At 70.0% G+C, this 40,924-nt stretch carries 36 protein-coding genes and 5 pseudogenes (1 of these 41 cut by a window edge); 19 read left to right on the plus strand and 22 right to left on the minus strand.

Going from position 1 to position 40,924, the window contains the following annotated elements; all coding sequences use genetic code 11:
• Both ABT170_RS40705 and ABT170_RS31705 read left to right on the plus strand, forming a co-directional pair.
• Positions 1 to 724 carry the 3' portion of a helix-turn-helix domain-containing protein gene (locus tag ABT170_RS40705; RefSeq protein WP_502970590.1) on the plus strand. 32 nt of this gene lie to the left of the window's left edge, so only the last 724 of its 756 coding nucleotides appear in the window; its start codon lies off the left edge, out of view; its stop codon occupies positions 722 to 724.
• A gap of 644 nt (positions 725 to 1,368) precedes the next feature.
• On the plus strand, positions 1,369 to 1,785 hold the full coding sequence (locus tag ABT170_RS31705) for a hypothetical protein (protein ID WP_351873102.1): 417 nt from the start codon (positions 1,369 to 1,371) through the stop codon (positions 1,783 to 1,785).
• A 375-nt stretch (positions 1,786 to 2,160) separates the two neighbouring features.
• Here ABT170_RS31705 and ABT170_RS31710 read toward each other — a convergent pair whose 3' ends face one another.
• The 4 genes and pseudogenes from ABT170_RS31710 to ABT170_RS31725 form a co-directional block, all read right to left on the minus strand.
• Positions 2,161 to 2,925, minus strand: a complete 765-nt coding sequence (locus ABT170_RS31710) for a hypothetical protein (RefSeq protein WP_329941221.1) — start codon at positions 2,923 to 2,925, stop codon at positions 2,161 to 2,163.
• Between the two features lie 476 nt (positions 2,926 to 3,401).
• A pseudogene (locus ABT170_RS31715) lies at positions 3,402 to 3,743 on the minus strand (transposase); the annotation flags it as partial.
• Positions 3,744 to 3,759: 16 nt separating this feature from the next.
• Positions 3,760 to 4,518, minus strand: coding sequence for a transposase family protein (locus ABT170_RS31720; protein ID WP_351873105.1), 759 nt, complete (start codon positions 4,516 to 4,518; stop codon positions 3,760 to 3,762).
• 185 nt (positions 4,519 to 4,703) lie between these two features.
• Positions 4,704 to 5,009 (minus strand): annotated as a pseudogene (locus ABT170_RS31725) (transglycosylase family protein); the annotation flags it as partial.
• A gap of 822 nt (positions 5,010 to 5,831) precedes the next feature.
• Between ABT170_RS31725 and ABT170_RS31730 the strand changes: the two are divergent.
• Positions 5,832 to 6,059: an ATP-grasp domain-containing protein gene (locus ABT170_RS31730; protein ID WP_351873108.1), complete on the plus strand. Its 228-nt coding sequence runs from the start codon at positions 5,832 to 5,834 to the stop codon at positions 6,057 to 6,059.
• Positions 6,060 to 7,159: 1,100 nt separating this feature from the next.
• On the opposite strand, the gene ABT170_RS31735 is transcribed toward ABT170_RS31730, so the two are convergent.
• From ABT170_RS31735 to ABT170_RS31745, 3 genes are all read right to left on the minus strand, one after another.
• Positions 7,160 to 7,729, minus strand: a complete 570-nt coding sequence (locus ABT170_RS31735; protein WP_351873111.1) for a hypothetical protein — start codon at positions 7,727 to 7,729, stop codon at positions 7,160 to 7,162.
• Positions 7,730 to 7,757: 28 nt separating this feature from the next.
• Positions 7,758 to 8,363, minus strand: coding sequence for a matrixin family metalloprotease (locus ABT170_RS31740; RefSeq protein WP_351873114.1), 606 nt, complete (start codon positions 8,361 to 8,363; stop codon positions 7,758 to 7,760).
• 588 nt (positions 8,364 to 8,951) lie between these two features.
• Positions 8,952 to 9,125, minus strand: coding sequence for a hypothetical protein (locus ABT170_RS31745; RefSeq protein ID WP_351873117.1), 174 nt, complete (start codon positions 9,123 to 9,125; stop codon positions 8,952 to 8,954).
• Positions 9,126 to 9,374: 249 nt separating this feature from the next.
• On the opposite strand from ABT170_RS31745, the gene ABT170_RS31750 reads away from it, so the two are divergent.
• On the plus strand, positions 9,375 to 9,938 hold the full coding sequence (locus ABT170_RS31750) for a GNAT family N-acetyltransferase (protein WP_351873120.1): 564 nt from the start codon (positions 9,375 to 9,377) through the stop codon (positions 9,936 to 9,938).
• A gap of 404 nt (positions 9,939 to 10,342) precedes the next feature.
• Here the strand turns inward: ABT170_RS31750 and ABT170_RS31755 are convergent, their stop codons facing one another.
• Positions 10,343 to 10,846, minus strand: coding sequence for a GNAT family N-acetyltransferase (locus ABT170_RS31755; protein ID WP_351873122.1), 504 nt, complete (start codon positions 10,844 to 10,846; stop codon positions 10,343 to 10,345).
• Between the two features lie 162 nt (positions 10,847 to 11,008).
• Between ABT170_RS31755 and ABT170_RS31760 the strand changes: the two are divergent.
• Positions 11,009 to 11,077, plus strand: a pseudogene (locus ABT170_RS31760) (HNH endonuclease); the annotation flags it as partial.
• Positions 11,078 to 11,122: 45 nt separating this feature from the next.
• On the opposite strand, the gene ABT170_RS31765 reads toward ABT170_RS31760, so the two are convergent.
• The 3 genes from ABT170_RS31765 to ABT170_RS31775 form a co-directional block, all read right to left on the minus strand.
• On the minus strand, positions 11,123 to 11,461 hold the full coding sequence (locus ABT170_RS31765; protein ID WP_351873199.1) for a hypothetical protein: 339 nt from the start codon (positions 11,459 to 11,461) through the stop codon (positions 11,123 to 11,125).
• Between the two features lie 909 nt (positions 11,462 to 12,370).
• Positions 12,371 to 13,009, minus strand: a complete 639-nt coding sequence (locus tag ABT170_RS31770) for a peptidoglycan-binding domain-containing protein (protein WP_351873125.1) — start codon at positions 13,007 to 13,009, stop codon at positions 12,371 to 12,373.
• Positions 13,010 to 13,399: 390 nt separating this feature from the next.
• Positions 13,400 to 14,638 carry an acyl-CoA dehydrogenase family protein gene (locus tag ABT170_RS31775; RefSeq protein WP_351873128.1) on the minus strand — a complete coding sequence of 413 codons (1,239 nt, stop codon included), beginning with the start codon at positions 14,636 to 14,638 and terminating at the stop codon, positions 13,400 to 13,402.
• A gap of 215 nt (positions 14,639 to 14,853) precedes the next feature.
• Here ABT170_RS31775 and ABT170_RS31780 point away from each other — a divergent pair, with 215 nt between their 5' ends.
• Positions 14,854 to 15,699 carry a hypothetical protein gene (locus ABT170_RS31780; RefSeq protein WP_351873190.1) on the plus strand — a complete coding sequence of 282 codons (846 nt, stop codon included), beginning with the start codon at positions 14,854 to 14,856 and terminating at the stop codon, positions 15,697 to 15,699.
• Here ABT170_RS31780 and ABT170_RS31785 read toward each other — a convergent pair.
• A complete protein-coding gene (locus ABT170_RS31785; protein WP_351873131.1) occupies positions 15,635 to 16,957 on the minus strand; it encodes an aminotransferase family protein in 1,323 nt (440 codons plus the stop codon). The genes ABT170_RS31780 and ABT170_RS31785 overlap by 65 nt on opposite strands.
• 149 nt (positions 16,958 to 17,106) lie before the next feature.
• Here ABT170_RS31785 and ABT170_RS31790 point away from each other — a divergent pair, with 149 nt between their 5' ends.
• From ABT170_RS31790 to ABT170_RS31820, 7 genes are all read left to right on the plus strand, one after another.
• A complete protein-coding gene (locus ABT170_RS31790) occupies positions 17,107 to 17,742 on the plus strand; it encodes a zeta toxin family protein (protein WP_351873134.1) in 636 nt (211 codons plus the stop codon).
• Complete coding sequence (locus tag ABT170_RS31795) at positions 17,723 to 19,255, plus strand: GMC family oxidoreductase (protein WP_351873137.1); 1,533 nt, start codon at positions 17,723 to 17,725, stop codon at positions 19,253 to 19,255. The genes ABT170_RS31790 and ABT170_RS31795 overlap by 20 nt, the downstream gene beginning before the upstream one ends.
• A gap of 91 nt (positions 19,256 to 19,346) precedes the next feature.
• The gene (gene truD, locus ABT170_RS31800; RefSeq protein ID WP_351873140.1) at positions 19,347 to 20,384 is read left to right on the plus strand and encodes a tRNA pseudouridine(13) synthase TruD; all 1,038 of its coding nucleotides are present in this window, start codon (positions 19,347 to 19,349) and stop codon (positions 20,382 to 20,384) included.
• 71 nt (positions 20,385 to 20,455) lie between these two features.
• A complete protein-coding gene (locus ABT170_RS31805; RefSeq protein WP_351873143.1) occupies positions 20,456 to 21,640 on the plus strand; it encodes an ATP-grasp domain-containing protein in 1,185 nt (394 codons plus the stop codon).
• Positions 21,628 to 22,914, plus strand: a complete 1,287-nt coding sequence (locus ABT170_RS31810; RefSeq protein ID WP_351873146.1) for an MFS transporter — start codon at positions 21,628 to 21,630, stop codon at positions 22,912 to 22,914. Before ABT170_RS31805 ends, ABT170_RS31810 begins: the two co-directional genes overlap by 13 nt.
• Positions 22,911 to 24,293, plus strand: a complete 1,383-nt coding sequence (locus ABT170_RS31815) for a hypothetical protein (protein WP_351873149.1) — start codon at positions 22,911 to 22,913, stop codon at positions 24,291 to 24,293. The genes ABT170_RS31810 and ABT170_RS31815 overlap by 4 nt, the downstream gene beginning before the upstream one ends.
• A gap of 51 nt (positions 24,294 to 24,344) precedes the next feature.
• On the plus strand, positions 24,345 to 25,499 hold the full coding sequence (locus ABT170_RS31820; RefSeq protein ID WP_329941154.1) for a glycine amidinotransferase: 1,155 nt from the start codon (positions 24,345 to 24,347) through the stop codon (positions 25,497 to 25,499).
• Between the two features lie 41 nt (positions 25,500 to 25,540).
• Here the strand turns inward: ABT170_RS31820 and ABT170_RS31825 are convergent, their stop codons facing one another.
• The 4 genes from ABT170_RS31825 to lpxA form a co-directional block, all read right to left on the minus strand.
• Complete coding sequence (locus ABT170_RS31825; RefSeq protein WP_329941155.1) at positions 25,541 to 26,155, minus strand: hypothetical protein; 615 nt, start codon at positions 26,153 to 26,155, stop codon at positions 25,541 to 25,543.
• Positions 26,156 to 26,399: 244 nt separating this feature from the next.
• Positions 26,400 to 26,531, minus strand: a complete 132-nt coding sequence (locus ABT170_RS31830; RefSeq protein ID WP_329941156.1) for a hypothetical protein — start codon at positions 26,529 to 26,531, stop codon at positions 26,400 to 26,402.
• A 257-nt stretch (positions 26,532 to 26,788) separates the two neighbouring features.
• Positions 26,789 to 27,088: a hypothetical protein gene (locus tag ABT170_RS31835; RefSeq protein ID WP_329941157.1), complete on the minus strand. Its 300-nt coding sequence runs from the start codon at positions 27,086 to 27,088 to the stop codon at positions 26,789 to 26,791.
• 345 nt (positions 27,089 to 27,433) lie between these two features.
• Positions 27,434 to 28,267 (minus strand): acyl-ACP--UDP-N-acetylglucosamine O-acyltransferase, encoded by an 834-nt coding sequence (gene lpxA / locus ABT170_RS31840; protein WP_351873155.1) that lies wholly within the window; start codon positions 28,265 to 28,267, stop codon positions 27,434 to 27,436.
• An 898-nt stretch (positions 28,268 to 29,165) separates the two neighbouring features.
• Between lpxA and ABT170_RS31845 the strand changes: the two genes are divergently transcribed.
• The gene (locus ABT170_RS31845) at positions 29,166 to 30,827 is read left to right on the plus strand and encodes an amidase (protein WP_351873158.1); all 1,662 of its coding nucleotides are present in this window, start codon (positions 29,166 to 29,168) and stop codon (positions 30,825 to 30,827) included.
• An 832-nt stretch (positions 30,828 to 31,659) separates the two neighbouring features.
• Positions 31,660 to 32,085 carry a hypothetical protein gene (locus tag ABT170_RS31850; protein ID WP_351873161.1) on the plus strand — a complete coding sequence of 142 codons (426 nt, stop codon included), beginning with the start codon at positions 31,660 to 31,662 and terminating at the stop codon, positions 32,083 to 32,085.
• 128 nt (positions 32,086 to 32,213) lie between these two features.
• Here the strand turns inward: ABT170_RS31850 and ABT170_RS31855 are convergent, their stop codons facing one another.
• The gene (locus tag ABT170_RS31855) at positions 32,214 to 32,855 is read right to left on the minus strand and encodes a hypothetical protein (protein WP_351873164.1); all 642 of its coding nucleotides are present in this window, start codon (positions 32,853 to 32,855) and stop codon (positions 32,214 to 32,216) included.
• A 358-nt stretch (positions 32,856 to 33,213) separates the two neighbouring features.
• A pseudogene (locus tag ABT170_RS31860) lies at positions 33,214 to 33,397 on the minus strand (hypothetical protein); the annotation flags it as partial.
• A gap of 151 nt (positions 33,398 to 33,548) precedes the next feature.
• Here ABT170_RS31860 and ABT170_RS31865 point away from each other — a divergent pair.
• Positions 33,549 to 35,063: pseudogene (locus ABT170_RS31865) on the plus strand (DUF4158 domain-containing protein); the annotation flags it as partial.
• Positions 35,064 to 35,081: 18 nt separating this feature from the next.
• Here ABT170_RS31865 and ABT170_RS31870 read toward each other — a convergent pair.
• The 3 genes from ABT170_RS31870 to ABT170_RS31880 are packed head-to-tail and all read right to left on the minus strand — an operon-like array spanning position 35,082 to position 36,068.
• The gene (locus ABT170_RS31870; RefSeq protein ID WP_351873167.1) at positions 35,082 to 35,303 is read right to left on the minus strand and encodes a hypothetical protein; all 222 of its coding nucleotides are present in this window, start codon (positions 35,301 to 35,303) and stop codon (positions 35,082 to 35,084) included.
• Between the two features lie 9 nt (positions 35,304 to 35,312).
• Positions 35,313 to 35,450: a hypothetical protein gene (locus tag ABT170_RS31875; RefSeq protein ID WP_351873169.1), complete on the minus strand. Its 138-nt coding sequence runs from the start codon at positions 35,448 to 35,450 to the stop codon at positions 35,313 to 35,315.
• Positions 35,451 to 35,486: 36 nt separating this feature from the next.
• Positions 35,487 to 36,068, minus strand: a complete 582-nt coding sequence (locus ABT170_RS31880; protein WP_351873193.1) for a TetR/AcrR family transcriptional regulator C-terminal domain-containing protein — start codon at positions 36,066 to 36,068, stop codon at positions 35,487 to 35,489.
• 78 nt (positions 36,069 to 36,146) lie between these two features.
• Between ABT170_RS31880 and ABT170_RS31885 the strand changes: the two genes are divergently transcribed.
• Positions 36,147 to 37,382: an FAD-dependent monooxygenase gene (locus ABT170_RS31885; protein ID WP_351873172.1), complete on the plus strand. Its 1,236-nt coding sequence runs from the start codon at positions 36,147 to 36,149 to the stop codon at positions 37,380 to 37,382.
• A 389-nt stretch (positions 37,383 to 37,771) separates the two neighbouring features.
• Here the strand turns inward: ABT170_RS31885 and ABT170_RS31890 are convergent, their stop codons facing one another.
• The gene (locus ABT170_RS31890) at positions 37,772 to 38,155 is read right to left on the minus strand and encodes a hypothetical protein (protein ID WP_351873175.1); all 384 of its coding nucleotides are present in this window, start codon (positions 38,153 to 38,155) and stop codon (positions 37,772 to 37,774) included.
• A 370-nt stretch (positions 38,156 to 38,525) separates the two neighbouring features.
• Here ABT170_RS31890 and lysA point away from each other — a divergent pair, with 370 nt between their 5' ends.
• Together lysA and ABT170_RS31900 are read left to right on the plus strand one after the other, a co-directional pair.
• Positions 38,526 to 39,881 carry a diaminopimelate decarboxylase gene (gene lysA / locus ABT170_RS31895; RefSeq protein WP_329941167.1) on the plus strand — a complete coding sequence of 452 codons (1,356 nt, stop codon included), beginning with the start codon at positions 38,526 to 38,528 and terminating at the stop codon, positions 39,879 to 39,881.
• Positions 39,882 to 39,890: 9 nt separating this feature from the next.
• Positions 39,891 to 40,924, plus strand: a 1,034-nt coding sequence (locus ABT170_RS31900) for a LysR family transcriptional regulator (protein WP_351873178.1), incomplete at its 3' end; no start/stop codon positions are given.

Here is a 40,924-nt window from a genome sequence, read left to right on the forward strand (position 1 = left end):
CGCTGGACAGACTGCCGCCGGACGCACGAAGAAGGAGATCATCCGACTGCTCAAGCGCGCGATCGCCCGGGAGATCTTCCGCTACCTGACAACACCAGTCGCGATCCCGGACATCGCCGACCTCAGGCCGGCACGCCAGGCCAAGAACATCACTCTCACCACAGTCGCCGAGCACTTCGGCGTCGGGCCCACCGTGATCTCCTCCATCGAACGCGGCACCCGCCGCGACGATCTCGCAGACGCCTCCCTCGACCTGCTCACCACCGCTCAACCTCGACCGCCCAACAACTCCTCGTCCCTGAAACGTCACGTCATGGATGATGGGGCGATGCTCGTCCGCACGCAGAGCCTGCCGCAGACCTCGCAGCGACCCACGGCAGTTCGGGTTCACACCCCCATCGGGTCCGTCGTGGTGCTCTGGGGCGGTGACCCGCAAGAGGCAGACGGCCAGCACCTTGTCGAATGGACCGTTGACGACGACGTGCACTGGGGCCAGAACACCCGGCCGGCCTCCTCTGCCGAGGCGGAACTCAGACAGCAAGGCGACCGGGTGATCATGCGCGGCCTCCTCCACCTCACGGAAGACGGCGCCGCCCATCTCCAGATGGGCCCCTGGTCCGTGCTGTTCGATCTGGCAGCACCGATCCCCGGCGACCTGGACGAGTCCTGGGTTGAGATCAACGTCGGATCGGAGAACGTCGCCCTTCACCCCTACCAAACCTGACGGGACCACCACCAGATTCTCGGGCCCCTTTGACTGCCAATAGGAGCATCAGCCCACACCACTCCCAGCATTACCGAGTACTGGTAGCCAAACCTGTCGGCCGCTCGCTACTTCTGTGCCTGGGGGGGGCAGGAAGGGCAGCGAGCTGAGCGCCACCTCGTACGCGAGGGTGTGGCTCAAGGCGAACCATCCGGAGATGTTCGCACTCCTTGAGCAGGTCTACGGAGCGGGGGGGTACACCGTGAACGGAGCGTCCGAACGAACGCGCAGCTACCGACTCCTGCAGGGCGAACGTCTCGCGCCCGAGATACGCGGGGAGCCGGGGATCCTCGTGAGCTCCGGCCGAACGGCACCGCTCCGGTCAGTGGCTGGCTGTCTTCCCCGGGCTCGGAGCCGCGCAGCCGATGGAACGGGCGAGCCTCGGCAGGCGGCTCGCCGTCACGAGCATCCCCACTCTCCACAGCCGGACGACCTTGCAACAGTTCGTCCTTCAAGCCCCGCCCTCGGTTGTCGCTGGGATGCTCGGCTGCCACGCCGTCCACACTGAGACCGTTGCCGCTCAAGCGGGAGGAGCCTGGAAGAAGTCCACCCCCGGTGACCACACGCGGTGACCTTCCCGGCCGTAAGACCGCGTTGGTGACGTAGTGGACGACGCGGACCCCGTCGATGTCGTCGACGTGGTCGCGCAGCAGGGTGTCAGGCACCGGGGCGCCCAGCTCGGGGTTGACGCTGATCGCGACGATCGCACGGTCCAGGCGGTGCGTCTCGGTCGCCGTCAGCTTCGGCAGCTGGCTCAGCGCGGGCTCGACCAGGACGACCTGGGACCTGCGCGGCGCGTGCCCAGGCAGGACACGCGGCTGCTCACCGGCGAGGCGCTCCAGGTGGGCGTCGCGGGCTTCCTCGCGCAGCACGTCCTTCTCCGGGGACGGGCGTGCTGTGGGAGGCGTTGTCCTCCAGCACCGCGGCTCGTTGTCATGGCGGCGGTGTTGTCCAGGAGCCGGTACGCCTGGGCCCGGCTGACGGAGAACTCCACTCCGCAGAACGACGCCCAGTCGTCGTAGCCGAGGGGGACCAGACGCCGGCGGCGCGCGCCGGCACCGAGCGCCGGGCATCGTCCATCGCCTCGCGCAGCCCGGCCGTCACCTACCGGGTCTGCTCGGCGGAGGGTGGCGGCCTCGCTGGTTCGGCGACGTCGTCCTGGTCCGGGACACGGGTGCCCATGACTCCATGGTCCTCCGGACTGGTGTGCTGCACCAGGGCCCCCCGGAAGCACGGAGCGGGCTCCCGCCTCACACGCGGCGCGGCCGTGGCGAGCCCGGAGGGCCGAGGACACCCATGTGGGAAACAGGGGCACTCACACGAGCCTCCTGATGCGGCTGAGCGCGCTGCCCGGCCAGCCTGGCCGAGCAGCGCGCTCGGGGTTCTGCGCACGTCGTCTACCGCACGGCGACGTGGTCCCCGGTCGATGACTTCGCCCCAGAGGTGGAGTTCCCGTAGTACGTCCACCGCCACGTCCCCGGCCCGGTGGCCTTCACCGTGGTCTTGAGCGCCCCTGTACTGCTCGACTTCGCCTTCTTGACCGTCGTGTACGAGGAGGCACCCGCCGCCTTGAACTGCAGGCTCACCGTGCGACCCGCGTAACCCTGATACTTGTGGGTGTCCCAGTTCGCCCGCGTGACCCGCCCGGTCACGGTGATCGTCTTCCCTTTCGCGACCGGCTCCGGCGAGGCGTTGACCGTGACGCGTGTAGCCCGCTTGACCTGCAACGGAAGGTCCTGGTCGTCCGTGTCATAGGCGTCTCCGGCGAGAAAGACCCGAGCGGCGGTCTTCCAGGTGCCAGCGTCCTCGTTGCCGAAGTCGAGGTTCCGCGGGTCGATGTACAGCCACTCCTCGAAGTCGCAGATTCCTTTCGCCTTGTCCACGACCTTGCAGTCGCTGCCGATGATGGCGCTGTGCAGCGTGTCCCCGCTGCCAAGCTTCCCCCGGTAGGGAAACACCGTCGGCCCGGGGTCGTACCGGAGCTTGGTCGTCATCCGGAAGGCCACACGCACCTCGACCTCCTCCTTGACCCCGATCACGATCGGCTTCCCGCCGTTCACCGCGACCCGACTGAAGGAGACCCCGCCCTCCGCCGCCCCGGCCGGCACCGCCGCCATCCCCGTGGACACGACCGCCGCACCGGCCACCACCGCTCTCCACATCGTCTTCCCCACCTTCGAGCCCCTCCTCTGCCCGCAGCCCGGACCGAGCGCGTAAGCGCACCGGCCTGAGGTTGATCCTCTTGGCTGACTGTGGGACAAGGGAGGGCTGTACGCGGTTGTGCGCGGTGCGGCAACGATTTGATCACCACATCATCACCTTGCCCGGTTCCCCGAAGGGCAACCCCGGTGGCTTCACGGCGGATCCGGTGATCAGCCTTCCTCACTCATCCATCCCGCTCAAACAGCGTTTTGTCCGGGCGAAGGTGTTTGGCAAGTAAGTCGAGGATGATGGCGGGGTGTTGGCCAAAGTAGAGGCAGTGCAGCCCGTCCCGTCGAGGCGCATGCCTGTCCGGGTGCACTCGACGGTGGGCACCGTTGTGGTGCCGTGGCGGGGGCTGCTGAGGCAGTGGGTCGAGATTCGTGTGGCACAGGACCATGTCACCGTCTGGCCCTATGAGGTCTGACAGAGGCGGACGTCAGGTGTCGCGCCAGTTCGGTGCGGATCCATGGGTGAACCGACGGTTCATGATGTCGATCATCGCTGCGGAATGATGCGGGTGGGTTTCGTAGTTGCGGGCCAGGCGGCGGTGGCGCTGGAGCCATCCGAAGGTCCGCTCGACCACCCAACGCCGAGGGATGTCCTTGAACCGCTTCTCAGCGGTGTCGCGGCGGAGGACTTCCACGTCGGTGCCGAGGTGGGTGCCGTGGTCGATGACCTTGACACGGTACCCGTTGTCCGCCCATGCCTTGGTGACGCCGGGGTGGGCCTTCACGATGTTCGAGGCAAGGCGGACACCACCGGTGTTGTCGGAGACACTGAGGTCTTTTCCCACATCACGCTGATGTGTGATGGAGGACGAGTACGGCCTGGACGTTCGTGGTGTTGCGGTTGGTGCTGCGGCGGGGCTTCCGAAGGAGCCATCGGCTCTTCAGGGCCGCGATGGTCTGCTCGGCCCGGCAGCGGATCTTGGCGTGACTGCTGTTGTGTCGGCGCTTCCGGCGCTTGGGCCGGCGGTCTCGGAGCGGGTCGCGGACGGGGTGGCCGGCTACCCCGGTCCCGCCCAGCGCTTCGGCTCGGCTCGGCTCGGCTGCGGCGAGCGTGTCGGTGATCCCATGGGTCCGTGCGGCGGTCAGGCCGTGGACGGACCCGGGCGGGGAGGGGGACGCCCACAACAGCCGGCCGAACGGATCGGTGAGGACCTGGACGTTCACGCCGTGACGCTTGTGTTTCCCTGAGCAGTACGGGGTGTCGGCGGAGATCCTGTCGATCGGCGGGAGGGTGCCGTCCAGGATCACGAACGCCGTGGTCCGGATGTTCTTCAGCGCCCCGGTCGGGGCCGGGGCGAGGGCGGCCGGGACGTCGACTGCCACGCGTATGCGGCGACGGACCGTCGCGATGCCGTTGCGGAACCCGCCGCCGGGCTGGGCACAGGCGTCGCCGCACCGCAGGTGAACCGAGGCGGGCAGGGCCTGCCGGCCTGCGGGCAGACGCCGCCGGCGCGCCCCGGTCTCCCGCCGCCGGGCATGCAGCCCAGCGCTCAGGCACTGCGAGGTACGGCTGGACATATCAATCGACGACAGGTCGACAAGCACGCGAAACTCCTGGTGGGGCACGGTGCATCTTGGCCGTGACACCTCCTGCCAGGAGCTTCATCGCGCTGCAGAGCCGCCCAACTGACGGACACAGCCGACAGGTTGGAATCAGCTCACGATCATGGCATAGGCCTCACCGGTCTGTCGGTGAGGCCATGATGCACTTACATTCCGGCCTTGACGCTGCACACCGGCCAGGCCCCCGGGCCCTGTGCGGCAAGGACCTTCTCGGCGACGGCGATCTGCTGCTGCGCGGTGGCCTGGTGGGCGGACGCGGCGTACTGGTTACCGCCGAAGGCCTGCCACGTGGAAGGGGTGAACTGAAGGCCGCCGGAGAAGCCGTTGCCCGTGTTGGCGGACCAGTTTCCCGACGCTTCACAGTTCGCCAGGGCGTCCCACTGACCGTTTCCGGTGGTGGCCGCAGAGGCACTGCCGGCGCCCGTGAGCGCGACCGTCGCGCCGGCGGCGGCGACGGCCGCGCTCACGGCGATCCGGCGGAACAGGGAGGAACGACGGGTGGCCGGGCGCGCGGAGTGATGAGCCGGCGTGCTGGTGGTGCTGAACAATTCAGGTGCTCCGTTCGGAGGCGGCAGGGACTGTCGCGCCGTCGGCGCCGGGTGTTGCCGGTGCGCTGGGCGACCCCTCCACTCTGGCGGCCGCGACCGCTCGTTCCGAGAGGCTTCCAGCACGACGCGAAGGACCTCAGTCATCGGCTCCCGGCCTGCCCGACAGGACTTCGGCCCTGGGTCGAAGGTCCCGGGCCCGTGAGCTCGGGCGCCGTTCGGAGAGGGGCGCGCACAGGGAACGACCGGGACGTTCTGCCTTCGGCACGGCGTACGTGACGCCGTTCACCCACCGCCCGGGAGACAGGCTCAGAACTCCATCTGAACTGCGACAACGTGCATCGGGGAAAGACGCCCAGCACGTACGTGCCGTCGTCGGCGGTCATCGCGGCGCCGGCGATGCTGCTGAGGACCTGATCGTCCAGGTACCGGGCGTCCTTGATCCACGACCAGCCGCCCGGCAGCACACTCAGCCGGTCAGGAGCAGATCGTCGGGCAACCGTCGTCGCCATGCGGACAGCCTCTCGGAGATCTCACGGTCCCTTGCATGCTTCACCCCCGCCCCTCGGCCTGTCCGCCCAAGACGGAAGATCCCCCCACCACCGGAGGGTGGCGGGGGCAAGCCCGGCGAAGGTCAGGCGTTCAGTCGGCGCCGCTGGCTTCACGAGGTGCCGTGCGGGGTGTCCGGGAGGTTCAGGCGGCTGAGGTGTTTCCAGCAGGTGGGCGACGCGGCCGGGCTCGGGGGTGTCCTTGGCCGCTGATCAAGGACGCAGCGGCCAACCGGGCGCGGAGTTGCTCGCCGAGTTCGGCAACACGTTGTCCTCCGCCATCGTCGTGGATGCGGGAACGGCGGACGGGGCCTGGTTGGTGATCGAAGCCAAGGCCGCCTGGGCGAGCGGCATGTATACCGCCGACCCGCAGCGTGCCCTGAATGTCGTCCTCCAGGCCGCCGGGCCGGCCAAAGCCGTCATACCCTGAGATCACCGGTTTCTCCGTGTTCCCAGGCCGCTCGCCAAGGAATGAGACCGCGCGCCGGAGGGCGCGGCACTCTGCAGCAGGCGGCAGCGTCCCGTGGGGTACTGAGCCCTGTGCCACGCGACTCCGGCCGCGTGAGCGGCAGCGTCGCCGCTCACACGGCGGCCTTCTACCTATCGTCCATGGCCAGCCTGAGATCGTGCCCAGCGTCACGCGCGTACTACGAACGTGAGCGAGCCGAGGGGAAGGGACACAAGCAGGCAGTGCTGTCTCTCCCCCGACGTCGGGCCAACGTTCTCTGGGCAACGATCCGCGACGGAGCGTGCCACCAAGCCGCACCGACCGTCACCACGGCGGCCTGACTTCCTCATCGGGAAGCCGTTCTACCGTTGAGGCAGCCCAAGTCCGCCTCAACGGTTGAACGACGAGCTGAACCCATCGCAGACACCCCTCACCCGTCTCGGGGGCCAGCGGGTTCCTGCTCAACCCCTCCAGGAATCCGGGAACCCGTCCGCTTCGGTCGCTCCATGGGTGGAGGCGGGTGCCTGCGGTGCCGCCCGGGATCGTCCGGGAGGTGCGGAGCTGGGCGGGTGTGGGTGCCGGGGTCTGGCCGAGGAGGTCGAGGACGGCCTGGGGTCCGTGGGTGGCGCGGGTGGTGGCCAGTGCATCGAGGCCCCACACCCTCATCAGGTGCCTGTCCGCCGCGCGGGGCGGCCGACGGTCCCCCGAACCGCGTCAAACACCCCGAGCAGTCGGCGAGGGCACCGTGAGTCGTGTGCACCGGTCTGTGGCGGTCGGCGTTGGCCATGCCGGTGATCGCCTCGCTACGCTGCGGATACGACTGCTTTCCGGGGCCCTCGCAGCTCTGCGGTCTGCCTCGGCTATTCCGCAGAGCGTCGAAACGGGCCATCGCGGCACGGCTGCGGTGGACGCACTGTTACGACCCCGGTCGGCGTGAGCGGCGGTGCCCCGGCCGTCGTGAACTCGCGATCACGGCGGCCGGCCCTCCACCGGACAGGTGACCAGTTGTCCCCCGGGCAACAAGGACATCGTTCTGAGGGGTGCGGGCACGTGGCGGTGCGGGCTCGGACTACGCGGCGCGGTCAGTTGTCGGAATCGGATGTGTTCTGCGGGGCCGGGCCGGCGTGGGCCACTGCGTGGGCCCATCGCCGTTCGACGGTGTCACCCGCCTGTGGCCCTCGAAGGCGTCGCTCGGGGTCGGGATTGCCCAGTCCTCGCGAGGCGTGGATGCCCGCAGCCCCGCCGTAGACCTCCAGCCGGTCGTCCTCCTCGTTCCAGAGGCCCGCGAAGACGTATTGACCGCCGACCTCGACGGCCGGAGCTCCCGGGTCCGGGATTTCCTCGCCGGATTCCAAGAAGGCGTTCGTGTTCACGGTGATCCTTCCGGTGACGCCACCTTTGAAGGACCGTGCGACCTCGACCAGCCACTGCTGTTCCATATCGCCGTTGTCATCGGTGCGCTGCTGGCCGGTCTTGCTGATGACTGTGCCATGGACGAGGTGCTGTGCGGCATGTGCCACGTACTCGTCCCTGGACAGGTCGGGGACCCGCAGCGACTCCGACTGGACTGCTCGGGGAGGGGATTGGGCGTCTGCCAGACTGAGGTGGACGCCGTAGCCGGCCGCGGTCATGACGGCGGCGGCCGATGCCATCACGGCGATTCCCCGGCTGATTCGCATCTCATCCCCAGAGTCTGTGGTAGGCGTCGCGGTCATAATCCGTTGGCTGATTACTCGCCACCTCACTCATGTTCGGAGTCATGAGCGATTTCTTGTCCTGGCCTTTGTGGCAGAAGCCGAGCGCGTGACCGAACTCGTGTGCGGCTGCCGCTCTTCTCCAGTAGTCGGAGGCCCAGTCTCCACGGCCGTCCAGGTAATGCTTGTTGAGGTAAATGTAATCTGTCGCACCGATATTGCCGTGGCGTTCCCATGTCGCGAGTGCGCCGTCGGCCGTCTTCTTGTCTTTCCAGTGCAGGTCGTTGCTGGTCAGTGCTTCGTCCGGTGCGACCTTGACCTTATTCAGACCGTTGTTCGAGGTGTACCAGCGGGACTGTGCCCACGAGCGCGCCTCGTCATACTTCGTTGCCTCGGTCCATCTGATCTCCCGGTCGTCGACGGACGACAACGCCGTCGAGTCCTTCTTTCCGTTCACACATTTCGCTGGAACTGCTGTGAATCTGATATGAGGTGACGTCGAGGCAATACTGGTGGATGTCGCCACGAGAAGCGCGATCGGCCACAGGCGTAAGCCCAGCCATAACCGCCGGGGAGTGATTTCGTGAGGCATCCGGCCAGAGTAGTGGCGCCAAACGGTGTCGCAACTCCCGGTCCCAGCACCCCATGGAGGCCCTGCCTTTCTCCTCCCGCCGGTCGTCTCCGCGGTCGGCCCCGGACTCGCCCGTCGGCGAGCCGGTGACGCGTCACCGTGGTGACGACGTTCATCCGGCCGGTGACCGCCAGGCTTAGGATGCCCGCCCACACGGCCGCCACGGCGAGCGCGGCCAGGAGGCCCCGCGCCCCGGGCGAGGGCGGTCCGCCTTGAGGCGGTGATCTGCTCGGCCTCCAGGCGGCCCGAGATGATGCGGTACTGCTCCGGCGCCACCGGAGCAGGGCACGAACGGCTCCGAGGTCCGCACGCGTCTTGAGCCGGTGAACACGGACGGCAGAGCGGTTGAACGTTCCCGTCCGTGTCCTCGCCCCAAGAGCTCGTAACACGGTCTTGCGATCCCGGGGCACTGTGTCGGTAACGCTCGGCCGCCTACCACCCGCGGCACTTGGACTATGGACAGCTACGAGGGCGCCGCGACGCTTGAGTGGTGGGCCAGCCAGTCGACATGCCTGAGCAGGCTCGGTGTGCGAGTCTCGCTCCGCGCCGTCAGCAACCACTGGACGTGCAATGCGTACGTCGAACCTCTCCTCGAAGGTGGTTGTCGCGCATCGCGTCGCGGCCGGCGGTCTGCCCGAGCGAGTTCCCGTCGTCGGTCAGCTCGGACAGGATCGTCTCGAAGCTGGTGATCTGCTCGCCATGGCGCGGCATCGAAGTGGTCATCGTTTTGAGCATCACCGAGGCCGTTCAACAAGACGACAGCGGACTTCCCGAACCCCCATCTCTCACCACACCAACTTTGGTGCACCCTCACCCGTGACGAGGTGGTGCAGCACGTCCACTTGCACGCCGACATCGTCTGCGATTCGGCTTCTCTCTTGTTACGTTCTGCGTCCTGCTGACCGCGGGAGCACACGGATCACAGCTCACTGGATGAGAGATGATCAGGTGAACCGTTCGGGGAGGACTTTGATGAACGTCACCTTGCAGGTGGACGCGACGCCGTCTGCGTCTGCGCTCTTCCTGCGCCCGTGGAATGATCGCGACGCCGAGCCGCTGGTCGAAGCATATCGTGATCCCACGTTGCGTCATTGGACGAGGCTTCCGGTAGAGAGCACCGAGGACGCAGCGCAGTGGCTGGAGCTTCAGCGACGCGGCTGGGAGACCGGAGAACGGCTGAGCTTCGCCGTGTATGAAGATCACTCCAGCACCGGCGAGGGCCGGCTGGCTGGGAACGTGGTCATGAAGCGGACCGGTCCCAGCCAGGAATCCGCAGAGGTCGGCTACTGGACAGCAGCCCACGCCCGAGGCCGAGGGGTGGCCCCTCGTGCCCTCGAAGCTCTCACCAGCTGGGCCTTCGACATCTTCACGGTCGAAGGCCTGGAGCGTCTCGACCTGCTCCATCAGGTGGACAACCTCGCGTCGTGCCGGGTCGCGGAGAAGGCCAGATACGAATTTCACCAGGTCCTTCCGGCTCATCCGCCTTTCCCCAGGGACGGCCACCTGCATATACGGAGGGCCGCCACCCCGGCCTGATGCCGGGGAGTCGCTGCCCGCCAGCGTCGTCAGCCACATGGTCCGACCACGGTGGTGCGGGCCTCGGGGAGTTCGCCCCGGCCAGGGCTCCATCTCGCTGACGCGCTCGAACCAGCGCAGGCCTCGACGGAGCGCCGGGTTCCGAACGACGAGGGGCGCATTGTGCCGTCTCCTCGTACCCGTCGGCGGACCGCCAGGCAGGCCGGCCCCGGCTACACCGCAGCGCTCTCGGCGGAGCTGCGCTCCCTCGCGCTGCAGGCGCTCGACCAGGTGACGGGACAATGCCGGGCGATACCGGCCGTCCAGTCCTCATCGTGAAAGCCGCCCGCCTCCAGGCCGCCATGCCATGGGAACAGGAGCCCGTTCGATCGACAGCCTTCGAGATCGATACGGGCGACAACCACTTACGTGTCGGGATGCTCCGGCAGGGCGAGCCAGTCCGACCAGGAGATCTCGCGGCCGAGGAAGCGCGGCTGCTCGAACGGCCAGTCGGCGGCGATCCACTGGGGCACCAGCGCGTCGAGGGACTGCTCGACCTCGCTGCCCACCAGCTCGTCCACCACCCACCAGGAGACCTCGCCGTCCGCGCCGGCCCTCTCCGGTGGGTCGATGTAGACACAGCCGAGCAGAGCAGTCTCCGCCGCGTCGAACAGCGCGTAGTTGAAGGACTCGTGTGCGGCGATCTCCTTCTCGTGCCGCAACAGGTCGGCCTGGTCGGCCTCATAGGTCATGGTGGCCGCGGGCCAGCCCCAGGCCGGGCCGAAGATGGTCCACAGCCGCTCGCGCGAACCCATCACAGCCGGATAGTCGAGCGGGGTGTCCGCCTCCCGGATCGGTCGCAGATGATGGCCACCGCCCGGCAGCGGTACCAGGACGGGGTGGACAAAGTCATCGGGAAGCCAGCTCATGGCGCCCGACCGTAGCAGCGCACGGCCGTCCGCTCCCCTGGATTTTCCCCTGATACCGCCAGGCCCTGCTTCTCCTGCCGGGCAGGCCCGCGATCACCCGATCGAGACTCCCATTCGATCGACAGACTCCATGCTCGGTATGGCTACGGCTTCATAGACCATGTGCGGCCATTGGCGCTCGGTGGTGAGGACGTGGTCGGGAACGTTCAGGTGTTGTGCCGGGAGTGCCACGGGCTGAGGACGCGGACGGAGTTTCGGGAGTTCGAATCCCCTGACTCAGGGAGAATTCTCACCCCGAAGGATGTAGATGAATACAGGCAGGTCGGTTTCCGACCCGACTTCGGCACGGATGGTTACAGTGTCAGTGCTGGGCGCGACGTTATGAATCGTCATAATGGCGCCCCCGACGAATGGCCTACTCGCTACCTTGTCGATTTCTGTGATTGCCGCAAACACCCGGCTGTCCGGAGTGACATTAGGAGCGCTGAGCCTCTGCACGAAGATCCCATGGGCAGTAAGACTGTAGGTGTAAAGCTCTACCTTTAGCCCATCACCCGCAGCGATCGGTTGGAGCAAGTCCTGAGCTGCGTCGTTTGGTTGCACACCTTCACCCACGGCAGACACTCCTTCAGGTACTGAGGCGCGATTGACCGTATGAACCGAGTCTGCGCGTATGCGTGGGTGATCGCAACAGGCAATTGGGCGTGTGCCGCGAGACGCCCTGTGCATTCACCATGCTCCCACCATAGTTCCTGTATCCCTGTACGAATCAGGAAGAGACCTCTCCTCGTTTGTGGGTGCCCCATGCCACGCAAACCCCGCCCCCATGCTCTATCCTCGGGGGCGGCTTGTGTGTGGGCGACACAGCCACACCACTTCACGCAGTGGCTACGTGCAGGGGACCTGAATTTTCATGTTCCTATTCCGCTATCAATGGCCATGCTGTTCGCATCGACGGAAACGGGGCCGACCTGCATACAGGTGCGGGTTACGGTGCGAGTACCACGAGATCGTCGAAGATGAGTGGGCAAAGGCCGGGCGTCGTCCCGAGGTCCGAGGCCCAGACGCCGAACCTCCCCCGCAGCCGCAGGGGGGGGCGGGGTGTGAACTCGACGGGCTCGGCAAGTGGCCACCCCAAGAGGGGCAGATCTTGACCGACACGACAGCGGAGCCGGAGACGCTGCACCGTCTTCAGTACCGGGCAGCCCTGGCGCTGCAGGACATCCTGCGTGAGACGGTCCAGTACCAACTGCCCGCGCTGAGCTGGACCGTGATCTACGGCGGGGGGGGGCTCACCGCGAAGGTGCACCACAACTTCCGCGAGGACTTCGGAATCTGGGCCCACTATCCGGGCGCCGAATCCGAGGAACTGTCCCAGGGCGGAGAGACGGTGGCTGCGCGCCCTCACCGAGGAGGGCATACACGGACGGGCGCGGCGCGTACGGGTCACCCTCATCGCCGCGTTCGGCGAAGCCGGATCGGCCGGGCCCCGCACCGCGCGGCTGCTCCCCTGATGCGGACGAATCAGAGGCCGGGCTTCCGCTCCGCGCCCGCCAGGGACACGAACCAGCAGGACCCGGGACCGCCAAACCGTCGCTCCGCGCTCTCACCACCGCAGAAACCCCCGCCCACGATCCGGCGCCCGCCTGCGTCGCCCCGTTGTTGCGGGTGAAATGGTGCGGTGCCGGTCCTGCCGCACTGCGACGGGAGCGGCCCGGCTGTCCTGACTCTGTCAGGGCCCCTGTCGCCCCTGACGTCAGTCCATGGGCAGAGCTGGTTGGCCCAGGCCGCGAACGCTGCCCGGGTCCCCGATCCGGCGATGCCGTCGATGGCCCCGGAGTAGAACCCGTCGCTCTTCAGGTACTGCTGGAGAGCCTTGATCGTTCCGGTTCCGACGATGCCGTCGACGGCCCCGTGCAGCCGTAGGAGCGCAGAACCCGCTGCATGGCCTTCCAGTTCTCGGTCCCGGGAAGGCCGTCGATCGCGCCCGTGCAGACCCCGGCGTAGTAGCGGAGACAGAACTTGGACTTGCTTCGCCTGCGAGGTGCTCAGCCCGAGGTTGACGACCTCGGTGATCGACGGCCGGCCCGGGGACCGCGTCCTGGTGCCTCTCCGGCGTTGCCGCGACAGCGGTTCCCGAGGCTGCGAGAGTCCCCGCGGCAATCCCGAGCAGAGCCGTGGCGCTCGCGAGCGCCCTCACCTTGTTCGATCGCATGTGGTGCCCTTCCGAGACAACCCGCTGGGGCTGGTGGCTGTCTGGACGCGGACCACAGTGGCACGGGCCCCGCCGCATTCGGGCCACGCTCGCCGGCGTCCCTTGACGTTACGGTGCCGCGATCCGTCCACGCGGCCCGGCCCCAGGGCCGGGCCGCGACGCCGCAGCGAGGCGGTGACCCCGCTGCCTCACCCCTTGGTCTTGACCCGATGTCGTGACATCACTGGACGGCGGTCGTCTAGGGGTGTCCGCGGCGGCTTGTGCCGCGGAAACTCGGAAAACTCAGGTACCCCGGGTACATCGACGATGCGGAGAGAACACCGAGGCTGCGACGCCCGTCACTCCGCACAGGTGCCCAGCGTCACCTCCGCGAGGAAGTCCACCAACTCCTCGGGAGGCGAGTACGGCGGCATGAAGGCGGCCGCGCGAACATCGCGGAAGGCACGGGCGAGAGGATGGTGCGCCGTGTAGCTGGCCCCGCCCGTCACCCGCATGGCGTGGTCGACCACGGTGGTGGCGGCGCGCTCCACCACCGTGCTGACGGTCTGGCACTCCTTCATCATGGCCCGGCTCATATCGTCGGTGATCACCTGCGGCTTGTTCGTCAGCAGATAGGAGTCGAAGTCCTGGAGGGCGGTGGCGAGGGTGCCGCGCGCCGCAGTGAGGGCCGTCTCCATCTCGGCCACCGAGGTCTTGATGGCGGCGGAGGCCGTGCGACGGCGGCCCGACGGCCGGCTCAGCGCCGCGAGGGCTTCGTCGCGGGCGGCTTCCGCCAGACCCAGATAGACCCCGTTGAGGCCCATCCCGCTGACCGCCCTGCCCTCCAGCATGCTTGCGTCCCGTTTCCCCCACACGCCACGGACCAGCAGCGAATCCTCCGGGATGACACAGTCGCTGAACTCGACGGTGCCGCTGCCCGAGCCGCGCAACCCCAGGCCCTGCCAGTCGTCCTCCACACGCACGCCTGGGGTGTCGGCGGGGATCATCGCGCTCGCCAGCTGGGGGAGCTGGCCGAGCTCGGCCTTGAGTCGGCAGTAGAAGTGGGTCGCGGCCGGCGAGATCGAGGCGAGAATCTTGCGCCCGTTGACTACCCAGCCGTTGTAGGAGGGCTTCGCGGTGGTGGCCAGGTTCCAGTAGTCGGCTCCCCGTTCGGCGACCGCCGAGCAGAGCAGCATGCGGCGCGCGCCAATGGCTTCCAGCCACTCCCGGCGTGGCAGATAGCCGGGCTCGCCATCCGCCTCGAACCGGACAACCCGCGCGAAGTACCAGGCCAGCGCGGTGTGCATGTAGTAGGCGACGGCGACCGAGGGGTCGGCCCGGGCGATGGAGGCGGTCAGGACCGTCAGATCGTGCAGCCGCTCCACACCGAAACCACCCAGGTCGGTGGGGGCCGCGGCGGCGAACACGCCCGCGTCGACGAGGGCCTGGACGCTCTGCCGCGCGAACCGGCCCTCCCGGTCGGAGACCTCGGCCTCCTTCACCAGAAATCCGTGCAGTTTCGTGACCGCCGCAACGGCCTGTTCGCCGCTGGTGGTCGCGGGTCGCAGTTCCGAGTTGAGCGACAAGAAATTCGCCATTTCACACCCCTGAGGTTTATCGGAGCACCGACGCATTCAAGTCATAGCCGAGAGAAAGTGAATCGAAAAAACAGTATCGATGGCGGCCGGTTGTTCACGACGGCATTGCATCGTCCAGGTGCTCGTGTATAACGTGAGATCCCCCCGAAGTGCGCAAATGCTGATCGGGTGCTCGGTCGACGAAATCGACAAGGATTTCGACTGTGTGGTCATTGATGCTGCAGTTTTTCGGTTGGTGGGGAGAGGGCCCTGCGGGCCCCGCGGTGCAGAACAGCGCCGGTGAGCGCCCGAACCGCTGTGAGATTGGTGAGGACGGATCGGCCGTCATCCGGTATGACGCGGACCGGGACATCCTGGTATTCGCCCCGGTCGGTGCCGGTGAATCGGGCACGGAAGGAGCCGCGATCGTCACCGCCCGGCGGGGGCACTGGTGTCTGACGAATCTGCACGCGAAAGACAGCTTGTTCGTCGAGAACATGGAGGGCGGCGGCGGAGAATTCGTGAAGGTTCCGCCCCGCCGCCGGGACACTCCCATTCCTTTCGAATTGGCGAGGCTGGTGCTCGCGGTACCGCGCGGTACGGGCCTGGTGAGCGTATTCGGACCGGAGCCTCCTTATCTCGCCGCAGTCGCGGACCATAAGACATTGTCTGATCGTGCGACGAATTGGCCGCGGCTGGATGAGCAGGCCCTCTATTTCCGGGTTCTGGTGGCGCTGTGCGAACCACAGCTACGGGGCGGGCCTCCGGGGGCCGTACCGACGGTCGGCGAGGTCATCGCGCGGCTGAGCGCTGGTCACCGGCACGCCGCGATGACCCGCGCCGCCGTCAACCACCACATCGCCTACCTCGCCAACGAGAAGCTGCGGGTCACCGAATGGGCGGGGCTGGCCGAGGGCAGGCGCTCGTACTGGAAGCGGGAGGCCATCGTGGCGCTGGTCCTGCGCGCCGGGCTGGTGTGCGAGCGTCATCTGCGGTTGCTGTCGCCGCCGCGGCGGGTCACAGCCGGGCAACGGCCTGCTCCATCGTCCGTACCAGTTCGGCAACCTCGGCGGCGTCGATGACCAGCGGCGGGATGGCCATCACCGCGCGCCCCTGCTGTCGCACCAGCACACCCAGCCGTCTGGCCTCGGCGACCAGAGCGGCAGCGGACTCCGGCCTTCGGCACTCGATGGTGGCGACCAGACCCAGCCCCCGGACGTCGGCCACCTCCGGATGCTCGGCCAACGGCTCCAGCCCCGTGAGGAGCTCGGCCCCCAGCCGCGCGACCGTTTCGACCAGTCCGCTCTCCTCGATGACGTCGAGGACGGCCAGGGCGACCGCGCAGGCCACCGCGTGGCCGCCCGTGGTGTGCCCGTACCGCAGTCCGCCGAGCAGCGGGTCGGCGGCGAAGGAGCGGTAGACCTCGTCGGTGGTGGTGAGCGCCGCGAACGGCACATACCCGCCGCTGATGCCCTTGCTCATGGTGACGAGGTCGGGGGTGACATCGTCGTGCTGGAAGCCGAACATGCGGCCCGTGCGGCCGAATCCGCAGAACACCTCGTCGACGATCAGCAGGGCACCGGTGCGGTCGCACAGCTCGCTCAGCGACCGCAGGAACCCGCCGGGCAGTACCACACCGCCGCCCACGTTGAGCAGGGGCTCGATGAACACGGCGGCCGGCGGCGAGCCGTCGAGCATCGCCCTCTCGAACTCGGCGGCCAGCAGCGGCAGCGCCTCGGGCGTGCGCAATGCGGCCGGCTCCAGCGGCAGTTCCACCCTGGTCACGGGGAACGGCGCCGTGCCGTGGATCGCGTTGGTCGGCAGGCCGGACAGATGCTGGGCGACCAGCGTGGCGCCGTGGTAGCCGGCCGCGAAGGTGACTAGCCGGTCCCGGGGCGCGCCCCGGTTGGTCCAGTAGTCGTGCGCGATCCGGACCGCAGCCTCGGTCGCCTCCGACCCGCTGTTGACGAAGAACGTCCGCTCCAGCCCCGCGGGCAGCAGGCCGGCGATCCGCTCCGCGGCCAGCCCCGCAGGCAGATGGCTCCCCGCGGTCAGATCGAAGTGCGGCAGCAGTTCCAGCTGCCGTCGGGCGGCCTCCAGCAGGGCGGGATGCCCATAGCCGCAACTGGAGTTCATGGCGGACGCCACCGCGTCCAGATACTCGGCGCCCGTCACATCACGGACCCGGCAGCCCTTTCCCGCGACCATGACCGGCCGGTCGTCGGCGGGGTGACGCACCGAGGACCACGGGTGCCACAGATAGCGGCGGTCGCGTTCCCGGGCCCGGTCCGGATCCGTTCCGGCGGCGTACCGGTCGTTTCCCACGTTGGTTAGGGACATGCCGTCGATCATCCAGGTGCAAGAGGCTCGGCACACCCGTACACCTGTCAGGGTCACAGATCCGCCCGTCCCGGTGATCATTGCTCCGGTCGGCCGAGGAAGGTCCGCGGCACCCGCGACCGGCACCCCGGACCGAGAGGACCGCGCCCGTGACCCTGCGTCTGCTCGACCCGACGTCGCCGCCGCCGTACCGCCCCGACCGGGTATTGGTCGCCGGAGCCAGCGGCGCCGGCAAGACGACGGTCGCCCATAAGCTCGCCGCCCGCCTCGGCCTGGACCACATCGACCTGGACGGGCTCTACTACCAGCCCGGCTGGCAGCCGCGCCTTGAATTCGCCGACGACGTAGCGCGGCTCACCCACTCCGCCCGCTGGATCACCGAATGGCACTACCCGGAGGTGGCCGGACTTCTGGCGCGGCGGGCACAGTTGCTGGTGTGGCTGGACTACCCCGTCCCCGTCACCATGACCGGCCTGCTGCTGCGCACCCTGCTGCGGTCGCTGCACCGGGAAGTGCTCTGGAGCGGCAACCAGGAGCCGCCGCTGCGCTCGGTCCTCACCGACCCCGAGAACATCCTGCGGTACGGCTGGACCACCCGGCACCTCACTCGCGACAGCCTGCGGGAACTCGCACGCCGGAGACCGCCGGTGGACCTGGACGTGCTGCGCTTCACCCGGCCCGCCGCGCTGTCGGACTGGCTGCTCGGTCCGGCCCTCGGCGCGATCAGCGCCGAGGGCGCCCGGCCCGCACTCGGAAGGAGCACGGATGCCGCAGGGCTTCGATGACATCGTGGTGGGCGCGGGATCGGCGGGCGCGGTCCTCGCCGCCCGGTTGTCGGCCGACCCCGCACGGCGGGTGCTGCTGGTCGAGGCCGGTCCCGACCATGCGGACCCGGCCGCTCTCCCGGCCGATCTGCGCGACGGCTGCACCCCTTCAATGGTGGACCACGACTGGGCGCTCGAAGGCGTCCGCGAGGACGGCGCGCGGCTACCGCTGCCGCGCGGCCGGGTCGTCGGCGGCTCCTCGGCGGTCAACAGCTGCGTCGCGCTGCGCCCCTCCCCCGGCGACTTCGCCGACTGGGACGAGGCGGTCGGCGGCGGCTGGTCCTGGCCCCGTGTGCTGCCTTTCTTTCGTCTGTTGGAAACCGACACGGACTTCACGGGCCCCGTCCACGGCTCGGACGGCCCGCTTCGGCTGCGGCGCTGTGCCGGAGACATGCTCACCCCGCTGTCGGCTGCGCTGGTGGAGACGGCGACCGCCGCAGGACACCCGTACACGCCCGACCACAATGCGCCGGACGCGACCGGGGTCGGGCCGCTGCCGCTCAGTCTCACCGAGGACGGCACCCGTATCTCGGCGGCTTCCGCCTACCTGGCCCCGGCGCGTACGCGGACCAATCTGACGCTGCTGCCCGAAACCCTGGCCGACCGCGTGCTGTTCTCGGGCGGCACCGCGACCGGTGTCGTCCTGCGCTCAGGCGGCCGGACCCGGACGGTGTACGCCGACCGCGTCACCCTGTGCGCCGGCGCCTACGGCACACCGGCGCTGCTGCACCGCTCCGGCATCGGCCCCCGCCGCGTCCTGGACGCGCTCGGGGTGCGGCCGGTGGCCGAACTCCCCGGGGTCGGCGCCGGACTCGCCGACCACTCTCAGGTACCCATCGGCGTGCTGCCCGTCGCCGGCCTGTGCGATCCGGCCGATCCCTGCGCCCAGGTGGTGCTGCGCTGCACCGCTCCCGGCTCAGCCGTCGCCGACGACCTCCAGATCTACGCGCTGAACCATGTTCGGCTGGACGTGTACGCGCCCCGTCTGGCCGCTCGGGTGCCGGACGGCCGGGCGTTCATGATGACCGCCAACCTGATGGCCCCGCAGGGCCGCGGCACCGTCACCGCGGTTTCGCCCGACCCCGCCATCGCCCCGCGCATCGCCATCGACTACACGGCGCACGACGAGGACGCGCGGCGGCTGCGGGCCGGTGTCGCCCTGTGCTGGGAGCTGCTGCGCCAGGCCCCGTTCACCGCGCTCACCAAGGAGATCATCGACCTGGACGAGAAGTCCGTCGGGTCACCCGCGCGGCTGGACGCGTACGTACGGGAGGCAGCCCGCACCGCCCACCACCCCATGGGCACCGCCCGGATGGGCCGGGTGGACGATCCGGGGGCCGTGGTGGACACCCGGCTGCGGGTGCACGGCACCCGGGGGCTGCGGGTGGCCGACGCCTCCGTCGTCCCCGTTCCCGTACGGGCCAACACCAACCTCCTGGCCCTCGCCATCGGCGAACGGGCCGCCACATGGTAGGCCCGCCGCAGACACGCGGCGCCCCGGCGGGGGCCGCACCCCACGGCGGACGCGACAGACAGGCCGCACGCGCGGCGGATCGGAGACTCGGATGACGATTGGCAACCCGGTGTTCAAACACCGCCCTGGGGACTTCCGGGTACGGGAGAACCTGGTGGTGCCCCTCACCCGCGCACGCTCCGCGGCCCACCGCTACCTGCTGCTGCACAAGTACGGCTACACCACCATGGAGGCGGTGCGATGGGCGGCCGACCGGCTCGGGCTGCCCGCCCGCGACATCGGCTACGCCGGGCTCAAGGACGAGGACGGCGAGACCGAGCAGCTGCTGTCCGTACCGTTCACCGCCGGCGCCGCCGAGGACGGACGGCCGGAGGAGGAGCTGGCCCACAGCGCGGAGCCGGGGCGCTGGCTGCGGCTGTGTCACTACGGCTACGGACACGAACCGCTGACGGTCGGCCGGCTGAACGGCAACGGCTTCCGGGTGGTGCTCCGCGACCTGGACGAGGCGACCGCGACCCGGCTGGAGGGCCGAGGACGCCTCAGCCTGCTGTTCGTCAACTACTACGACACCCAGCGCTTCGGCGTCCCCGGCGGCCCCAAGCGCACCCATCTGGTCGGCGAGGCGCTGCTGAATGAGGACTGGGGGCTCGCCCGGCGGGAACTGGCCGATCTCGGCGCCCCGGAGAGCGTGACCGCCCAGCGGTGGACCGGCCCCGACCGGGAGCTGTTCCGACACGGACTGGATGCCAGGACCACCGCCTTCTACCTGGCCGCGCACTCCTCCGCGGTCTGGAACGCCCGGGTGCGGGACCTGGTCGCCACCAACTGCCCCGAGAACAGCGTCGAGACGAGCGTCGACGGACTGCCCTACCGGTTCCCCGTGTCCGGGGCCGGCGCGGCCACGCTGCTGACCGCCCGCCACGAACTGCCCTACACCCGCTACGCGTGGCGGGACCGCCCCGTCGAGCGGGCCACCGTACGCCCCACCGTCGTCCAGACGCTGGTGACCGTGGAGCGGGCCGGTCCCGACGACGCGTTCCCCGGCCGCCACGCCGTCGAGGTCGGCTTTCTGCTGCCGTCCGGCTGCTACGCCACCGCCGCGATGAGACAACTGGTCCTCCAGCGCTGAACACCCCGCTGCCCGTGCGCAGTCCCCACGGAACGCGCCGCCGCAAGGCCGCCAGGCCGGAGAGGAGACCGATGGCGCTGCTGCTGCTCAACCGCAGGCCCATCCTGGACCGGGTGCCGGCCTGGCTGCCGGGCGCGTCGCTGATCGTCGTCACCGACCGCTCCGCCGCAGGGTCCCTGCCCACCGGCGATTTCGTCCGCACCGAGATCGTGGACGACTACACCTCGCCCCGGGTGGACCGTCTCATCGACGCCGTCTGCGCCACCGGCCGGATCGAGCGGGTACTGACCACCGCCGAGAGCGATGTGGTGCGGGCGGCCCAGGCGCGGGAGCGGCACGGACTGCCCGGGCAGCGGACGGCGAGCGCGCTGGCCTTCCGCGACAAGCTCCGGATGCGGCGGCTGGCGGCCCAGCACGGAATCGCGGTCCCCGCCGCAGCCGTGGCGCGCAACGCCGGGGACATCGCGGACTTCGTCCGTGCGCACGGGCTGCCGGTGGTGGTCAAACCCGCCGACGGCGCGGGTTCCGTCGGCGTGCGGGTCCTGCACGACAACCGGGCGGTGCGCTCCTGCGTCCTGCCCCCCGGCCGCACGCATCTGGTCGAACGCTTCATGCCCGGCACGGTCTGCCACGTCGACGGGCTCATGTCCGAGGGCGCCGTGCTCCACGCCGTCCCCTCCCGCTACCTGCACCCCAATCTGGCTACGGCGACCGACGGTGTCCCCAGCATCAGCGGCATGCTCCCGCCCCGCGATCCGCTGGCGCACCGGCTGGAGGAGGCGACCGCAGCCGTCGTCGCCGCCTTCCCCCCGGTCGCCGCGACCACCGCCTTCCACGCCGAGTTCTTCCACACTCCCGAGGACACGCTGGTGCTGTGCGAGATCGCCTGCCGGCCGGGCGGCTGCGGCATCGTCGAGGCCCACGAGCTCGCCACCGGGGTCAATCTGTACGCCGCCCAGCTGCGCGGCCAGGCCGGATTGCCGGTATCCGACCGCAAGCCGGGCCGGCCACGCCACGGCTGGGCCTGGTTCCCGCCCCTTCCGGCCGTCCTGGAGCACTTGCCCGAGTCCTGCCCGCTGCCGTACGCGCACCGGTTCGCCGCCTACGGCGAGACCGGAGTCCGCCACGACGGGCCCCGCTCCAGCACCGACAGCATCGCCGAGCTGGTGTTCCGGCTCGACGAGGGCGAGGACGTGGCGGGGCGGCTGCGCGAGGTTGAGCGCTGGTGGTCGCGGGAGGCGCGATGGGCGGCGTGACGATCACCGGCGGCCGGCCGGCGGTCTCGGCCGGCCGCAACCGGGGTTTCATGGCCGCCATGGTGGTGGACGCCGTGGGCAGCGGGGTGTGGATCACCTTCTCCCTGTTGTACTTCGTCTACGGGCGCGGTATGGAGCTGACCGCCGCCGGCTCCGCGCTCAGCGCCGGCTCCCTGACCGCGCTGGCCGTCGGCGGCCTGGCCGTGGGCACGATCACCGACCGGCTCGGCCCCTACCTGACAGCGGTCCTCAGCTGCGCCTGCCGCGCGGTCGCCTTCCCCTGCTATCTGCTGGCCGACAGCATGACGGCGGTCGCCGTCATCGCGTTCACGGTCAGCTTCGGCGACCGGCTCTACTGGGCGGCGCACGGCGGACTGGTGGACAGCGTCACCTCCTCTGAGCAGGCACAGCGCGCTCTGTTCGCCCTGCTCAACAGCTTGCGCAACGTGGGCCTGGGGGTCGGCGCGCTGGCCGTGGCCCTGGCTTCGTCGCTGCAGGGCGCCGACACCGCGCTGTGGAACGCGATCCCTCCGGTGAACGCGGCGAGCTTCGCCGTCGCCGGTGTGCTGTTCGGGTGGGTGGGCCGAACCCACGCGCCCGCCCGGGACCGGGGGACGGGGCGGGGCGGGCGCCGGAATTGCTTCGGGCATGCCTCGTACCGCGGTGTACTGGCCAACCGGGGCTTCCTCGTCTTCACCGGCGCGACCCTCACCCTTACCCTCTCCAGCGTCGCCTTCGACTCGATCCTCCCCGTCTACCTGCGGTCCCTCGACGCGCCTTTGTGGGCGCCGCCCGCCGCGTACGTGCTCTCCTGCGTCGCGATCCCGGTCTTCCAGCCGCTCGCGCTGCGGCTGGGCCGACGGCACGCACCGCTGCGGCTGATGTCCGTGGCGGCGGTGCTGGTGGCGGCGGCGTTCGGCGGGCTGGCCGCGCTGAGCCTGCTGGACGGCAGGGGCGTCGTCATCGGGGTCGGCGTTCCTGTCCTGGTGTTCAGCCTGGGGGAGGCGGTCTTCGGCGCCGTCGCGATGACCATCGTGCTGGCGTACACCACCTCCGGCGAGGCGGGCCGCTACAGCGCCTTCTACCAACTCGCGTGGGGCCTCTCCGGCGCCCTGGGCCCCGGTGTGCACACCTTGCTGTTCTCCGCGTCCGGCAGCGCCCCCTGGCTGGTGCTGGGCTGCGCGCTGCTTGTGGGCGCCGCCGTCTATCTCGGGCTCGACAGGGCGGCGACCGCGCAGGACGAAGCCCCCCACTACCGGAAAGCGAAGGCATGATGCCCCTCACCCGACCGGCCGCCGCGCCCCTTCCCGCCGGGGTGACGGACCCCGAGGACATCCGGGGCGCCGTCGACCACGCCCTGCGCCGTTTCTGGGACGGACGCGAGACAGTGCTGCTCCTGGACGACTTCGACCACCGGGCCACCGCGCTCGTGGCGGAACTACGCACCTGCGGGGCACACGTGGCGGCCGTGGTCACCCGTGCCGGTCCCGGTCCTGGAGCACCCGAGGTGGAGGAGGGCTGGCACTGCACCGACGCGGGCATGGAGCTGACGCGGCCGCAGTTCGAGTCGTGGCTGCGCCGGCCCGGCGCGGATGTGCGGCGCTGGCTGGACTCGCTGGATCCGCACCGGCGCTGGCTCGCGCTGGGCACCACCCGCACCGGGGTCGCCCGGTTCTGCGGGCGGCCGGTGCACGGGTGGCGACGCCCGAGCTGGGCCGACGTCGAGGACAAGACCACCATCGACCGGCTCTGGGCGCGTATCGGAGTGGCCTCGCCGCCGTACACCGTGCTGTCCGTGGCCGACGCGCTGCGCGACCCCGGGGCGGCCGGCCGTCTCGGGGGTCCCGCTGGGGTGGTGGTGGCCGCCGACTCCTCACAGGGACACGTCGGTGACGCGCTGGGCGTGCGCTGGGTGCCCCGAACACGGCGGTTCGAGGACGCCGTACGGGAGCTGGGCGCGGCCTCCCGCCGGGTGCGGGTGGCGCGCTTCGCCGACGGGGTTCCGTGCAGTGTGCTGGCCATGGCCCTGCCCGGCTCGCTCGCCGTGTTCTCGCCGATCGAGATCGTCACCCTCGGTGATCCGGTGGCCGGCCGGCTGCTGTTCAGCGGCTCGTCGACCCACTGGCGGCCCGGCGGAGCCGCCGAGCGAGGGATCCGCGAGGCCGCCCGCCGCGCCGGTGCGGAACTGGTCCGCACTGCCGGCTACCGGGGTCTTTTCAGCGTCGACGGGCTGCTCACCGAGGAGGGGTTCACCGCCACCGAGCTCAACTCCCGGCACGCCTCGGGGCTCGGTCTGCGCGCGGGCGTGCCCGACTTTCCCCTCTACCTCTTCAACCGGGCGGTACAGGAGGGCGTGCCGGGGCTGGAAGGCATCCGGGGCGTCGCGCTGGAGCGGTTCGTCCGCGATGCGGTGGCCGCGGTGCCGTCGTATGCGCTGTCGGTTCCTGTGGCCGGCCCCGGCCACCGGGACGGTCCGGCGCGGCTCACCGACGGGTCGTCGCGCGTCGACTACCACGTCGCGGACGGCGCCGCCGTGCCGACCGCGATCGCCCCGCCGATGGCGGACCACCGGGCGGGCCCGGCCTGCGCGCTGCTGGCGGCCCGGCTCGGCGATCCGGCCCTGCGGTCCTTCCCTCTCGGTTCCACGCCCTGAGGCCCTCCTCCAGAACTCGCCACGTCACCCCAGAGAAAGGGCGGACAACCCGTGAACCGACCGTCGACCCTGGTCAACTCCTGGAACGAGTGGGACCCACTGCGCGAGATCATCGTGGGCAGCGCCGACGGCGCCTGCTTCGAACCGGCCGAGCCCGGCTACCGGCCCGCATTGCGCGGCCGTTCCGACGCGTTCCCCACCGGCGCCAAGCCTGCGGAGATGATCGACCGTGCCAATGCGCAGCTGGACGGCCTGGCGGCTCTGCTGCGGTCGCGCGGAGTCACCGTCCGGCGGCCCGGACCGTTCGACTCGATGACGCCGCTGCGCACTCCCACGTTCGAGGTGGCCAACCAGTACTGCGTGGTGTGCCCCAGGGATGTGATGATCACCCTCGGCAACGAGATCGTCGAGGCGCCCATGTCCCGCCGGGCCCGCTACTTCGAGTATCTGGCCTATCGCGAGCTGGTCTACGAGTACTGGAACGACGACCCCGGCATGGTGTGGACGGTGGCCCCCAAGCCGTCGATGGCCGACGGCATGTACCGCCAGGAGTTCTGGGACTGGCCGCTGGAGAAGCGCCATCGCGAGATGCACTCCTCGGAGTTCTGCGTCACCCAGGACGAGGTCCTCTTCGACGCCGCCGACATCAGCCGGTTCGGCCGTGACCTGGTCGTGCAGGAATCGATGACGACCAATCGGACGGGGATCCGCTGGCTCAAGCGCCATCTGGAGCCGCGCGGCTTCCGCGTCCACCCCGTGCACTTCCCGCTGGACTTCTTCCCCTCACACATCGACTGCACCTTCGTGCCTCTCCGCCCCGGTCTCGTGCTGACCAACCCCGAGCGCCCGCTGCGGGAGGGCGAGGAGCAGCTGTTCCTGCGCAACGGCTGGGAACTCGTCGAGGCCCCGCAGCCGACTACGGGCAACGACGAGATGCCGCTGTACTGCCAGTCGTCGAAGTGGCTGTCGATGAACGTGCTCAGCATCTCGCCGACGCAGGTGATCTGCGAGGAGCGTGAGGCGCCACTGCACGACCTGCTCGCCAAGCTCGGCTTCGAGGTACTGACCGTCCCGTTCCGCGACGTCTTCGAGTACGGCGGCTCCCTGCACTGCGCCACCTGGGACGTCAACAGGGCAGGCGCCGCGGAGGACTACTTCGCCGACGGCTACCGTCCGCTCACGGCCCGACGGCGTGCCTGCGGCTGACCCGGCCGGCACTCGCGGAAGCCGTCCGCGCGCCGCGTGGTTCAGCCGCGCTCCCGCGCGCACCAGTCGTCGAACGCCGCCACGTCACCGACCCCGTAGTCCAGCACCGCCCGGTATACCTCGTAGCTGGGCACCCGCCGCTCCGCGGGCCGCTCGGACAAGGCCTGCTTGATCGCGAGGATGTCGGCGCGGTGAGCGGCGGTCAGCCGTGGCGGCAGATCACGGACATGGGCCAGATCGGGCTGCCGGTCCGGCTCGTCGACGAACCAGATGTCCAGCGTCCACTCCTGTCCGTCCTCGGTGCGGTATGCCACGTTCAGATAGAGGCCGTCTGGATACGCCGGGTCGGTGTTCCACTCCCCGGTGTCGTCCCGGAAGGTCACCTGCCGCACCCGTTCGTGCAGTCCGAGCGTGGCGCCCGCGGCGGTCACCGCCCGCTTCACGGAGCCGTTCAGCCGCGGACACACCACTGTCAGATCCAGGTCCGCCACCACCATCAGTCCCAGCGCGGCGCTTCCCACCCGTACGACCCGCCCGTGCGGCGACAGCAGCCCGGCCAGCCCCAGGTCGTCCTCGACGGCATCGGCCTCCCGCTGCAACCGGTCCTGCCGCTCCCGCAGCCGCTCTCCGTCCGCTGCCTTCTCTCGCGTCACCACGCCCGGCCTTTCGCCTTGCTTCCGCCGGGACCTCCGACGGACCGCATGCTGCCAGTTCCGCCCGGTGCACAGCCTGCTTTCGGCCATCGACAGCTCCGGGGCTCTCCAGTCGGCACCGGCCTGGGCATCAGCTGCCCTCCCCCGGCTCGCCCGTATCAACTCTTCCGACGACCTTGAGGCGGATGAACGCGCGAAGGTGGCGAGCGTCATCGAGTCGCCCGCGACCGCGTCGGACCGGAACGCGTCAGGCGTGGCCGAGGAGTTCCACGCGCAGGGACAACGCCCACACGCGCTCCTCCTCGATGTCCGGGATGGAGTTCCGCCGCAGGAACGCCGCCCACGGATCCGCGCCGAGCGGGCCCGGGGCGCGCGTCACCGGGTCCGGCCTGAGCGGGTGCCGCCTCGACGCAGAGGGGTTCCTGGCGGTCGCGGACGGCGCCGTGGAGGCTGTCGGCTGATCCGGGCGGTGGATCAGTTCGTTGTGTTGGCACTCGTGTTGAAGCAGGAGTCGACCCGTTCGAGCGACAGCAGGTCGACGGGAATCGCGAGGATGGGGCCTCTGAGTTGCGCCTCTGCACGCTGGCGTTGGTGAAGTCGTCGGCGGTCGCGGTGGCGGCGGTGCCTCCCGCGACATCAACGGATGACGGGAATACCGATCGTGAAATCCCGGGAGTAGCGTTCAGCGTCCTCCGGAACGCAAGTGAAAGGGATCTTGCGTTCGGTGACGTGCACGCCGTCCGCGTGTTCTCTGTTCACGTGCGGAAGGGGACGCTTGGAGAAGCAGATTACGTCTCCGTCGAGGAGCGCGACGATCCGGAAAGTCACCACGGCGGGCGGAGGAACGGCTGCTGTGACGTGTGATGCCGCGTAGGCGGGTGCGGTCAGGGTCAGCGCCGCGACGCCGACCGCCGTCCAGGCCAGATGGGAAAGCACTGATGGTCTCCTACGGGTCGGTGCGCTTTGCCGGTCCGCTCGCGGCGGCGGCAGCCGTCGCGGAGAGATGGCCTGATCCGTGGCGGCCGGGCCCGGGGCCGGGGTCCGGTGCATGGAACCCCCTCCCGCCGGCCCGCCCCTGGCCTGTCCTCACAAAGGTTCTGCCCACAGACGTGCAGGGAGAATGAACCCTCCATCCGAACGGGTGAAGAGTGCGACTGCGCATCTCCGCCGGACCCACCGGACCCGCCGGTACCGGATCACGGGGCCATACGGCTCGTTGCACGCCGAACGTCCCGCGGGCCCTGATCCGTGATGGACGGCGCTTCCATAACTAACTCCCCGTCACAGTCGCGGCTTGACAACCTCATGAGGAGGTGGGGGTGCATGGGTGGGCATGCGGGCGGTGGGCACGGGGGTGCTGCGGGTGGCGAGGAAGGTGATGAGGGCACTCGCTTCGGGGATGTGCCCGTGATCGGCGGTCATCTGTTCCAGGCGTTGGGGCCGTGAGAGGTCTGTGCGTGTGGTCCATGTCCGGACCGTGCCGACGAGGTGGCGCAGGGTCTGTGGGGGGAAGCCGCGGCGGCGGAGGCCCACGAGGTTGATCCCGCGGATCCGCAGGGTGTCGTTTCCCTGCGCGATCGTGTAGGGCGGGATGTCTCGGTCGACCTTGGCCATGGACGCGATGAAGGCGTGGGTACCGATGTGCCGGTGCTGGGTGACGTTCACCATGGCGCTGATGTTGACGAAGTCGTCCACACGGCAGTGACCGGCGATCGCGGTGCCGCTGGTCACCACGACACCGTTGCCGACGACGCAGTCGTGGGCGATGTGTGCGCATGTCATGACCAGGCAGTCGTCCCCGACCCGGGTACCGCCCGATGCGGTGCTTCCCCGATGAATGGTCGCCGATTCCCGGATCTGGTTGCGGTCACCGATCACCAATGGCGCCTGGACCGTGCCCGCCGGGGCCCGGGTCTGCGGAGGTCCGCCCAGACCCGCGAACGGGAACACCACGTTGTCCTCACCGAGAACAGTGCGCTCCTCGACCCACACATGGCTGATCAGACGGGTTCCCCGGCCGATCCGCACACCGGCGGCGACATTGCACATCGGCCCCACCACAGCCCCGGGATGAATCAGGGCATCGGGATGCACCACTGCGCTGGGATGAATCATGGCAAGAAAGCATAGACCCCGCTATTGACACCCATCGCCATATCGAACAAGGAAACGGGGAGGGGCGGGCCGTCGATGGACCGCGACCGAGGGCACACCAACATCACTCGATGCGATATGACCACGATCCCCGACCCCCGGCGCGCGGCACGTGCCGGATTCGATGCGGCACTCCCCACCCACCAGGCCAGCCGGAGGGGCCGCGTTGGCGGTTCGAAGGCAGCACCGAGGAGGCAAAGAGCACTCCGCTTCAGGCGGCGAACACGTACGAGCCGGCCACTGGAAGGCGCGCCGCCGGCCAGCTCTCACGAACAAGCGCCCCTCGTCTTCACCTACACAGCCAGTCGATCGCGGGTGGTGCGCGAAGGCGTCATAGGACCGGCTCGGCGCGCCGTACCCCCTCGGCGGAGATCCGGGGTTCGAGTCCTCGGGCGGACACGGCGCTACGACCCTCAGATGATGTGCCGGTCAGGTTGTCAGCAATCGAGGCACTCCCGCTCAATGACGTTTGAGGAACTCACTTAAAACCCGTCAACGGCCGCGGCCTCCATGTCAGCACCTTCGCCCGCTACACCGGTTCCACCAGGGTCCTGGCCGGGGTCGGGACCGGAGTCGTCTTCGTCGGCTCGGCACTGGGGCTATGGCCGACCAGCAGCAAGAAGTTGATCTGCGGCATCAGGAGCACGTACTGACGATGTGCTCAGGACGTCTGGAGAGGGGTGTCCGGCGTAAGCCGGGCACCCCCCTTTTCTCCGTGCGGTGCCGGAAGCGTCACCCCAGGGGTGTAGCAGGCACCACTCACGAGCGGGGAGCCAGCACTGTCGTCCCCGAAAGATCCTGCGCCTAGCGTTCTTTGCATGGATACGGGGCTTTGGTCCCCGCCGATTTGGAGGTACCCATGCCCTCGTTCACCGGAGCCTCACGACGCCACGCGGTGACTTTCGTGACGACGGCCTGTCTGCTCGCCCCGCTCACGGCGTGCACGACCCAGGCCGAACCGCAGCCGACCACCTCGGCTGCCCCGAGCCGCGAAGCGGCCAAGCCTGAAGCGGAGTTGGACGCGAGGCTGGACCGGGTCACGATCGTGGACCTTCAAGAGGACATGAACGGCAAGCGGTTGACCTCCGAGCAGCTGACCAAGGCCTACCTGGAGCGCATCCGCCGCCTGAACCCCCGCCTCCACGCGGTCGTCACGGTGAACCCCGATGCGATGGCGATCGCGCGCCGCAGCGACACCGTACGCCGCAGCAAGGGAGCACGCGGGCCGCTGGAGGGCATTCCGGTCCTCATCAAGGACAATGTCGACACCGCGGACCGGCAGCCCACGACGGCCGGCTCCACGGCGCTGCTGCACGCCAAGCCCGCCGAAGACGCCTTCCTGGTCAAGCGCCTGCGTGACGCGGGGGCCGTGATCCTGGGCAAGGCGAACATGTCGGAGTGGGCCAACTTCCGGTCCACGCGGCAGACGGCGGGCTGGAGCGCCACCGGGGGCCAGACCCGCAACCCGTACGTACTCGATCGCAGCCCCTGCGGATCGTCCAGCGGTTCCGCAGCCGCTGCGGCGGCCGGCCTGGCCGCGGTGACGATCGGTTCCGAGACCGACGGCTCGATCGTGTGCCCCGCGAGCGTCACGTCCACCGTCGGTGTCAAACCCACCCTGGGCATGGTGAGCCGCAGCGGCGTCATCCCCATCACCAGCCGCCACGACACCGCCGGACCGATCGCCCGCAACACCATCGACGCCGCCCTGACACTGTGGGCCATCCACGGTTCGGATCCCGCCGACGCGGCCACCGCTGGCGCCGACGGCGCCCTGACCGCCGACTACCGCACGGTGCTCGACCCGAACGCCCTGCGGGGAAAACGCATCGGAGTGTGGCGTAAGGGACACACCGGTGTGGACCCCGACGTGGACCGCGTCTTCGACGCCACCGTCCGGCGGCTGCGGGCCATGGGCGCGACCATCATCGAGGGCGCGGATGTGGCCAACTCCGACGCGATGATGCGGAAGGACATGCTCCCTGCCGTACTGACCGAGTTCAAGCACGACCTCAACGCCTACCTCGCCGCTACACCGGGCTCCCACCCCAAGAACCTCGCCGACCTCATCGCGTACAACAAGCGCAACGCCGCTACCGAGATGCCACGTTTTGGCCAGGAGCTCTTCGAGATGGCGGAACAGACGGACGGCGACGTGAACAACCCCGTCTACCGGCAGCACCGGAAGGCCGCGACCCGGCAGGCCCGCGAGGCCATCGACAGCGTCCTGGCCACGCACCAACTCGACGCGATCGTGACCCCCACCAACACTCCCACGCCGACCGTCGAGTCCCTCGACCCCGATGCCTTCGAGAGCTCCACCCGGAGCTCGGCAGTGGCCGGATACCCCCACATCACCGTGCCCGCAGGATACGCGCGCGGGGCGCTGCCGCTGGGTCTCTCCTTCCTGGGGACACGCTTCAGCGACGCGCGCCTGCTCGGCTACGCGTATGCCTTCGAGCAGGCCAACCCGGTCCGCAAGGCGCCCGCCTACCTCACCACCCTGCCCGGGGAGTCCTGACGGTCCGCACGCCGCCGTGAGGTACGGCCGCGCGGCCCGCCTCATGGCCGAGCCCGGGGCCGGACGGGGGCCACAGCCCCCTCTCAGCACCGCGTCGGCCAGGCTCTCGGCCGAATCGCCCACGGGAAGCACTTCCGCCGCCCGCCCACTGATCAGCGGTATCCCGGTACACGCGGCGATCAGTGCCCGGGCCCCTGCTCGCGCCGGGCTCCCGCAGCGTGCACGATCAGCCGCTCCGGCCGTACGAAGCACCCGCTCTGCCTGCCGGCCCGGATGATGCGTCCACGCAGGACACCCGGATCCGCACCGGGAGTTGAAGGACGTCCGCACCGAGACGGGCGCCCGCACCCTCGTGCAACCGGGTCAGCCTGGTTCCCCGGGTGGCCAGGGCACCCACGCGGGCAGGCCCCGTAACCGCGTCCGGGCCGTCTCCAGAGCAGCGTTGACCATGTCGTGAATCTCGAACGCCGGCCGCTGCGACGACCTCGTGCACGAAGGCGTGAGTGGTGTTGCAAGGCACGGCAATGCCTATGGCCCCTGCGTCGCGGAGCCGTCGCCCGCCTCGCATGAGCCCGGGTACAGGCGACGGGCCCTGCCCGAGGAGGGCGGCGGCGGTCCTGTCCGGCACAGCCGGGTCCGCCACATGAGGACGGGCAGATGTTCCTGGCCGGAACATGTGGGCGTCTGTTCCACGAGGCGGCGGCAGGAGCCGGCGGTGGCCAACGGGCCCATGCCAACGAGGATGCCCAGCCGCCCGGGACTCCGTTCTCCTGGACCATCAGCGTCCACGTCTTTCCGGCGTCCAAGATCCGATGCCGTGGGCGTGTAGGGAGTGCGCCGAGTCGCGGGCGTCGTCGGCGGTGACGGATGCGGTCACGCGCCCGGCACGCACTTCACCAAGGCCGTCGATGACCCGGTCCCGGTCGGCCTGTGGGCCAACGGGCTCCACGTCCAGACCGTCCGTACGGTCTTCGACAGCGGCCAGGGAGAAGTGGGCGCGGCCACCTGCCCGCTCTGCCGAACCGAGATCCGGCTGGTCGACGAGGTGTGGGAGCCCATCGAGTCCGCCTGGGACCCCTTCGAGGGGTGGTTCCGGGACTGGGCCGAGGAAGGAGGCGAAGGATTCGCGCACTGCCCGTCCTGCGCCCTGCCGTCCGGGATCGACCGGTGGACCCGGGGAGGACGACTACTACGCGTGCGGGCACCTCGGGTTCACGTTCTGGGGCTGGGCGGAACTCACGTCCGATTTCACCCGTGAGGTCGGCCTCCGGCTGGGCGGCCCCCGCACCGTGCTGCTCGCCGGAGAGCTGCAGAGCGCGGGCCGGCCGCCGGCCGGGCATTCCGTCAAGGACGAGATGCCCGGCGCGCGGACACGGGAACGGGTGGTCAGCTGGTCCAGATGACCGGGCTGTCGCGGTACGCGTCACCCTCCTCGAACGAGGCAGCCGCGATGGGATCGGTCTTCGTGGCGCTGAGCGAGCAGGTCTCGTACGACGCGCCCTTGGTGGTGAAGTCGCGGGGTGCCGATTCGCTGTCGCACTTGCCCGGGAGGTCGCCGATCAGAACTACGCCCGTGGGGCCGCCGCCCTCCAGCTTGCCGCGCAGTCTCAGTGACGCGTACGACAGGTCGGTGCCACCGACGTTCTCCACCTTCATCCGGATGTAGTAGGGCGTCATTCCCTTCGCCTTGGCGCCGAAGGCGGCCATGTCGGCCTCGGCCCCCTTCTCGATCGCCGTGACGGTCACGGCGATCGTGCCCTTCTTGTCGGTCCCGTACGTGAACGGCAGGACCGCTCGGTCACCGATCTTTACCTTCGCGCCCGGTGCGGCGACATCACCGGCCGGAGCGGCAGCGTCGTCGCCGGTGCTCGCGGACGGACTCTTGCTGCTCGGGTCGGACGGCGCCGGGGCGGAGGCCGAAGGCGATTCCTTTGTCGTTGCCGAGTCCTCGCCGTCGTTACAGGCCGTGAGCCCGAGCCCCAGGGTGGTGAGGGCAACTGCGAAGACGATGCGTCCCTTGTGTGTCATTTTGTCCTAACTGGGGGCGAGGGCTGCCCATGCGACAGCCGAACGTTCAACGGAGCGTCAGTGAGGCGCGCTGAGACGCCCGTATCAGGCTGAGGCGGAAATGACACAGACTTGCCACAGGCACGACACAGGTGCGCGACGGGTACGGCACGGCTCGGAGAGTGTGGCTCCTGCAGCCGTTTCACTCCGGCGGACGGGCCTCGCGACGGAGCGCCGACCGGGTGTGGTCGTACCGCCATCGCCCTCCAGAGAGAAGGCACGCTCCGGTGTCAGCCGGACCGGGGTGCCCGGCTCGGTCCAGCGGGCCGTGACCGCGTCGCGGCCAGGTTCGTCGGTGGCGTTCGCCCAGCAGGCGAAGTGCGGCGGTGGCGATGCAGGTGGTGCCCGCCGTCTGCCGCTGCTCAGCACTCAGCCGGGTCCTGGCCCGCCGAGCACACCCGGTCCGGGTTGTCCTCGTCGTCCCAGAAGTCGTCGGCGGCCGGGGCCACGGCCTGGCCGGGCGTCCACTCCGTGTTGAAGAAGTTGTGGTTGGCGCCGACCATGCAGGGGGTTGAGGAACATCGGAACGAGAACCGGCGCTAAGCCCTCCCCGCTCCCCCGGGGCTCGTTGACCTGCGGTTCCGTGGTGGTTGAACCTTCGGCGGTCGTGTTGATCAACTGCCTGGAGGTCCGGGCACCGGTCGTTTCTGACGGATGAGCAGGCCGGGGTACGCGGCGTCCCGAGGGACGCCGGACCGCGCGGAGCTGGAGCGGTTCTGCTTCCTGGACGACGCGGACCGGGAGCTGGTGGAGTCGAAGCGGCGGGCGCACAACCGGCTGGGCCTCGCCGCCCCGCTGACGACTGTGCGCTGCCTCGGGGTGTTCCTGGACGACCCGACCGACGTGCCGGTGGAGGTCGCGGAGTACCTGGCCGAGCAGCTGGACATCGAGGACGCCTCAGTGCTGGAGGCGTACGGCGCGCGGGAGAACACTCGGCTCGACCACGTGCGCGAGCTGCGGCGGCTGCTGGAGTACCGGGAGTTCACCGAGGCCGAGCCGGAGCCGCGGACGTGGGTGGACGCGCGGGCATGATCGACCGGGGAAGGGCCGAAGGCGCTGTTCGACGCGGCGGTGGGGTGGCTGCGCGAGCGGCGGATGCTGCTGCCGGGGTGACGACACTGGCCCGGCTGGTGGCGTCGGTGCGGGAGGCGGCGAACCAGTGGCTCCGGGCCGCAAGAAGGTGGGTCGGTCGGAGATCGACACCGAGCTGCTGTCCGGGTCGTGGAAGCGCCTGGTGTTGTTCGCGCCGCACCTGGAGCCGGGAAGGTGGGCTGGAAGGCGTACTCGTTCTGCGGGCTGGAGCAGGTACACCGGCTGCTGCGGCGCAGAGAGGTCTTCGCGGTGAACTCCTCGAAGCGGGGTGACCCACGGGCGAAGCTGCTGGCGGGGGCCGCGTGGGAGCAGGCCGGGCCCACCGTTCCGGCCTCGCTCGGCCTGCCGGCCGACGCCGCCGAGCACCTGGCCGCGCGGGCCACGCTGCTGGACGGCACCTACCGGGAGGTTGCCGCCCGGCTCCCTGCGAACGCACCGGTCACCGCCGACGGCGAGGGGCGGCTGCACTTCGCGGCGCTGGAGCCGGAGGCCGAGGGGGCGTCGCTAGTGGCGCTGCGGTCGGCGGTCTGCGGTCTGCGGTCTGCGGTCTGCGGTCTGCGGTGAACGCGATGCTGCCCAACGTGGATCTGCATGAGGTGCTGCTGGAGGTGTTCTCATGGACGGGCGCGGGCCAGGCGTTCACCTCTGCGGCCGGCGGGGAGGCCCGGTTGAGGGACCTGCCGGTGACGATCGCGGCGCTGCTGGTCGCGCACGGCTGCAACGTCGGCTTCACCCCGGTGGTCCGCGGCGCGGACGCCCGGCGCTACAGCAGGCTCTCTCACGTCGACCAGACCTATCTGCGAATGGAGACCTACCGACAGCCAACTCGGCGCTGATCGACGCCCAGGCGTCCATCCCGCTCGCCCGGGTGTGGGGCGGCGGCCTGGTCGCCTCGGTGGACGGCATGGGTTTCGTGGTGCCGGTGCCCTCGGCGTACGCCAGGCCGAACCCGAAGTACTTCGGGGCCTCCACCGGCGGCGGGCGCCGGGCGGGGCGACACGGTTGAACCTGATCAACGACCAGGCCGCGGGGCCGGGTGGGAAGGTGGTGGCCGGCACCCCGCGTGACTCGCTGTATGAATACGCCGGGCGGCGGTCAGTGCGGGCGTGGCAGGTTCGGGTCGGCGCAGGCCCCGCCAAGCGCGAGCGTGCGGTTCTCGGCCGGGGAGTCGAGCCACTGCGTACGCGTCGCCCGCAACCGGTCAACGTCCGAGGCCGGCTCCGGCACCTGCCCGCGCAGCTTCTCGGCCCACTCCCCGTTCAGCGGGCGGCCGTTGACATACAGCTCGCCATCGACGCCGCCGACCGCGAACAGCACGCCGCCGCACTACGCGGGGACCACCATCGCGCCGACCGCCTCGGAGACCTTGCCCTCGCGCACCAACACCGTGGTGGCCTCCTGGGCGGCGGCCAGGGCATGCTCGTCCAACGGCGGCATCGGGTCCGGCCCGGCAGGCAGATCCATGCGAAGCGCCGCTGTCCTGGCCTCGCCTGTCGGCGGTCAGAGGGAGGTTACGGCGTCGGGTGCGGCGGTGTGCTGTTCGAGGCCGCCGAGGATGAGCGCCAGGCCCGCCTCGAACGCCTCCTCATGATCGAGCGCGGGGACGTCGTCCGGCAGGTCCCCGGTGTCCGGCGCGTCCGCCTCTGCCTGCTCCTCCAGTACGCAGCCGACGGTGAAGCGGCTGGCGGCCAGCATCGCCATCTGTGCCTGCCGCTCGGGAACGCCGGAGGAGACCAGGAAGGCCATCTTGCGGCGGATCCGGTGCAGATCACCGGTCGGAGTGCTGCCGGCGTGCAGACGGGCGCCGTCGCGGCGCATCAGCAGGGTGCGGCGGAAGCTGCGGGAGTTGTCCAGGAACCAGCTCCGCCAGTCGTCCTCGTCTTCCGGCAGGGCGGCGTGGGCGTGCGGGGCCATGGCCGCCTCCGCCATCGCGGCCAGCAGGTCCTTCTTGGTCTTGAAGTGGTAGTAGAGCGACGGCTGCTCGACGCCCAGGCGTTTGGCCAGCCGCCGGGTGCTGACGGTTTCCAGGCCCACGTCGTCCAGCAGGTCCAGCGCCTCCGTGACGACGATCTCACGGTTCATCTTGGTCACGTTGACAATCTATCACCGATAGAAGAACCTGGAAAGGAATCAATCAGCGATAGATTTTTGGGTGGCGTCATGACGAACAAGATCGCGAAGCGCCTGCGGATCCTGGTGGCCGGCGGCGGTGTCGCAGGGCAGGCGCTGGCCTTCTGGCTCACCCGCGGCGGCCACGCCGTGACGGTCGTCGAGCGGTTCCCGGCGCTGCGCGCCTCGGGGGCGCAGGTGGACCTGCGCGGGCAGGGCATCGACGCGGTGACGCGGATGGGGCTGCTGGAGGAGGTGCGCAGTCAGCTGGTGGACGAGGCCGGAGTGGCGTTCATCGACTCCCGCGGGAAGCCGAAGGCGACGATCATGGCCAACACCTCCGGCAAGGGCCGTCAGACCCTGACCTCGGAGTACGAGATCATGCGCGGTGACCTGGTGCGCATCCTGCACGAGGCGACGAAGGACGACGCCGAGTACGTCTTCGGCAAGAGCGTCGACGGCTTCGACCAGCACTTCGACAAGGTCACCGCGCACTTCTCGGACGGGACCTCGGACGAGTACGACCTCCTGATCGGCGCCGACGGGCAGGGCTCGCGCACCCGCCGGGCGCTGCTGCCCGAGGGCTTCGACCCGTACTGGCACGTGGGCATCCACATGGCGTACTGGTTCGTGCCGCGCATCGCCTCCGACACCAACATCCGCGACACCTGCATGGTCCCAGGCGGCCGGCAGATCATGCGGCGCAGCCACAACGCGACCGAGACGCAGGTCTACTTCATGATGCGCGAGGACTCGGCGCAAGCCTCCGCGATCCACCGCGCTCCGATCGAGCAGCAGCAGAAGTTCTGGGCCGAGCGGTTCGTTGACGCCGGCTGGCAGACCGAGCGGTTCGTCAAGGGCATGAAGGACAGCCCGTTCTTCTACTCCCAGGAGATCGCCCAGGTACGCATCGACAGCTGGTCCAAGGGCCGGGTGGCGCTGGCCGGGGACGCCGCGCACTGCGCCTCCCCCTACAGCGGCATGGGGATCTCCGGCGGACTGGTCGGCGCCTACGTCCTGGCCGGGGAGATCAACCGAAGCCCGGGCGACCTGCCGACCTCGCTGGCGAACTACGAGCGCGTCCTGCGCCCGTTCGTCGACGAGATCCAGGGCGAGGTCAACCCGCGCATCCTGCGCGTCGGCATGCCCCTGAACAAGCACGCCATCACCGCGTTCCAGAAAGCCACCGCGCTGGCCTGCTTCCTGCACATCCCCGACCTGGTCGCGCGCATATCGAAGGAGGAGCGCGGCGGTGACTGGCAACTTCCCGCCTACGCCGACGCCTGAGTGCCCGAGGCAGGCCCCGTGCCCACGAGCCTGTCCGTCGCCAAGGCCCGCGCGGCCAGGGCATCGCCGCTACCCTGCCCAAGCGGACCTGGCAGGTCTGCGAGCAGTTCGGACGCTTCCCGCTGTACGGCCCGTCCGAGGCAGACCGCGACCTGAACACCCTCTACTCCCGCGACGGCTACACCGTCCACGCCCCCGGCACCCTCCGCTCACCCCGTCCCCGAGGACACCCGACCCGGCCGAATGAGCACGCCGGCCGCGGCGACGGTACGCCCGAGCTTCGCGGCCCCCGCAGCTCCGGACCTCGGACCTCGGGCCTCGGACCGATGCCAGCCCCAATGGGGCACCACGCTCAGCTTCAGGCCCCGCCCGACTGCCAAGTACTGGTGCTACCCCACCCGCCCCGAGTCCCCTGGGCTCCGGAATCCGTCCACAGGCCGATGGCCGGCGGACGCGCTCAGGATGATCAGCGGCAGAGCGTACTCCCGTTGCACGGCGGCAGAGGTCGGCAGTTCCCACAGATCCAGCTGCCCGAGCACCGGGTCCCGTTCATCGGTGACCCGCCGGGCGTTCAGAGCCGGAACCCCGACGGCGACGGCCACCAGGGCGATACTTCGGCCGCAGCCGAGCACCCGTTGCACCAGCTCGCCGAGGACGGCCCCGGCCTCCGTCTCATCGTGGGCCCTGCGGCGCGATGCGGCGAGCGCCACAAGCGCCGGCCCCGGCCCGAGCGCCCCTGCCAAGGGCAACTGCCACGGCCACTGCCCTGCCACGACCGGGATGTGCCCGCGAAGGCCTTGTCGCCTTGGCCAAGCGGGCAAACCAGCGAGAACTTCCGGCCTCCGCGCTCCATCCCGATGCGCGTCACCGCATCTGTGGCAGCGTCGGCGATCTGGCCGACAAGGGCCAAGCCAGGTTCCGGCGCATGCTTGAGGAGGACGGCGAACGGGCCGAAGCCGGCCGGATCCGGCGCCTCGGCCGGGATCCACTGGTACGCAGAGAGCACAGGCCGGCTGCCGCGTGCCCGTCGGCAGCATCGCGCGAGCATCGAAATCCTTGAGGCTCAGCCATAGAAGAATGCGCTTTTATGACTCCCCGCTCAGGCCGCAGGATGGCTGCGAGCCGGCTTCCGGGGAGGAACGCATGACATCAGCGATCGAAACGGGCCTGCTGCCCGCCACATCCGAAATCCGTCCCGAAGGGCTGGCCGTCGGTGGCGTCCTGCTCACCGAACTGGGGCGACGTTTCGGCACACCCCTCTTCGTGTACGACGAGGAGCATCTGCGACGGCGCTGCCGGGAGGCGGTCGCCGCGTTCGGCCGGGACAACGTCGCCTACGCCTCCAAGGCGTTCCTGTGCACGGCCATGGCCCGGCTGGCCCATGAGGAGGGGCTGTTGCTCGATGTCGCCTCCGGCGGCGAGCTGCGTGTCGCGCTGCATGCCGGGGTACCGGCCGGGCGGATCGTCCTGCACGGCAACAACAAGGACGAGGTGGAACTGCGCACGGCCATGTCCGCCCAGGTGCGGCACGTGGTGGTCGACAGCTTCGACGAGATGGACCGCATCGAGCGGCTGCACTCCGAGGAACGCCTGCCTCCTGCCCGAGTCCAGCTACGGGTGGCGCCCGGAGTGGCCGCCGGAGCGCACGCGGCGATCCGGACCGGCGGCAACGACTCCAAGTTCGGCTTCGGCCTCGCTGGCGGAACCGCTGCGGCCGCCGTGCGCCGGGCCGCCGGCTCCCCTGCGATGATCCTGGAAGGCGTCCACGCGCACGTGGGCTCGCAGGTGCTCGACACGGCACAGCTCGCGGCCGGCGCCGCGGCCGTCGCCCGGTTCGCCGCCGACACCCGGATGCACCGGCTGACGGTCGGCGGCGGCCTCGGCGTCGCGTACGAGGCAGGACAGAGTGCGCCGTCGTTCGCCGAGTGGGCGGCCCGCGTGCGCACCGCGGTACGCGACGCGGGCTGGGCCTCCTCGGTGACCGTGGAACCCGGCCGGTCCATCGCCGCCAGCGCCGGACTGACCCTCTACCGGGTCGGCACGATCAAACGGATCGAGGGCGTGCGGACGTACATCGGTGTGGACGGCGGGATGAGCGACAACCTGCGCCCCGCCCTGTACGGCAGCCGCTACGAGGTCTTCCTGCCACGCAGCCCGCGCGCCCCCCGGCCCATGCGGGCGCGGCTGGTCGGCAAGCACTGCGAGAGCGGCGACGTGATCGTCGACGAGGCCGCCCTGCCCGCCGACATCGCGGTGGACGATCTCCTGGCCACGCCGGTCACCGGAGCCTACGGATACGCCATGGCCTCCAACTACAACAAACTGCCCCGCCCCGCCGTCGTCTTCGTACGCGACGGCCGCGCCCGCACCGTGGTGCGCCGGGAGACCGAGGAGGACCTGCTGCGCCTGGACGTGGACGAGCCCGCCGGGCTCCCGGTAGCGGCGTCGGAGGCGGTACGGTCCGGTGCCGGAGCGGCGCAGTCCGTCGGCACGGCCTAACCTGACCCGATGCTGAACAGTGCCCGACTGCTCGTCCTGCTGGAGATTTCCCGTACCGGCACCATCGTGGCCGCGGCTCAGGCGCTGCATCTGAGCCCGTCCGCGATCTCGCATCAACTCGCCCGGCTGGAGCAGGAGCTCGGCGTGGCGTTGGTGGAGCGTCAGCCGCAGAGCCTGCGGCTGACCGCGGCCGGGGTGCGTCTGGCCGAGCACGCGCAGGCGGTCGCCGATCTGATGGCCGTCGCACAGGACGAGCTGCGGGCGCACTCCGAGGGCGAGGCAGGTGTCCTGCGACTGGGCTTCTTCGCGTCCTCGGGCCTGGAGCTGCTGCCCCGGGCCCTGTCGGGGTTCGCTGCGGTCCGGCCCCAGGTCGAGCTGGAACTGATCCTCGGCCAGCCGCACGAGTTGGTGCCCGACCTGGAGGCGGGCCGGCTGGACGTCGCGGTGGTCTTCGAGCATCCGCTGGACCCCTGGTGCCGGCAGGCGGCCGTGGACGTGGAGATGTTCTTCGACGAACCGCAGCTGGTGGTCCTCCCCCTGCGACACCGCCTCGGGCGGCACGAAACGGTCCGGCTCGCCGCTCTGGAGGGGGAGAGCTGGATCGGTACGCACGGCGGACACACCGGTGAACCGGTCCTGGAACGCGCGTGCGCGGCCGAGGGCTTCCGGCCCCGGGTCCGCTGCCGCAGCGATCACTACCAGGTCACGATCAACCTGGCTCGCGCGGGCATGGGCATCGCACTCGTCCCGGCCCTCGGACTCGGTGACACCGCCGGCGTGCACGTCTGCCGACTGGACCACCCCCGGCTGCACCGCCGCATCGGGGTCGCCACCCGGTCCACCAACCGCAACCCGCTGCTGCAGATCTTCCTCGCCGAGCTGCGGTCGGCCGCCGAGGAGATCCGGTCGCTGCTGGAGGTGCAGTGGTGGGGGGGGGGGGGGGCCCGCGCCCGCCCCCCCCCCCCCCGGGGGGGGGGGGGGGGGGTAAAAAAACGGGAGGGGCCCCGCGCCCGCCGCGCGGGGGCCGCCCCCCACCCCGGATG

It is taken from the genome of Streptomyces sp. NPDC001787 (assembly GCF_040297465.1).
Taxonomy (GTDB): domain Bacteria; phylum Actinomycetota; class Actinomycetes; order Streptomycetales; family Streptomycetaceae; genus Streptomyces.

What these genes read in the sequence shown, in the direction of transcription:
- ABT170_RS31710 (WP_329941221.1), bottom strand. Translation starts at nt 2,925, where the DNA reads ATGTGGAGAGCGGTGGTGGCCGGTGCGGCGGTCGTGTCCACGGGGATG.
- ABT170_RS31735 (WP_351873111.1), bottom strand. Translation starts at nt 7,729, where the DNA reads ATGGCATCGGCCGCCGCCGTCATGACCGCGGCCGGCTACGGCGTCCAC.
- ABT170_RS31740 (WP_351873114.1), bottom strand. Translation starts at nt 8,363, where the DNA reads ATGCCTCACGAAATCACTCCCCGGCGGTTATGGCTGGGCTTACGCCTG.
- ABT170_RS31745 (WP_351873117.1), bottom strand. Translation starts at nt 9,125, where the DNA reads ATGACCACTTCGATGCCGCGCCATGGCGAGCAGATCACCAGCTTCGAG.
- ABT170_RS31750 (WP_351873120.1), top strand. Translation starts at nt 9,375, where the DNA reads ATGAACGTCACCTTGCAGGTGGACGCGACGCCGTCTGCGTCTGCGCTC.
- ABT170_RS31755 (WP_351873122.1), bottom strand. Translation starts at nt 10,846, where the DNA reads ATGAGCTGGCTTCCCGATGACTTTGTCCACCCCGTCCTGGTACCGCTG.
- ABT170_RS31775 (WP_351873128.1), bottom strand. Translation starts at nt 14,638, where the DNA reads ATGGCGAATTTCTTGTCGCTCAACTCGGAACTGCGACCCGCGACCACC.
- ABT170_RS31780 (WP_351873190.1), top strand. Translation starts at nt 14,854, where the DNA reads ATGCTGCAGTTTTTCGGTTGGTGGGGAGAGGGCCCTGCGGGCCCCGCG.
- ABT170_RS31785 (WP_351873131.1), bottom strand. Translation starts at nt 16,957, where the DNA reads ATGTCCCTAACCAACGTGGGAAACGACCGGTACGCCGCCGGAACGGAT.
- ABT170_RS31795 (WP_351873137.1), top strand. Translation starts at nt 17,723, where the DNA reads ATGCCGCAGGGCTTCGATGACATCGTGGTGGGCGCGGGATCGGCGGGC.
- truD (WP_351873140.1), top strand. Translation starts at nt 19,347, where the DNA reads ATGACGATTGGCAACCCGGTGTTCAAACACCGCCCTGGGGACTTCCGG.
- ABT170_RS31805 (WP_351873143.1), top strand. Translation starts at nt 20,456, where the DNA reads ATGGCGCTGCTGCTGCTCAACCGCAGGCCCATCCTGGACCGGGTGCCG.
- ABT170_RS31810 (WP_351873146.1), top strand. Translation starts at nt 21,628, where the DNA reads ATGGGCGGCGTGACGATCACCGGCGGCCGGCCGGCGGTCTCGGCCGGC.
- ABT170_RS31815 (WP_351873149.1), top strand. Translation starts at nt 22,911, where the DNA reads ATGATGCCCCTCACCCGACCGGCCGCCGCGCCCCTTCCCGCCGGGGTG.
- lpxA (WP_351873155.1), bottom strand. Translation starts at nt 28,267, where the DNA reads ATGATTCATCCCAGCGCAGTGGTGCATCCCGATGCCCTGATTCATCCC.
- ABT170_RS31845 (WP_351873158.1), top strand. Translation starts at nt 29,166, where the DNA reads ATGCCCTCGTTCACCGGAGCCTCACGACGCCACGCGGTGACTTTCGTG.
- ABT170_RS31855 (WP_351873164.1), bottom strand. Translation starts at nt 32,855, where the DNA reads ATGACACACAAGGGACGCATCGTCTTCGCAGTTGCCCTCACCACCCTG.
- ABT170_RS31875 (WP_351873169.1), bottom strand. Translation starts at nt 35,450, where the DNA reads ATGGATCTGCCTGCCGGGCCGGACCCGATGCCGCCGTTGGACGAGCAT.
- ABT170_RS31880 (WP_351873193.1), bottom strand. Translation starts at nt 36,068, where the DNA reads ATGAACCGTGAGATCGTCGTCACGGAGGCGCTGGACCTGCTGGACGAC.
- ABT170_RS31885 (WP_351873172.1), top strand. Translation starts at nt 36,147, where the DNA reads ATGACGAACAAGATCGCGAAGCGCCTGCGGATCCTGGTGGCCGGCGGC.
- lysA (WP_329941167.1), top strand. Translation starts at nt 38,526, where the DNA reads ATGACATCAGCGATCGAAACGGGCCTGCTGCCCGCCACATCCGAAATC.